The sequence below is a fragment of the Bacteroidales bacterium genome, assembly GCA_031275285.1.
GTDB lineage: Bacteria > Bacteroidota > Bacteroidia > Bacteroidales > UBA4181 > JAIRLS01.
The window spans coordinates 1-42763 of record JAISOY010000052.1 but is presented as its reverse complement, the minus strand read 5'-3'; the positions used below and the strand labels follow the sequence as shown (position 1 = coordinate 42763).

Here is a 42763-nt window from a genome sequence, read left to right as displayed (position 1 = left end):
TCGTGGCAGGAGTGGGTCATGGCCTTTTGTCATGGTATGGAAATGGGTTAATTAATATTTTATGGGGGAGATATCACATCTCCCACCATATTCTTAAAACTGTAAAAAATGAAAATATTTATTTATGCCCTGTTGATTATATCTATATTATCTGCATGCCAGTCCGGAACCGAGCAAAAAATAAAAAAAGATCCGGCTGTGGCCATACTTGTTAACTTGGATAATGAAAATGAAACATCTGTTTTTGATATTTTTTCCGATATCGATATAATTCCATTGGAAACTAATGAAAAATCCCTATTCAATTATCCTTTTGAAAAAATTGTTGAAGATGAAGGTGTGTATTATATCCTTGATACAAGGGAAAAAAAAGCTTTTATGTTTGATTCAATGGGCGTATTTATAAAAGTAATGGATAAAATTGGTCGTGGACCTGGTGAATATATAGATATGGAAGATTTCAATGTCAATCGGTATACTCAAAATGCAGAATTCATCTCTTCGGTTGGAGAAATTCTTATTTATGACCATATATTTGAGAAGTATGTGAAAAAATTGCGTGTGCCCAGAATTACTCGCCATATGATCAACCTCACCGAAGATATCGATGTACATTTCGAAGCTACTACTAAGAGGAACAAAATGTTTTTTTACTCCAGGAAGGAGAAAAAAATAATCAAAGAATGTTTTCCACGGCCCGACTTTGTTTATTATAAAACCATATTCAAACACACCAATTCTCCTTTTTACGTATGTAACGATACCGTGTGTTTTTATGACGGGGCCAATGGCGATATATACACTATCGATTCAGATAAATTAGAACTAAAACATCGGCACCAGTGGGATTTTGGAGAGTATAATTTTGATATCTCCCTCCTGCCTCCTGATGAGGATATGAAGTATTATATGGATTTCAGCAATTACGGGAACAATCAGTATGCCTTTACTTTCATATGTAATGTCGAGAACAATGATTACTTGATCACCCGTTTCTGGTTCCGGCAGCAGGCAAAAACCATTATATACCATAAAAAAAATAAAGATCATTTTCTGTTCCATACTTTTAAGGAAGGTTTTCAATGTATGCCTTTATTTATCAATGATAAGTATTTGTACTCAGCTGCTTCTCCGGATTTTTTATCTTTAGTGATCAATGAAAAAGTATTGGATGAAAAAAACAGGAAAATATTATCGAATATTAAAGAAAATGATAACTCTGTAATTATACGGTACAAATTCAAATAATGATGAACGACAAAATATATAGATTATATACACAATGAAAAAAGTTTTTTAAGTATCGGGGCAGTACTGTTTATTGCGCTGGCTGCCGTAAATGTAAACATCGCCGTAAAAGGAGAAAGCGTGGCTAAATTAAGCCTGAAGAACATTATTGCTCTGGAGGATGATGAACCTATTGACGGTGGTGAAATTCCAGAAGTTGAAATTGTATGTAATGCAAATGGGTCCGGTAGGTGCTGGGATGAAGAGCACGAATATTCTATTGGTATTTTTGGATTACCTATGTGTGAAACAATATGTACTGATTTTAATGGAAGAACAACAACAATTTGTGTTCCAGGAGTACCTTGTTAAATAAGAAGAGGATGTATCAAAAGTACTTTGAATGTTTATTTCTTCGGATACCTATCCGAAATCAAATTTGAATATCGGATTCTCCAGGAGATAAACTGACTTTTGACACACCCTCTTTTAATTCATTTTTAAATATGAAAAAATATTACATAATATTTAGTTTTCTTTTAATTCATCTTGCAGGATGTAACAATAAAAGAATTCTTGAATCTGATACATTAATCATTTCGGTCGATCCACAAAAGGATAAAGTAATATCAAATAAGGAATGGATATCACAAATTGAACTAATCCCATTAGAAACCAGTAAGAGCTCTTTACTAAATGGTTGCTCCAAAATGATGGTGTATCTTGATCGCTATTACATTTTTGATCAAAAACAAAAGGCTGTTTTTGTTTTTGACAGCAACGGGAAATTTCTTTATTCAACCCTTCCAATGTTAGGAAAAGGACCAAAAGAATATTCCAGTATGACAGACTTTGACATTAATAAATATTCAGGTAATTTAGAGTTTTTGGACCCTTTTTCAGCAAGTATAAACATTTATGATAAAGATGGAACATATGTGAAAAAAATCAGCCTTCCACGATCATTGCTACCTCTATCAAAATTCAAAAGATTATCTGATGAAATGTATTTATTTTACGCACGTAAACAAAAAAAGACCATACAATTATATTCTACTGACAAAAAAAAAGTAATCAAATCTTATGGTGCAATACCTCAGAAAACATACTACTTACCAATCACCAATCAATATCCTTTTTATGAACTTAATAATGAGTTACATTTTACCCATATATTCGCGAATAATGAGGTTTATAAGGTTGATACTGTTGGTTATACTAACATGTTTAAAGTTATGGAATACGATTTTGGAAAATATAACTTTACATTAGATAATTTACCTGATGAGCAAGATAAAGCATTTTATAACAGGTTTTTACTGGAAAATAGTTCGCGTTTTGTCTGGGTGTTTAATAAAAGCGAGAATGAATTTATACATATTGCATTTATTTATTTTCAAAACAAGCCTTTGGTATTAAGATACAACAAGCAAACAAAGCATCATGATTTAGTTAATCATAAATTTAAAGAAGGAAGTATTTTATTAGCTCCGTCATTTTTGGACAATGTATATATGTATTGTATAAGTGAACCTATCGATATTTTAAATTTGGTTGATAGTGATTTGTTAGATCTGAGATCAAAAAATATTTTATCCCAAATCAAAGAAGAAGATAATCCTGTAATTATTAAGTATAAACTCAAATATTAAGATGAACAAAAAAACTATTTATTCATTGTTACTTAGCATCACATTATGCTTTCTAATCCTACAATCAGTCATCATATATAGATTTTTGTCTACTAGAAAAAATATAACTGAAAAAGTAGAAACAGCAGATTTACAAAATGTTATTTTATATAATTCATTCTTATTCTCAATGGTAAATGATGGCAAAGATTTAAATAATCTGGAAGTTTATACAGATTCTAAAAATAAATTTTTTCTATTTGATAGTATTAGAACTTCAACATTGATGATCTGTATACCTCCATCTGAAGATATTTGTAGTTCTTGTATAGATTATGCGGTAAATTCCGTAAAAGATTTTTTTCCAGACTTTTCAAGTAATGGAAACATAATTATTTTTTCTCATACTATAGATTCTAGGATAAAAAATAGAATACATGAAAAAAAAATCTACAGGTGTTTTTCTGATGATTGTATATTGGGATTGACGAATAACATTGAAAATAAGCCTTTTTACATAATAACAGATACAGATAGAAAAGCCAACATGTTTTTCGTTCCTAATAGCCTTATGCCGGAATTAACCAGTAGATATCTGAAAATAGTTAGTGACAGGTATTTTAAGTAATACCAATAAATTAATGTCGCATTCGATGAGCGTAATCAATTCGACTAATGTAATTTAATGAAACAATAAATAGCACTAAGTGCTTAAATAACTCCGAAAAATAAATATTTTCAGGTATGATTTTAATCCGTCTCCAAAAGTTATTTCCCTTAATATTCGTCGTTTCACTTGGAATGGTGTTGTTTACGGTTGTTATTATCTGTCCTTCTTTATGGCGTGAAACCATTACCGGAAAATATTTCTGGCTGGCTGTTGTAATGGGGATCACAGTGGTTTCAGGAACCGTAACCTTTTTTTACACATTCCCGAAGCCGAAATTAAGGAATACGGATGTATGGGTATTCCTGTTTGTCATATATATAGTCCTGAACTTTTTACTGCTGAACGGCCGGCCCGTTATGCACTGGTGGCTTTTTTTGCTGATGATCCCTTTGTATGTAATGGTCCGTTTTGCTGCTGAAAATAAGATGATCAGGAGATACCTGCCGGATATGATCCTGCTGGCAGTATTGGTGGAAGCTGTGTGGGGACTATTGCAGTTATACGGCCTGTTGCCGGCGTATCACCATCTGTACAGCGTTACCGGCTCTTTGTTCAACCCGGGTCCTTACTCCGGATTTATAGCTGCCGGTGTACCGTTGGCTTTAGGTCATATATTGGACAAAAACCGCCGGAAATGGGAGCGTTGGCTGGGGGTAATGGTATTGGCAGGCGCCGCGCTGGTACTTCCCGCGGCAATGAGCCGTGCAGCCTGGATAGCCGCATTGGCAGGGTGTATGGCGGTAATATGGAAATATGCCCGGTATAGGTTCGGAAAATGGAGAGGACTATGGCAGCGAAAGAAAGTGCGCATCACTATTGTTGCGTGTTGTATACTTGTTGCCGGCCTGCTCTCCGGATTGTACCTGATGAAAAAGGATTCGGCCGACGGCCGCCGTTTAATATGGAGGGTCAGCGGAAGTATTATTCGGGAACATCCTGTATTCGGAGTGGGCTACGGACGTTTCCCTGCCGTATATGGGGATGCACAGGCCGGATATTTTCTGTCCGGGGAAAGAACAGAGGGAGAGGTCATGGTTGCGGACAATCCCGGATATGCTTTTAATGAATATGTCCAGACAGGAGTGGAACTGGGCCTTGCAGGCCTGATCCTGTTTGCCGGAATGGTGATCAGTTGTTTCCGTCCGGTTACGCAAAAAGGGAATGGATCCTGCGCATTGTTGGCATTTCTTGTCTTTGCGGCATTCTCTTATCCTTTCAGCGTACTTCCGTTGAGTATTTTATTTGTTTTTCTGCTGGCTATTCCGGCATCTTCTTCAAAAGAAATGCCGTTGACTATACCCCGATGGGGGCAGGTTGCCGGAATCATCGTTTGTCTGGGGATCACAGCCTATGCCTCTTTCCATGTATTGTCCCGGAAAAAGGCCTATGAAGAATGGTCTTCCTTACAATTGTATTACCATACCGGACAATACCATGATCTGGTTTACGATTACCGGGACCTGTATCCTTTACTTTCCCATCAGAAGCAGTTCCTGTTCGAATACGGCAGATGCCTTTCCGCAGCCGGCATGTACGAAGAGGGTAACCGGATGTTCGGACAATATCTGCATTATGGTAACGATCCTATGGTACACAATTGTATGGGTAATAATTACAAATCGATGAAAGAATTCGAAAAGGCAGAAGCAGCGTACCGGTATGCTTCGCAGCTTATCCCTAACCGCCATTATCCTGTTTTCCTCCTCATGAAACTGTATCATGAAACCGGGCAGGATGAAAAGGCGGCGGCTACAGCCGGATATTTGCTGGATAAACCGGTAAAGATACATACCAAAGCCATCGATGAGATGAAACAGGAAGCCCTGAAAATACTGGAAGACCATAATAACCGGATGATTCCATGAGAGTGAAGAACACCAAAAAGAACGTTTTGCGTACAGGCAGGTATCTGTTATACTTGCTGCTATGCATCTGTATTGTGATCTTTATCCGCCTTTTCCTGTGTAATTTTTACCGGATTCCTTCCGATTCAATGTCCCCCTCCCTGCTACCCGGCGATTTTATCCTGGTCAACAAATGGAGCTATGGGGCGCGGATTTTCACCGGACTTGACTTCGGCCGGTATGATCCGTCTATGATCCGTCTGCCCGGTACCGGAAATATCAAAAGGAATGATGTGGTAGTGTTCAATTTTCCTTACCGGAAAGGACGTGATACCATCCGGATGAACCTCGACCGCCTTTTTGTCAAACGTTGTATCGGCCTTCCGGGCGACAGCCTGTCCATACGGAACGGGTACTATCATATTTCCGGTTTATCCGCTCACACCGGATATTTGCCCGGACAGGAAGAATTATCCCTATACAGAGGTGGATTTGCTCCGGCTGTATACCGGACTTTCCCGAAGGACAGCTTATTGAACTGGAATATTCTGGACTTTGGTCCTCTGTATATACCCTGTGCAGGCGATATCCTGCAATTAACACCCATGAATTACCTGTTGTATAAAAAGCAGATCATGTATGAAACAGGGTCTTCCGTAACCATGATTGATTCTATGGTTTATGTGGATGATGTTCCTCTCCGCCACTATATTTTCATAAATAACTGGTATTTTATGGCCGGGGATTATGCGCTGAATTCGCAGGACTCAAGATACATCGGACTGATCCCTGAAAATTATATCATCGGTAAAGCATCTGTGGTACTTTCATCGAATGATCCGGGATCAGGAAAAAAACGCTGGAAAAGAATATTTAAACCAATAAAGTAAATTTTAACCGTCGTTTGTCCGCATTTATTTTTTCGAAATAAGGTTAAGTTATTGGTAATAAGTTGTATGTGTGATTTGTAGTGTCTGCTGTTTATGTTGGTTATTAGTCCGATCCCTGATATTTTTGTTTATTGAAAAATAAAAAAGAATGTCAAAAACTATGTTTTTAAATATAAAATATTACTTTTGGAAATCTATAATTTATCCTGTTTATGATGAAGAAATATACTTTACTGCTTTATATCTTTTTTGCTTTGGGATTTTTCTCCTGTGGAAATAAGAACAACACAAAGACATCAGAAAAAGCGGATGATCCCGTACAACAACGCATACAGGAATTACCTCAGGTTTCTGTCATTACAGCAGAGCGTGGCGTTTTCCTGCGTGAACTGCAAAGTAATGGTCGTTTGGCGGCATTGAATAAGGTAGATCTTCGTTTCCGTACATCTGAACTGATCAAATCCATATCGGTCAGTAATGGAGAACAAGTGGAAGCAGGACAGGAAATTGCCCGGATAGAAGATTTTAATCTGCGTAATAGGGTAATTACTTCCCGGGAAACAGTCAGAAGATCGGAGGTTACCCTTGAGGATCACTTGCTGCAGCAGGGTTATCGGTTAAAGGATACGGCATCTGTCCCTTCCAGTGTTATGGAATATGGGTATACACATTCACAGTTGTTATCCTCAAAAGTAGCACTGGCGGAAGCGGAATACGCTCTTGAACGTGCGGTACTCCGCAGTCCCATTGCCGGTGTAGTCACTAACCTTTCTGCCAGGGAACATAACCTGTCGTCTACTGATGTTTTCTGTACTATTGTTGGAGATAAACGGTTTGAAGTGGAGTTTCCCGTGCTGGAAAGCGAAATAGGATTGCTTTTATCTGCACATGAAGTACAGATCGAATTGCTGGCATATCCCGGAATGACGATAAAAGGACGATTAAACGGAATGAACCCCGTAGTAGACAAGAACGGAATGGTGCTGGCCAAAGCAATTGTAGATAACACCCAGGGTAAACTTTATGAGGGAATGAATGTACGGGTACTGGTGCAGCAGGCTATTCCGGATAAACTGGTAGTGCCGAAATCTGCCGTTGTATTGCGTTCCGACCGCCAGGTACTTTTTGTATATGCCCAAGGCCGTTCTCAATGGCGCTATGTGGAAACCGGACTGGAAAACAGCCGGGAATATACCATTGAAAAGGAGCTTGAACCGGGAGAGCAGGTCATCATTACAGGAAATTTCAACCTGGCACATGATGTGGAAGTTGAAATCATTGAAAATTAGAGTTACAGCCGGAAAAATAATACCTGAAAGGCTCATATTTTAATATCTCCGTAAATGGTAAAATTTCTTGTCGACCGTCCTATCGCCGTTTTAATGACTTTTATCGCCTTGCTGGTTCTTGGCTGGATCTCATATACTTTTCTTCCCGTATCTTTAATGCCTGATGTAGCTATACCAGAAATAACCGTGCATTATAGTTATCCGCATAGTTCGGCCCGGGAACTGGAAAATACCGTTACAGCCGGTTTACGCCGGCAACTGCTACAGGTTGGCCACTTGGACGATATCCGAAGTGAAACACGGGATGGGACAGGCGTATTACACCTTCGCTTCATGTATGGGATCGATACACACTATGCTTTTATCGAGGTGAACGAGAAAATTGATGCAGCCATGCACTCCCTGCCGCGTGATATGGACCGTCCGCGGGTATTGAAAGCAAGCGCTACCGATATTCCTGTATTTTACCTGAATGTTTCTTTAAGGCCTGATCTGGAAGATACACAAAAAGGTATCGTTCCTGGAAATGAGAGTGAATTTCTGGAACTCAGCACCTTTGTAACATCAGTTATTCGTCATCGCATAGAACAGATCCCGGAGGTAGCTATGGCCGATATGAGCGGAACAACTGAACCCCGCCTGATGATCGAGCCGGATCTGACAAAAATGCAAAGTCTGGGACTGACTACCAGCGATATAGAAAATGCTTTGAATAGCCAGAACATTACCGGTACCAGCCTTTGGGTGAGGGAAGGTCCTTTTCGTTATAATATACGGATGACGTCTGTATTACGTAATGCGGAAGATGTGGGTAATGTAACCATTCGTAGCGGAGACCGGATCATACCTTTGCGTGAAATTGCCCGGGTCCGGATGCAGGCGCAACCCAGACAGGGCATGTTTGTCAGTAACGGACAGCCCGCCATCGCCCTGGCTGTGATCAAGCAATCAGAAGCCCGTATGGCTGATATGACGGAAAAACTCAAATCGTTGATTGCCCATTTTGAAACCGATTATCCGCAACTCCAGTTTGAAATTGCACAGGACCAGACGGCATTGTTGGATTTTTCCATTGATAATCTACAACAGAACCTTACCTGGGGTATCCTCCTGGTATGTATTATATTGTTCTTGTTCCAGAGTGAGTGGCGTTCGCCATTGTTGGTATCTATCAGCATTCCTGTATCGGCAATATTATGCCTTATTTTTTTCTACCTGGCTGGAATGTCATTCAATATCATATCATTATCCGGGCTTATCATGGCAGTAGGGATGATGGTGGACAACTCCATCATAGTCACAGACAACATCGGGCAATATCGCTATCGTGGTTTACCTTTACGGGATGCTTGTGTACAGGGTGCTACAGAGGTAATCACTCCTTTAATTAGTTCTGCACTTACCACCGTTTGTGTTTTTGTACCGCTCATTTTTTTAAGCGGCATTGCCGGGGCTTTATTCTACGACCAGGCTATGGGAGTAGCTATTGGTTTGGGCACATCCCTCATTGTTTCTATTACTTTACTCCCTGTGTTATATGGTGTATTTTTCCGTAATCGACCCCGTTCGGGGCTTGACCGGAAAGAACCCATAACTGTTCGTGTTATGCACCGGTTTTATGAGTCGGGTATACGTCTTACATTTCGTAGGCCGGTGATTATCATTGCAATATCTGTTTTATTATGTGTGTCGGTTTATTTTGTGTTCAAAAGAATGGAAATAACCCGTCTGCCTGAGCTAACGCAAATAGATTGTATGATGTATATCGACTGGAATGAGCAGATACATCCGGATGAAAATAATTTAAGGATCGGACGCATCTTACAGTCTGTTAATACTAAAACAATTCAGGAAAACAGATTTATCGGTCAGCAGCAGTTCCTGATTAATCAGGGAACAGACATGGGATTTTCCGAAGCAGAGATATATCTGGCTTATGCTTCCGAAAACGAAATGTTGCAAGCCGGCAAAGAATTAAGTCAGTACATGACCCAACACTTTCCGCTGGCATCTTTCCGGATTTATCCTCCGAATACTTTATTTGACCGGATTTTTGAAAGTGGAAATGCGCCGCTTACGGCCGCTTTATCTCCACAACGGAAAAATATGAGTTTCACGCCTACGCAAATCAACCAACTGGTTACCGAAATTGATCATGAAATGGGTACTCCCCATGCCCATGCTATACCCTTCCGTGAACATCTGCAGGTAGAGATCGATTATGAACGTATGTTGTTATATCATGTCAATTACAACGTATTACTACAAGAACTAAAGACAGCCTGCCATGAGAATGATATAGGTCTTCTGAGGTCTTACCAGCAGTTTGTGCCTTTGGTTATCGGTGGAGAATCACAGATAGTAAGTGATATGATTGACAAACTGAAGGTAAGAAATAACAATGGAACCGATATCCCGGTACGTTCGTTGGTAAACCTCCGGCGTGAATATGACTTAAAAACCATTACAGCTAGTAAAGATGGTGAATATATACCTGTAAATTTCAATATCTCATCGAAGGAATCTCCGGAAGTAATTGCCACCGTACGACAGGTTATAGGTAAACATCCTGAAGCAGAAGTACGTTTTTTCGGATCTATTTTTGAGAACCAGCAAATGCTGAAAGAGCTAATGATGGTGTTGGCTGTTTCTATCTTAATGCTGTATTTCATTCTTGCAGCCCAGTTCGAATCACTCAAACAGCCGTTCATCCTGTTGCTGGAATTACCTATTGATATCGGAGCCGCATTGTTGTTGCTTTGGGCTACCGGACATACATTAAATCTGATGTCGGCCATCGGGATCATTGTCATGTGTGGTATCATTATCAACGATTCCATTTTAAAAATTGATACGATCAATCGGTTGCGGAGGGAAGGAATGAGTATTGATGAAGCCATCCATACAGCCGGAAAACGGAGGTTAAAAGCGATTGTATTGACCAGCCTTACTACTATATTAGCTGTGGTACCGTTGTTATTCAGCAAGGGGATGGGGGCGGAGCTTCAACAGCCTTTTGCATGGGCGTTGATCGGCGGAATGGGCGTAGGAACAGTCGTTAGCCTGTTCTTTATACCATTGATGTATCAATATATGAGTAAAGAGAAAAAGATAACCATTGATGAATCGTAATTACTGACCAGATAATGTATAAAAGGATAAACTGCCATATTCTGTTTTTTTTCTTCTTTTTTTTTCTGGTTTCCTGTGAGCCAAGTGATGATTGGAAACTGGTCTGGGAAGAAAACTTTGATAAGGAAGGTTTTATTGATGGGAAAATGTGGAGTAAAATTCCGAGAGGAAATCCGGATTGGCAGAATTATATGTCGGATTATGATTCATTGTATGATGTGGAAAATGGGAATCTGATTCTCAAAGGTATGGTTAATCCCGGGCTGTCGGATGATCATGCTCCTTATATTACCGGAGGTGTCTATACCAGAGGCAAAAAATCATTTTACCGGGGGAAGATAGAGATCCGCGCCAGATTAGAAAGCGCCAGGGGGGCATGGCCTGCTTTCTGGCTGCTCCCGTTTGATGAAGAAAACGGAAAGTGGCCATACGGCGGGGAGATAGACATTATGGAGCGTTTAAATGGAGATGCGATCGCTTACCAGACAGTACACTCACATTACACCCATCATTTAAAACAGAATTACCCTCCTAATGGAACCACAGCTCACATCGAAAAAGATGATTATAATATATATGCAGTAGAGTTGTATGCTGATAGTCTGGTTTTCAGGATCAATCAACAACACACAATGACTTATCCGCGTATAGAAACCGATAAAGAAGGACAGTTTCCTTTTGACAGGGCTTATTACCTGTTACTGGATATGCAACTGGGTGGTTCCTGGGTGGGAGAGGTAGATCCGGGTGATTTGCCTGTTTCCATGTATATTGATTGGGTACGTTTCTATGAAAAAAAATAAAAAACAGACCACCTGAACTTGAAAAGATCCTTTACCATATTATTGATCTGGGCTACACTGTCTATAGCGGGGCTGGCTTTTTTGCCGTTATTGCATGTGAAATGGCAGCCGTCCCAAACACTACCTTCCATCACTGTTTCTTATTCATGGTCGAATGTATCAGGACGTGTGATCGAACAGGAAGTTACTTCTGTACTGGAAGGTAGTTTGAACAGGATACGGGGTATCCGTAAAATATCATCTACATCACGTAATAATAGCGGATATATCTCTATTGAGTTTGATAAAACGGTAAATATGGATGAGGTACGGTTTGAAGCAGCCTCTATTATCCGCCAACTGTATCCGAAATTACCTGATGGGATCAGTTTCCCTTCTCTTTCATTGAACAGGCCCAATAACCAACAGGAAAGATCATTACTGGTTTATTCTTTGCAGGCTCCGGCCAATCCGGCAGGAATACAGGAATATGCCGAAGAAGTGATCAAACCTGCTTTGGGACAAATCGAGGGGATCAGCACTATTTCAGTATACGGCGCTTCTCCCTATGAATGGATGGTCGAGTATGACGCCGATCAACTGAAAGCTATCGGATTAACTCCAGCTTCATTGAATACAGCTATCAGAAGACACTACTCCGAACAACCACTGGGTATGGTTCAGGATATGGATACTAAGGGAAACAAAGCATGGGTGCAACTTACCGTTACGAATCTTAATGCCCATAAAGTCCGTCTTGAAGAAATTCCGCTTACCTCTGTTAACGAGCGGGTTATTTACCTCGGAGACATAGCCACAATAAAACATACAGAGAGAGAACCTACATCATATTTCCGGATGAATGGTTTAAATACCATTAATATTGTTATTTATGCATCACCTTTATCTAATCATATCGTTCTGGCAAATGAAGTAAATGCAAAAATTGCAGAATTGGAGAAAAAATTACCCGGAGGGTATGAGTTGCAAAAAAGGGATGATAGTACTGAATATATCAAGAAAGAGCTGGATAAAATATATATCCGTACTATTGCGACCATCTGTATTCTTTTGATTTTTATTCTTCTGGTGACAAGGAAAGTACGTTTTTTGCTAATTATACTAATCAGTATTATTGTCAATATATGTGTTGCCCTGGGGATGTATTACCTATTAAATATTGAAATACATCTTTATTCACTCGCAGGGATCACCATTTCGCTGGGATTGATCATTGACAATACCATTGTAATGGTGGAGCATATCCGCAGCAGGGGAAACCGTCGCGTATTCGTAGCTATATTAGCAGCCACGCTTACAACTGCTATTTCCTTGTCATCTGTTTTCTTTCTTGATGAACGCATCAAACTCAATTTATCTGATTTTGCTATTGTTGTCATTATTAACCTGATGGTTTCCCTGGCGGGAGCATGGTTTCTTACACCGGCACTTTATGTTCGATTGATAGGCCCTATATCGGGAAGCACGGAAAAGGTCAAGAAAATATCCATGAAGGGTATCAGGAGATTATCCGGATTATCACGTTTCTATACCCGTATGATATCCGGTATCCGTCGTCGTAGTTGGATTGCATGGGTAATTGTCATAATTGGATTCGGACTTCCTGTGTTTATGCTTCCTAATAAACTCGAGGGAGAAGGAAAATGGCCACAGATCTATAATAAAACACTGGGCAGTTCATGGTATGTTGAGAAGGCGAAACCTATCGTTGATAAATCCCTGGGAGGAGCTTTGAGGTTATTTGTCCAATTCGTGTTTGAAGGATCAAACTGGAGTTCCGAACGCCAACGAACTACTCTGAATGTTTATGCGACCATGCCTCCCGGATCCACTATCATGCAAATGAACCAGAACATTGAAAAAATGGAAAAATATTTATCCGGATACTCTGGGATAGATAAATTTCAAGCCAACATATATTCTCCCCAAAGAGCGAATGTCAGCATTACCTTCACCGAAGAACATGAATACAGCTATCTGCCTTTTCACCTGAAAAACGAACTGGTTTCCTGGGGCATTAATTCGGGCGCTGCAGATTGGACCGTTTATGGAGTAGGCGACTATTTTTCTAACCAGATACGGGAATCTACCGGACAACATCGGATACAGCTATATGGCTATAATTATGATGAATTATATATTTATGGCGAAAATATCGGAAAAGGCCTGATGGAAAATCCACGCATCAAGGAAGTAAACCTGATGAGCCGTTATTCGAATTATAAGAACCTGGACCGTGAATTTGTGCTGCGTCCGGATGTCGAACGTTTGTATATGAGCGGAATATCGCTTCCACAATATTTCAATATCGTTCAAATTGCTGCAGGGAACGAGCAGACCGCTACCAGTACAATAATTAACGACAGTTACCAGCAGATTAAAATCAGGTCAAAACAATTGCCACAAATAGACCAATGGCTCATGCACCACAGTCTGATGCAAAGTGGGGATAATTATTTTAAACTGTCTTCTGTGAGCGAAATGGTAAAAGAAGATGAACAGCAGGATATTTGTAAGGAAGACCAGCAATATACCCTGACAGTCAGTTATGATTATATCGGATCATCGAGGTTTGCCAGCAAACTACATGAACGGACAGTAAAAGAAGCCAATGAAATTTTACCTTTGGGGTATAAAGCCGAAGCAGTAGGAGGAAACTACTGGTGGAAGAAAGAAAAAAAACAATACTGGATCATTTTGTTGATCTTAATAGTCATGTATGTATTGTGTTCCATACTGTTTGAGTCCTTACGTCAACCATTGGCTGTAATTAGCCTGGTTCCCTTTGCTTTTATAGGCTTATTCCTTACGTTTTACCTGTTCGGGTTGAATTTTGATCAGGGTGGCTTTGCTGCTATGGTACTATTGTGTGGTCTCACCGTAAATGCAGCTATTTATATTATCAACGATTACAATAATCTACGAAGGCATTCTCCCTGTTCGCCAAGGCGCTTGTATTTACAGGCTCTACACGGTAAGATAACACCGGTATTATTGACTATCTTATCCACTATCCTTGGACTGATTCCATTTGTTATTGGCAAACCAAGGGAACCATTCTGGTTTGCACTGGCTGCAGGGACAATGGGTGGATTATTGTTTTCACTGGTAGGAATTTTAGTTTATCTCCCGTTGTTCTTTTTTAGAAAAAGAAAGAAGCAACCAATAAATAAAAATTCCTGTTCGTGATATTGAAAAATACCAATAAAATTATGTTCGTTTATGAATGTTTATTTTCATAAACGAACATAGTATTTTGTTTTTAGGTAAAAGAGTTAGAAGAGAAACCCTATCGATATACTCAATGAACGGTTTTTACCCTTGTCATCATTATCATCCGCTACTCCTTGCCGCATTTTGGTAAATCCAAGCTGGTAATTAGCGCTTAGCATGATATTCGAAAGGACAACTCCGGCTGTAAGATTTGCCCCCACATCAAATCTTTTCATGTGTGCATATTCTTCTACACGGTCAATGTCATCCTTATTATCCGAAAATTTGATGTCAAAATCTTTATTTACATCTATTCCCAAAATGGTTCCTTCGGTTTTCAATTTTCCGAAAAGGCCGAGTGCACCATAAGGGCCGACACCTGCGAATACTTTAAAATCATCACCAAACGGAATGTTTAGTAAAAGGTTAACATCCAGATTTAAATAAAATGGTTTCAACTTCATGGTACCGTCTCCGATTTCATATTTTGCGCCTTTCCCGGATAATAGCAATCCGGGTTGTAGCGAAATGATAGGAACACCTAACGGGACATCAGCTATCAACCCCACGTGGAAGGACGGAAGCATATTGCTTTTATCAATATTTCCATCTTTATCTTTACTGATATTGGAAAAGTTGACACCACCTTTTATCCCGATACGTGCACGGGCGTCATCTTGTGCAGCCGCGGTAAATGCAATTGTAATAAATGCTAAAAAAAATAACTTTTTCATGTGAATTTAGTTTAAGTGTTTGTGATAAAATGTTATTAAAATATGAACAAAAGTAATGGATTTTCTTTTTATAATGCACAATTTTTTATCATATATATAATTTTAGTCATTAATTTAACTTATGTGAATATTCGAATTGCCGGTGTTTTTCTACTTTACCGACATAAAAGAGTATGTTAATAATCGTGCTGTTAATAGTTCAAATTAAAAAGTTATTGTTTATAACGTCTTAATTCCTCTTCCAGGCTTTTGATTTTATCATATTGTAGTTTGATAATCCTTTCTTTGTCATTTAATAACTCATAAATTGCTTTTGATTCCAACATATTATTTCGTACATCGTTGGTCGGGTATGCCTGTTTTTCATCAAAAAAATCTTGAATGGGAATATTCAGGATCGCTGCAATTTTTCCCAGACTATCGGCTTTTATGTTATTGTTTTTAATACATCTGTGTAAATTTTGTTCGGACATGCCTATATTTTCAGCAATTCTTTTTAGAGGAATTCCTTTTTTCTCCGAAATTTTTTTGATAATAGATAGATCCATCATATATGAACATTATCAATGATAACCTGTGAATATTATTTTTCGTGCTTTATCAATAAGATATTGCTGTTATTTTTTTCTTTTGCTTGAAGCCAATTGCTTTTCCAACTTTTTGATCCGGTCGGTAAGTGCTTTAATGATCATATCTTTTTGCTCGCAATCAGTACATACGCCATATTTGGTTTTGGGTTCTTTGAGTTTTGAAGTATTTTCTTCTTTTAAGTCAACATTGTCAGACAAAAAAACAGTTATCGGAACCTCCAGGAATTCTGCGACTTTATTCAAGTGTTTTGATTTCATGCTGTTAATTCGAATGCACCTATGCAGATTCTGTTCAGTCATACCAATTTCCTGAGCGATCCGTTTAATGGTTTTATCCTTTTTTTTAGCAATTTCTCTTATCTCTTCTAGGTTCATATCTAGATATTTAAAATAAGCAAATGAAAATATTTATTCATTTTTTGATGAAAAATTTGTATTTTAATGAACTTTTATATTAATTTGTAATATTAAATATAATCATAAAATTCCATTATGAAAAATTAAAATTACGGACATGAGACTAAAACCTGAAATAATTTCGAAAATACGCAACAATAGTGACCTTAGAATTTGTTTGCGTGAAAAAATGAAATGCTCTGAAACGACTTTATATCTGAGGCTTAGGAGGAATGATTCAACATTGACGGAATATGGCATATTAAAATTTATAGCGTCAAAATTAAATGAAAGTAATATCGAAAATTTATTGGAGGATATTGAATAATACGTGATGATTTTAAGATGAATCATAGGAAAAGGAAGATTGCATCTGTCCTGAATGATGTAATTATATATGAATATATTTTTTCGTGTTTTAGAAGTATCAACATAGCAGACGAGTTATATTACTGTTAAAACCTTACCAAAATGGACTTAGTGGACAAACTGAATAAAATTGAAGAGCTATTGACGGAAATTAATGATATAAGTGCTGAAATAGAGAAGAACCCTTCACGTTACGAGGCTAGTCTGATAAAAATAAAGAATAAGGCATTAAAGGCTATACGCAAGAACAACAGGAAGTTCGGATTTCTTGTAATTGTTTTGGCGGAACGTAGGAAAATTTTGTTGTGACGGTTTTCTGAAATTCTTTTCACATTCTTCCTGTGTTCCCCTATTATAGGGGATCAGGGTAGTCCGTAAATCTCTGGTTGAACATATTCACAGTGAATTATGTAACAATAAATAAATCGGATGCAATGCGGTCTGCAATCATTTTTCCCTTAGTTGTAAGTGTGTAAGTGCTGTTTTCTTCCCTGATAAATTCGGTTTGAATATACTTGGCTGCCAGGCTGAGCAAGGAATTCAAAAAATCGTATCCAAAATTTTCCCGAACGTATTCCAGCCTGATTCCCCACCGGGTACGTAAAGCTGTCAATACATAGTCATTATATTTGTCGGCAGGAGACAGTATCTCCCGTTCATACCATACTTCTCCCTTCCCATCGAGTAGAAGATCGATATAGCGGGTATTGTTATTGATATTCCATTGACGTGATCTACCATCGTAAGAATGAGCCGAAGGACCAATGCCGATATAGGGTATTTGTCTCCAGTATGCGGTATTATGACGAGAATAGAACCCGGAACGGGCAAAATTGGAAATTTCATAGTGTTCATACCCTGCTTTTCCCAGCATATCCAGTAAAACTTCAAATTGAGCCACACTGTCATTTTCACTGATCCCGAATGATTCTCCTTTATCTTTTCGACGTCCGAATACCGTACGTGATTCTATCGTAAGATGATATGCTGAAAGATGAGGTACATCCAGTGCAATGGCACGGGTCAGGTTTTCTTTCCATTTTTCTGCATCCATGCCCGGCAAACCATAGATTAAATCGATATTGATGTTGTCGAAACCTATTTTTTGGGCCAGATTTACCGATTGAATAGCTTCATCTGCGTTATGTCTCCGGTTCATCCAACGCAGGTCATCATCAAAAAATGATTGTATACCAATGCTTAGCCTGTTGAACCCTAGTTGACTCAGCCCTTCCAGATAGGCAGGGGTCAGGTCGTCCGGATTGGTTTCAATAGTCACTTCCGCATCCGGAGATAAGGTGTAGTATTTCCGGAAAGCATCCAGTAACAGGGATAGGTCCTCCGGAGTAAGTACAGATGGTGTTCCACCGCCGAAATAGAGCGTATGGATCATGGTTTTACTATCTCTGTCATTGTGAAGCCGGAGATAATCCTTCCGGAGGAATATTTCTTCCTGCATGGCCTTCAACATGGCCTGTTTATCTTTCATGGCCACCCGGAAGTGGAAATCACAATAATAACAAACTTGCTTACAGTAAGGAATATGTATGTAGAAAGCGTTGTCCATCAGGCGTTCATTGTTGGCGGACAAAACCGGGATACTATTGGGTTCTCAAAGTTACCGCATTGCTGTGGGCATGCATCAATTCGGCCTTAGCCATTACTTCAATGGCTGGGCCAAGATGCCGGATGCCGTTTTGAGTGATTTCCTGGAAAGTGATTTTTTTTACAAAACTGTCCAGGTTTACTCCACTGTACATCTTAGCGTATCCGTTGGTGGGTAGTGTATGATTAGTACCCGAAGCATAATCCCCGGCACTTTCGGGGGTGTAATGCCCCAGGAATACAGAACCGGCATTGACGATCCGTTCGGACAAATCTTTATAATTGCTGGTTTCAATGATCAAATGCTCAGGTGCATACATATTGGTAAAGTCGATTACCTCATCTTCATCTTTCAATACAATGATACGACTGTTTTTTAATGCTTTCCCGGTAATTTCACTACGGGATAGTTCCGGAAGTTGTTTTTCTATCTCAGCCAACACCTCATTGGCCAGGGTTTCAACAGTAGTCACCAATATAGATTGGCTGTCCTTCCCATGTTCCGCCTGAGACAATAGGTCAGCAGCTACGAAATCCGGATTGGCAGAGCCGTCGGCGATTACTTCCACTTCGGAAGGGCCGGCCGGCATGTCGATCGATACATCGCGTAAGGAGACCAGCTGTTTTGCAGCTGTAACATACTGGTTACCGGGGCCGAATATTTTGTATACTTTAGAAACACTCTCCGTGCCGTAAGTCATGGCCGCTATCGCTTGTATCCCTCCTATTTTAAATACTTTATCGACACCAGCTTCTTTAGCGGAAAATAAAATAGCAGGATTTACTTTTCCGTCTTTTCCCGGAGGTGTACACAGGATGACCTCTTTGCAACCGGCAATACGTGCCGGAACAGCAAGCATCAATACTGTTGAAAATAAAGGAGCCGTACCTCCCGGTATATATAAGCCTACTTTTTCAATCCCTACGGATTTCTGCCAGCAGGTAACGCCGGGGGATGTTTCTATCTTTTGTTGTTTTAGCTGTTGTGACTGGTGGAATGTGGCAATATTTTTCCGTGCAGTCCGGATAGCAGCTTTTAAATCTTCCGGAATCAGCTGTTCTGCACGAGTCATCTCATCCGGAGAAACTTCCAGCTGGTGCAATTGTACCTGATCGAATTTTTCACCATACTTAAATACAGCACTATCTCCATTTTTCCGCACATCATCCATTACCTCTCTTACTGTTTCGAACAACGTCGAATAATCCAGTTCCGGACGGGTGATTATATTCTTCCAATCTTCCCTACGTGGAAACTTAACAACATCCATATCTGTCTTATTAATATTTCTGATAGACAAAGGTACAATTTTGTAAGCAAACCACAACACGGTAAAGCAGAACAAGCAACGCCAACAGGCTGTTTATCTTATGTCGGAGGTAAAACATAAGTCGGGAATTTCCTACTTTAGCGGAATAAGCGGAACATAGCTCCTGCAAAGAAGATATGATTGACCGATTCTACCTTAACTGCATTTTTTTCATAATTTCTTCCGGAAAAGATATAGGTAAATCGGATAACCGGCCATTTTTTTCTCCTTTCTTTTGAAGGAACGATGTCCACTGTTGTCATGGCCATGATCTTTCTATAACTACCCAACGAAGCCCATTTCAACGCTTCAAAAAATGAAGCGTCTTCTTCTGTCAGGCCGCCGGGCAAAGAAGAGGAATATCCGGAACTGGAAATCAATGATCCCAAAGGAACATCGATTTGTTGTGACAATTCCAATCCGGTATTTTTTATTTTGAACCGGTATTTACCGGCCAGACTCGGGCTAATCGATAAATTAAAAAAGTAAGCCACCGGATTATTGGTATTGTCTTCTTTCAGGTAAACATCCACCCCTGTGTCCACCGATCCGCCTAACAATAATCTGAGCGGTTTTCTTTTGTCTGTCAGATACCAATGCCAGGAATTTTGTCCCCGAAAAGTAAGTGAAGTAATGTATGCGTCCGTGGCTTTGTTATATAGGATTCCAATTTCGAATTGGGTATGGAACTGTGTTAAGGCATGTGTTCTTTCCCGGAACCTGTTGGTATGGACTCCTAAAGAAACTCCGGAATATACCAGTGGTGAAAGAAACGGATAATTCAGTCTTGGCAGGCCCACTCCGGCCGAACGTATTAACTGATGTGAATAATCAGATGAATCTGCCGGCTGCGCCAATAGACCATTGGTTGCCAACAAATAGAGGAGTATGATATATAGGCGTTTACCTACTAAGCAACAGGAATGCAATTCTGCAATTTTAAATTTCCGAATATAGTATTATTTTTACAACGATTTTAATTTTCAGGAATATCTTGGCTCTATAAATAATTGTTCGGATCCTATGTTCCTGGTTACAAAGACACTGAAATGTTATTTATCAAAAGGTCAAGTAAAATATGATACAAAGAATTCAAAGTATTTTTCTGTTTGCTTCATTATGTTTCCTGCTTCCCCTGTTTTTTGTGCCGGTTGTTACGCTATTGAGTACCAATGGTGATATTTTCGTATTTAATCTTACAGGATTTTATGAGACAGGAATTGACGGGACACAATATCTCAGCAGGCAAAATTCCCTTCTGGTCTTCGGGATACTTATCTGTGCCTTGAACCTGATTACAATTTTTATGTATAAACGACGGCTGCTGCAGATACGTTTATGCATATATAATATACTATTATTGATCGGGTTAATCGGCGTAGCAATATTTGTTTTGAGGGGAGTGCAACAAATCGGATCGTTTACCTACCATTTACCTGTTGTTTTCCCGGTTGTATCCATTATCTTACATTATCTTGCCTACCGAGGAATCAGGAAAGACGAACTCATGGTACAGGCATTAAGCCGCCTTAGGTAATCATTCGAAAAATCGATACACATGGGGGTTTTACTCAAAACAGTATTAATTATCCTGCTTATTTACTTCCTGATAAAGGCAGTAGCCCGTATGCTTTTTCCCTTTTTATTCAACGGATATATAAAGAAAAATACGCACCAGCGGATGCAACAGGAAGAGATGTCCCGCAATAAAGCTAAAAAAAAGGAAGGGGAGGTATCCATCAACTATAAGCCTAAGTCTGAAAAGAATTTTGGAAAAGACGAAGGAGATTATATTGACTTTGAAGAAATAAAATGAATTTACCAAAAATACTAATTCAAACCAAATGGATTTATTAAAAAAATGCTTGCCACATATTGTAGCGGTGGTAGTTTTCCTATTGGCTTCGTTGATTTATTTCAGTCCTGTTCTTGACGGAAAAAGGCTTTCCCAATATGACGCTAAGCAACATAAAGGAATATCAAAAGAAATTGAGGATTTCAGGCAGGAAACCGGTGAGGAGGCTCTATGGACCAATGCTGCCTTCGGTGGTATGCCGGCGTACCAGATATCTGTCAAGTACCCGAACAATCTGGCGAATTATCTTCTCAATATTTTGACTTTAAAACTTCCGTCTCCTGTTTCCGTACTTTTTATGGCATTTTTGGGCTTTTATATCATGCTATTGTGTTTCAAGGTAGACCCATGGTTAAGCATAGCGGGAGCATTCGCTTATGGTCTTTCTTCTTATTTCCTGATTATTATTGGTGCAGGGCATAACACCAAGATGTGGGCTTTGGCATTTATGCCTGTGATCATTGGAGGTATCTATCTGGGTTATTACCGGAAAAAGATATGGTTGGGTACTATCGTCGCTTGCCTGGGGCTTGCATTGCAGATACGTGTGAATCATTTTCAGATCACCTATTACACAGCCATCATCGTACTGATATTCCTGATTTTCGAATTGATACAGATTGTTAAAGAAAAACAATACAATGCTTTTATCAAAGCTTCTGCGGCCATGCTTCTGGCGTTGTCATTATCTATAGGAGTCAACATTACAAATATGCTGCTCACTATGGAATATACACCATACTCCACACGTGGACCATCCGAATTGACCGATGCCGAAGGCGACAAAACTTCCGGGCTGGATAAAAGTTATATCCTGAACAATTACAGTTATGGTATTGCCGAGACCATGAACCTTTTTATTCCCAATTTTGTGGGGGGGACATTTGGACCTGTAGGAGAGAATTCACCATTCTATAAAGCATTGATGGAGAATAATGTTCCTAAATCCCAGGCCAATCAGATATCCAAACAGGTGCCGCTATACTGGGGAGGACAGGATGGAGGTACCGCCGGGCCTGTGTATATTGGCGCTGTGATGGTATTCCTTTTTGTTCTCGGTTTATTTGTGGTAAAAGGACGGATCAAGTGGTGGCTGGTAACCGCAACTATCGTTTCCATTGTCTTGGCCTGGGGCAAACATTTCATGTTCGTATCCAATTTATTCATTGATTTCTTTCCTTTATATAATAAATTCAGGACCGTATCAATGATCCTTATTATTGCCGAACTGACCGTCCCGTTACTGGGAATACTTGCGTTAAAAGAAATATTCGGCAATCAATTATCTGTCGATCAAAAGAAAAATGCATTGAAAAAGAGCCTGTACATTACCGGTGGCGTTGCTTTATTTTTTGTCGTTTTTCCGGGATTATTATTCAGTTTTAATGCTTCGGGCGATGCTGGTTTGAAAGACATGGGATACCCGGACTGGTTAATTGCCGCCTTACCCGATACCCGTGAATATGTGTTGAGGATGGATTCACTCCGCAGCTTGTTTTTTGTACTTGCCTCGGCCGTAGTACTCTGGTTTACTTTGAACGGAAAGATCAAGACAAAAATAGCTTGTTTTCTTTTTGCTGCCCTGATTATTGCAGACCTATGGTCCGTTGATAAACGTTACCTGAACAATGACCGCTTTGTTGCGGCCAAAGACGTAGCGGTACCGGTGAAAGCATCTCCTGCCGATTTGTCTATCCTTCAGGATAAGAGCCTTGATTACAGGGTGCTGAATCTTACGGTAGATGTGTTCAGTGATGCTACCACCTCTTATTTCCATAAGTCAATAGGCGGATACCATGGTGCCAAGATGAAGCGCTATCAGGATTTGATAGAACATCAACTTAGTAGGGAGATCGGTTCTGTTGTCTCCGGATTCCGGTCAGTCGAAACCGAAAGTGATTTTGATGATGTGTTTGGAAAATGCCCATCCCTCAATATGCTGAATACTAAGTATATTATTTATCACCGCGAACAACCGGCATTAGTCAACCCCAAGGCAATGGGCAATGCATGGACTGTAAATAATATCAGGTGGGTAGAGAATGCCGATGAAGAGATCGCTGCATTATCCGGATTTGACCCATGGCAGGAAGCAATTATTGATAAGCGTTTTGAACATTCCTTCGAAAATACGGCAGCCATAGCTCCCGATACAACAGCGACGATTCAAATGACAGGTTATCAGCCGAATCATTTGATATATGAATACCAATCGCAATTACCCCAGCTGGCTGTTTTTTCTGAAATATATTACGGGAAAGGATGGAATGCATATATTGATGGGCAATTAACGCCCCATGTACGTGCTAATTATGTGTTACGTGCCATGAAGGTTCCGGAAGGAAACCACCGGATCGAATTTAAGTTTGAACCGGCAAGTTACGCGATCGGTGAAAAAATCGCTCTGGCAAGTTCTATTGCTATGGCTTTACTTATTTTAGGTAGTATTACCGGTTATTTTGTAAGAAAACGAAAAAATGATTAACTAAAAAGGAGATAAAAATCCATACCTATGGATTTTTATCTCCTTTTTTAAATTCCTACTCTTAGGAAGGTTTTAACGATCTACCCGCGCACCTCCACCTTTCACTAACTTTTCCACCTCTTCGAGCGTAGCCATCGAGGTATCGCCGGGAGTGGTCATAGCCAGGGCCCCGTGAGCGGCTCCATATTCCACTGCTTTCTGCGGATCATTATATGTGAGAAAACCATAAGCCAGACCCGATGCGAAGCTGTCGCCACCTCCCACGCGATCAAATATCTCAATATCTTCGCGATGAGTCGCTTCAAAGAAATTTCCTCCGGCCCAGCAAATAGCTCCCCATGAATTGATGGTGGCTGATTTAACCGTACGGAGTGTTGTGGCAATCACTTTGAAATTGGGATAAGCATTCACTGCAGTTTCAATCATTTTACGGTATCCGGAAATATTCAATTTTGTCAGTTTTTCATCGGTACCTTCGATTTCAAATCCAAGACAGGCAGTAAAATCTTCTTCATTACCGATCATCACATCCACATATTTTGCAATTTCCCTGTTTACTTCCTGCGCCTTTGCCTTTCCGCCGATAGATTTCCATAAAGACGGCCTATAGTTAAGATCGTATGAGACAATCGTGCCGTATTTCTTTGCCATTTTTGTCGCCTCAATCACCACATCAGGCGTTGTTTCGGAGAGTGCGGCAAAGATTCCCCCTGTATGAAACCAACGGACTCCACATTTTCCAAAAATGTAATCCCAGTCAATATCTCCCTTTTTTAATTGGGAAGCAGCCGTATTTCCTCTGTCAGAAACTCCTTTGGCACCACGGATGCCGAATCCGCGTTCTGTAAAATTAATGCCGTTTCGTACGGTACGACCAACTCCGTCATCCTGGACCCATTTGATGAAACGGGTATCTACACCCCCTTGCATGATGAAATCTTCTACCAGATGTCCGACTTCATTATCAGCAAAAGATGTTATAATAGCTGTATTCAGCCTGAAACATTTTTTTAGTCCGCGGGAAACATTATATTCGCCTCCGCCTTCCCATGCCTGGAACTGGCGGGCTGTACGTACACGACCGTCTCCCGGGTCAAGGCGTAACATTACTTCTCCCAGAGAGATGCAATCATACATACATTCCGATTGCGGTTTGATCTTTAAAATTCCATTCATATCTGATTGTTTCATGTATTTTTAATTTGAGTGTATATTCAGGACGCAAATGTAAACAATTATACAGACGAAAAAACAGAATTTACAGGATCGAATTGTAATACCTGAAGATATTCATCTTAAGTGAAAGATTCGAAAGAGATAAAAAAAACATTACAAATCTTCTACTTTAGTCTTTTTCATCCTGCTTTTCATCCACCAAATGAACATTGCCCCGGTTGCGATCGTACATACCGCTCCTACCGGATATCCGATGTTGGCTGATAGGCTGAATCCTTCAGGAGCCACAACTATATAGGTAGATATGACCATTGTCATGAATAAAGCCGGAAGCAACGTGATCCAGTAAAACTTGTTCTTTTGTGCCAGGTAAATAGTAATAGCCCAGAGGGTCGCAGCTGCAAGGGTCTGGTTCGACCAGGCGAAATAGCGCCAGATAACGTCGAAATTTACCTGTAAAAGAACCAATGCAACAACAAATAATGGAATAGCAATAATAATACGATTCCGGATCGATTTCTGACTGTAGCTGATGAAGTCGGAAACAATCAGGCGAGCGGATCGGAATGCCGTATCTCCTGAAGTGATAGGAGCAGCAATAACTCCGATAATGGCTAGTAGTCCGCCGAATTTACCCAGCCAGGAATGAGCTATCTGATCCACCACTACAGCAGCATTATTGTCGTTGGCCTGCAGGAACTCCTGTAATCCGCCTACGGAACCGAAAAAGCTCATAGCAGCCGCGGCCCATATCAGGGCAACGATTCCTTCTGCTACCATGGCGCCGTAAAAGACCTTTCTTCCTTGTCGCTCATTTTTCAGGCATCGTGCCATTAGCGGAGATTGGGTAGCATGGAAGCCGGAAATAGCTCCACATGCGATGGATATGAAAAGCATAGGAAATAACGGGTATTTATCCGGTTGAGGATGCATATTATGCAAATTGGATAGTGTGACTTCCGGTATCGGTGCGCCATTCCATATAAGGGCGCCTCCAATGCCCAAAGCCATGAATAACATGGCAAATCCGAATATGGGATAAATTTTTCCGATGATTTTGTCGATTGGTAAAAGAGTAGCCAGGATATAATAGATAAAAATGATCACACACCATACTGTGAAGCCCATATATTCCGGAGTCATATTAGCCAGCAACTGGGATGGACCGGCGACAAATACCGTTCCGACCAGTATCATTAAAAGGATGGTAAATATCCTCATAAATTGCTTGAATCCTGTCCCCATATATTTGCCAACCCATTCGGGAAGACTCATTCCCTGGTTGCGGATAGATAACATGCCTGAGAAATAGTCATGTACCGCACCACCAAAAATAGTTCCAAAAACAATCCACAGAAAAGCGGCCGGACCATATACCGCACCCATGATAGCACCAAAGATAGGTCCCAGGCCGGCAATGTTCAGGAACTGGATCAGGAAAATTTTCCCCCATCCCATGGGAACATAATCTACTCCATCCGTATGAGTATAGGCTGGTGTTTTCCGGTCGGGTTGTACCCCGAAAATACGTTCAATCAATTTGCCGTAAAAGAAATATCCGGCAACAAGTAAAATTACAGCTGTAATAAAAGTGATCATATTGTGATATTGATTTTAATTGACATCTTTTTTTGCAAAAGTAGTAAAATCACTTTTATATTCCTGAAAAAATCAGTATTAATGATCAGCCTGTTAATGTTGGATGGCAAAGGATATCTCTTGAAAAGTGTCACTTGACGAACGTTATTTTACATCAATGTAAAAATGATTTACCTTTGTACGTTTAACCGGCAGATGGTTTATCTGTTTTTTAATATTAAATATAAGTGAACGAAAGTATATTGTCCGCCCGCGGAATAGAAAAACAATATGGTAACACGAAAGTGCTTGACCATATCACCATTGATATTCCCCAGGGAAGCATTTATGGCTTGCTGGGGCCTAACGGTGCCGGAAAAACAACATTTATCCGCATCATTAATCAGATCACAGCTCCGGACAATGGTGAGCTATTGTTTATGGGGCGGAAATTACATCGTGATGATGTGGCCCGGATTGGGTATTTGCCGGAAGAAAGAGGGTTGTACCGGAAGATGAAAGTCGGGGAACAGGTGCTTTATCTGGCCCGCTTGAAAGGCTTAACCAAGGCAGAGGCTCATGAGAAGATCGATTATTGGTTTCAGAGGTTTGAAATACAAAGTTGGTGGAACCGGAAGATCGAAGAATTATCTAAAGGAATGCAGCAAAAGGTACAATTCATTACTACTATCTTACACGATCCTGTATTATTGATCCTGGATGAGCCGTTCAGTGGTTTCGATCCGATCAATGCAGACCTGTTGAAAAAAGAGATACTTCAACTTAAGGATAAAGGTACCACGATTGTTTTATCCACCCATAATATGGCATCTGTAGAAGAAATGTGTGATCATATATCATTGATCAATAAATCCAGATGTATCCTTCAGGGAAGTGTTTCCGAAATAAGGCAGGAGTATAAATCGGGAGAATACGAAATCGGTTTCGAAGGAGATGAAAAAGTACTGGAAAATGTATTGTTGTCAAATCGTTGTCAGATCATTGATCAGGAAATTAACCCATCCCATAAAAAAATGAAGATATACATTTCATCCGCTACGGGTAACGAATTGCTTTCAATGCTTATGCCTCATGTGAAAATAGTGTCATTCAACGAATTACTGCCAAGTATGAACGATATATTTATACGGAAGGTGAAAGAAAGTGCTATTTCGACCCCATGATTTTCCAAGATGATTTAAACATACAGATATGAGTAAAATATCCATTATCATACGCCGGGAATACCTGACCCGTGTCCGCAAAACAAGTTTTATTGTAATGACTTTACTGGGTCCGGTACTTTTTGCCGCCCTGATGCTGACCCCTATGTGGTTTGCTACCATGGAAGACGAAGATATCAAACAAATAGCGGTGATTGACAGTTCACAACTGTTCGTTCAAAAGATACCCGATACCGAAAAATACCAGTTCACATATGCTGCTGATGTAAAACTGGAAGATTTCAAAAAAAATCTTTCAAGAACGGAATTTTTTGGCATCCTGTACATTCCGTCTTATATCGCTTATACCCCTTCAGGTGTTGAATTCTTTTCATACAAACAACCCCCTTCCAGCCTTACCATGCATATCTCAAATGCGATAGAAAAAGAAATAGAGGTGGAAAAGCTGAAGGCACATCATATTGATAATCTGGAAAATATACTTAAATCCATCAAGACCCATATTAGTATCCGGACTTTTCGTTTATCTGAAGGAGGATCTGCTGAGAAAGAAAGTCATGGCGGTTTAAATATGGCTGTTGCATATATCGCCTCTTTTCTGATTTATTTGTTCGTATTTATGTTCGGAGCTCAGGTGATGCGTGGTGTGATTGAAGAAAAGACCAATCGTATCATTGAAGTGATCGTATCATCGGTAAAGCCGTTCCAGCTGATGATGGGTAAAGTTGTGGGAGTGGCTTTGGTCGGATTGACACAGTTTGTTGCATGGATCGTTTTTACCGGTATTCTGGTGGTCGTGGTACAAAGCATATTTATTTCCGATCTTACTAAAGAAGCATTACAACAAGCGGGAAACATGCAGATGGCAACCGGCCAGCTTCCGGCTGAACTTACCGAAAAGGCACAAGGGGTCATTTCTATGTTCCGGTCCATCAATTTTGGTGTGCTAATCGGTAGTTTCTTGTTTTTTTTCATGGGTGGATACCTGCTGTACGGCTCTCTCTTTGCAGCAATTGGTTCTTTAGTAGATACAGATGCTGATACACAGCAATTCATGTTGCCTGTCACTGTTCCATTGATCATTGCTCTTCTGGTCATGATCAATGCCATGAAAAATCCGGACGGTGCATTGGCCTTTTGGTTTTCCATTATTCCTTTTACATCTCCCATTGTGATGATGGCCCGTATACCTTTCGGAGTTCCATATGGGGAGCTGGCCTTGTCTATGGTATTACTTGTTATCACTTTCATTGGCGCCATATGGCTTTCAGCTAAGATTTACCGAACAGGGATACTGATATATGGAAAGAAATTAACCTACAGGGAATTGTGGAAATGGTTGACATATAAGAATTAATATGGATTTTGTTTTTTATGTTATATTTTTTGACCGGAATTTTTAAATATCATCTATTTTGTTTATCTTTGTATTTAGTATGTGGAATATCGATTTCCAATACTTTCGCTATGACTTTTAATTTATGTAGTTTAAACTAAAATTGATGTATTATGGTAAACAAAGTGATTTTATTAGGACGTGCCGGAAAGGACCCTGAAGTAAGACATATGGATAACAATTTAACCGTGGCTCGTTTCCCGTTGGCTACCAGTGAATTCTGGACAAAGGATGGGAATCGTTCGGAACATACCGAATGGCACAATATCGTTATGTGGCGGGGATTGGCTAAGGTTGCGGAAGATTATGTCCGTAAAGGAACGCTATTATATATAGAAGGAAGATTGCGTACCCGTGCCTGGGATGACAAGGACGGAAATAAGCGTTATACAACAGAAATATTGGCAGATGTTATGAATCTGGTCGGACCGAAACAGGATAGCCACTCAGGCGATTCTCCTGCTCAGGCTTCCGGGAATTATTCCGCGCCATCCGTTGAAACAACCAATCTGGATACGGCGCCGGATGATCTGCCATTTTAGTGTTCACTAATTAGTATATTCTTGGACCCTGACCCTTATTTATACATTATAGCAAGCCATGTCGGTGTTCTTTTTGCACCGGGCAATATCACAGGTATTATATGCTGTGTAGCTGTATTGCTATTCCTGTTATTTCTTTCAGGTTTGATAGCAAGTTACGAAGCGGCTTTTTTTGCTCTTTCGCAGGATGATATTAAAAAAGTGCAGGATGACAATAACCCTGAAAGTAGAAAAATACTCGAATGGTTGAATCAGCCTGAAAGGTTGCTGGCGACTATAATTGCCGCCAACTGTTTTATTAATATTGCATTCATCATACTTGCCATATTAACTTTTCAATCAGTGTCAGGGTCCGGGGAGGGATTATTTCTTCAAACCATACTTATCATTGTTGTATTGTTGCTTTTCGGGGAAATAATCCCTAAAGTTTTTGTAACGCAGAAAGCCCGGAACGTATCATACCGTATGGTGATCTCTTTGACTGTATTTGAAGTTGTTCTTTATCCGTTGGTCAGGCTGCTTTCTTCTTCCACCTTATTTATCAATAAAAGGTTACAAAAAAAACAAAGCATTTCCATTGATGAACTTTCTGATGTCCTGGAAAAATCATCGGATACTATTGTTGAGAATAAGGATATACTGAAAGGAATTGTTAAATTCGGAAATATTGATACACATACTATTATGACTTCACGTATTGATGTGGTATCAGTAGATATTGAAACAAAACTACCGGAGTTAATAGATGAAATCAACGAATGGGGATATTCACGTTTGCCGGTTTATGAAGATAATCCGGATAATATAAAAGGTATCTTGTATGTAAAAGATCTGTTGTCATGCCTTGATGAAGGAGAAAATTTCAAGTGGCAATCTTTGATCAGGGATGCTTATTTTGTTCCTGAGAACAAAAAAATTGATGATCTGCTAAAGGAATTTCAGGAGAAGAAAATACATGTAGCTGTGATCATTGACGAATACGGAGGTATGGCAGGTATTGTCACACTGGAAGATGTGTTGGAAGAGATCATGGGGGAGATTGCAGATGAATCGGATGATGATGAACCCGAACATGAGCAGATTGACGCTCGTACCTATCTGTTTGACGGAAAGGTGTTGCTGAACGATTTTTATCGTATCATGCATATTGAAGATACCATTTTCAATGATATCAGGGGAGAGGCAGATACTTTAGCCGGAATTATTCTTGAATTGAAAGGTGAAATACCTAAAAACGGGGATTGTGTGGATTACCAGCATCTTTCATTTTGTGTGGAAGAAATGGAAAATCGTCGTATCAAACGGATAAAAGTAATTGTGAATGAGCCTGAATGATCAACCAAGGATTAACACCTGTAAAATGAAATTTCACTTCGATAGGTTTTTGCTTTTTGCTTTTATAGGTATCATCGTTTTAGTGTGTATTTCATGCCAGAGAAACGAGGTGCCGAAACCGCATGCTTATTTCAGGATTGATTTTCCTGAAAAAAAATACCAGTTATATAACAGCATCTGTCCGTTTATTTTTGATTACCCGGTCTATGGGATAATCGGTTCCGATCGCTATCATCAAGATCAACCATGCTTATTTAATATTAATTTTCCTGAATATAAGGGAACGATTCATTTGACATATCACCCGGTGAACAGGAATATTGACATACTTTTGGATGATGACTGGAACTTTGTTTATAAAAAAATTGCTCTGAAGGCAGATGGCGTTGATCCGTATAATTATGTAGATTACGAAAATAAAGTATATGGTACGGTTTATGATATTAAAGGAAATGCAGGTTCCCCATTACAGTTTTTTGTCACGGACAGTGTTGATAATTTTCTGAGGGGATCATTATATTTCAATGTGAAGCCGAATTATGATTCTTTGATGCCGGTAATCAGTTTTTTCCGGGAAGATATTATTCATCTGATGGAAACAATACGGTGGAAAGAATGAAAAATAATAGTTTTGCCTGAGTTTTTCGTATATTGTTGACCATAAAAACAGAATATAGTGGGATTATTGATCAATATGGAAGTTGAAGAAGGGTGTCGTCTCGGATTGTGGGAGGTCAGCGAAGATTACGATACCTTGTTTAATTCCGTTTATTTAAACGAAGACGATATCCAACGGCTGAATGGATTTAAAAATTTAAGCCGTAAAGTAGAATCACTGAGTGTAAGGGCCCTGTTGCAGTTAATGACGAAACCGGATGCCCGTATCGTATATAACGACTCCCGCAAACCATATCTGGCCGATGATTCTTTTAATATAAGTATTTCACATTCATACTGTTATACTTCTATACTTTTAGGCAAGGATAAGACTGTAGGGATTGACCTTGAATACATGTCTCATAATATAGAAAGAGTAGCCCATAAGTTCATCAACGACCGTGAGGTAATTACCCTTGATCCGGAAAAACGTAAGGAGCATTTATATGTCCATTGGTGTGCTAAAGAAGCCCTTTACAAGATATGTGATAAAGAGGATATTAATTTTCAAAAAAACCTGACAATTAAGCCTTTCGATATAGCGAAGATGGGGGATATAGTTGGTGTTGTCCAAAATAATCTAAGAAATGAAGAATACCGGATGCATTATTTTTTGGAAAATAATTATGCGTTGGTTTTCTGTACCAAATAATTTTTCCGGTGATGCTTTATGATATTTTGTTATCAAACTTGAACCGTCGTAAACTAATTGCTTTGTTGATTGATCCGGATAAACATTCTATGGATTCACTCGCAAAAACAATTGATATTGCACATGATGCAGGAATTGCTTTCTTCCTGTTCGGGGGTAGTATTATTTCCAATCATTTGCCGGGAGCAATAGATACGATCAAGCAGCATACGGATAAACCGGTATTTCTTTTTCCCGGTAGTTTATTGCAACTTAGCTGCCAGGCCGATGGTATTTTCTTTCTTTCGCTGATTTCAGGCCGTAATCCTGAATTGTTGATCGGGAACCATGTGCAGGCAGCTCCTTTTCTGAAGAAAAGTAATTTGGAGATCATACCTGTGGGATATATATTGATGGGGGCAAGCGGACATACGTCAGTGGAATATATGAGCCAGACAATGCCTATCCCTTTTGGAAAGGCTGATATTGCTGTAGCTACGGCTATTGCAGGAGAAATGCTGGGACTGAAAGCCATTTACATGGAAGCAGGTAGTGGAGCGGAACAACACATTCCGGGATATGTGGTTGAGAATGTAAAGAATAATTTATCTGTACCGTTAATTCTGGGAGGAGGGATCCGTACTCCCCAACAAGTGGAATTTCTTTTTAATTCCGGAGCTGATGTGTTGGTTATCGGTTCTGCTGCGGAACAGGATCCACATATCCTGACGGAAATGGCAAAGAGCATCCGTTAATCTTCTTTTTTTAATTTTTTAACAACAGTTTACATATCTTACTATTGACTTTTCGTTAATTTCTGTTACATTTGTAGCTTGTCTATACAAGTGAGTCAATCAACAAACCAATTAAACTATTCAAATGAAATCTCATACTTTTATTGCTTTTGATCTTGGAGCTACCAGCGGAAGAAGTATTGCCGGTACATTGGCCGATGGAAAAATAACCATGGAGGAGATATCCCGTTTTGGTAACCAGATGATTGCGGTAGGTAGCCACCTTCACTGGAATCTTCTTGGTATTTATGAAACATTAAAGAACAGTTTGAAAACATGCGGCTTGAATGGAAAATATCATCCGGAATCTATTGGGATCGACACCTGGGGCGTTGATTTCGGTTTCCTGGCAGAAGACGGTTCATTGCTTGGCGAACCTTATGCCTACCGGGATCTGCATACAAACGGTATGATGGAAGAATATTTCAAGTTGGTGTCCCGGGAAAAAGTATATGAGTTGACAGGTATACAATTGATGCAGATCAATAGTTTGTTTCAGCTTTTCGCATTGAAGAAAAATCATTCGTCAATACTGGCGGCGGCGAAAGATTTATTGTTTTTGCCCGATTTGTTGAACTATTTGTTCACAGGGGTAAAAAAGGCGGAATTTACTATAGCATCAACATCACAAATGCTGAATCCCAAGACCATGAACTGGGCAAACGAGTTGTTCGATGCTTTCGGTGTATCTCTTTCCCTGATGCAGGATATCGTACTGCCGGGAACAATAGTCGGACCACTTACTGATGGAATAGCAAAGGAAACAGGATTGGGTAAAATACCGGTTATTGCAGTGGCTGCACATGATACTGCTTCGGCTATTGCAGCCGTACCTGCTGAAGGTGAGAATTGGGCGTACCTTAGTTCGGGAACCTGGTCACTAATGGGGATTGAAACCCGAAAAGCACTGATTGATGAGGAAACGGCCAAAATGAACTTCACCAATGAAGGTGGTGTTGAAGGAACCTTCCGTTTTCTGAAAAACATAACCGGGATGTGGTTATTGGAACAATGCCGTAAAGAATGGGCCTGTGAAAAGGATCATTCATACGGGGAATTAGTTGAAATGGCCAGGTCAGAAAAGGCATTCCAGACTTTTGTTGATCCTGATGCCCCGGATTTTATGAACCCGGAAAATATGGTGAGCGCTATAACTGGCTATTGTAAACGTACCGATCAGTTGGTGCCATCTTCGAAAGGACAGATAGTACGTTGCATTTTTGAAAGCCTTTCCATGAAATACCGTTATACGCTGGAACAACTCAAACGTGTTTCCCCGCACCCAATCGAAAAATTACACGTCATTGGCGGTGGTGCAAAAAATGCTTATCTGTGCCAGTTTACGGCAAATGCTATCGGAATGCCTGTGGTTGCAGGACCGGCCGAAGGTACAGCCATGGGGAACCTATTGGTACAGGCAATGGCATTAGGTCATCTGAAATCATTGGCAGATATTCGTCAGGTAGTACGTAATTCTGTGGAAACTGAAATTTTCCAACCGCGTGATACGGATGAATGGAGTAAAGCATATGAAAAATTTCTATTATTGCTTAAATAAATGTTTGTTTATACTGTAGAGTAGTGTTTTGTACGGGCAGGTAAAGTTTTTTATCCTGCTCGTATTGTTTAAATAAGTTGAGCAAAATGTTTAAATAATTTCGTATCTTTACATCGTTTCTTTTAGGAAAATATGATGAATTTCAGAAAGAATGGCTCTTGGTATGACGAGGAAATGCTTAACTCTGTCAACCGGTATGAGGATATGTTAGAAAACCATAAAAAGTATTTCTTTGATGTCCACGAGTTTGAGGATATTATTGATTACTATATGGATACGGATAATTTTAGTCAGGCTGCCCAGGCTGCTGATTATGCCATGCATTTATATCCTTCTTCTACTTCCATACAATTGCGCATTGCTGAGATATTGATCGATAATAGCCAGCCAGTCAAAGCATTATCCCTTTTAAATAAACTGGAACATCTGGAGTCCGGGGAATATGGAGTATATCTCCTGAAAGGAACAGCACTGAATATGCTGGGTAAACCAAGAGAAGCACAAAGGCAATTTGAGGTAGCTATATCGCTGGCTGACGAAAATAAGATAGAGGTTCTTTATAACATAGGTATTTCATTTGAACGGATCAATCAGCATAAAATTGCTTTGAAGTATTTTATGAAGGTGCACTCGATGGAGCCGGACAATTATTATGTGTTTTACGATCTGGCATATTGTTATGAACGGATTAACGAATTGGATAAAAGTATTTCCTATTATTTGATGTATCTGGACGAAGATCCGTTTTCAGAACATGTCTGGTATAATCTCGGGATTGTTTATAACAAAAAAGATGAGAATGAGAAAGCCCTGGATGCTTATGATTATGCCATCGTTATCAATGAAAATTATTCGTCGGCATATTTTAATAAGGCCAATACGCTTACCTTACTCGACCGGCATAGAGAGGCTATAAACGTATATAAGGATTTTTTACTGATGGAACCGGATAGTGCAGCAGCACATTGTTACATGGCTGAATCTTACGAACGTATCAGAAAAGAAGATCTGGCCATTATCCATTATGAGAAATCGTTGGCTCTGGATAATAAATTTGCTGATGCGTGGTTTGGTTTAGGAGTGATAAGGTCACAGGCTGGAAATTATCAGGAGGCCATTCATGATATTCAGAATGCAGTTGAGTTGGATGAGGATAACTCGGAATATCTTTTTGTCCAGGCATCTGTATATGCCAATATGAAGCAATATGAAAAGGCCATAAAGATATTTAAACGTTTGGCTACATTGATCTCAAATGATGAAATGATGTGGGATTCTTTTGCCCAGGTATATGCCAAACAAAAATCTTATACTGATGTACAGCAGATTATTACCCAGGCACTTCAGTTTAATCCGGATTCGGCGATGCTTCGATATCATTTGGCAGCTTATTACCTTCTGAATGATGATCGGTTGCAAGGGCTAACTATACTAAAGGAGACGTTGAACAAATATCCTGCTGAAGTCGGATTGTTTTTTGAATTATTCGATAAAGAAGTTAAAGATCCGGAGGTCATGGCTTTGGTAGATAGATTCCGCATCGGCAAAAAATAATTTCAATCAATCATGTTCGGTTTATTTAATCACTTTCCATATCTCCTCTTGCCGGGAAAATTGGAGTGATATTGTTGTATTTAACGGGGAGTAAATATATAATGTAATTAAATATTCAGATGGAAGAACAAAAAAGAAAAAACAGGGGTTATTTACTATTGTACGCAAAAGGACTGGCAATGGGAGCTGCGGATATCGTTCCGGGTGTTTCGGGAGGAACCATTGCATTTATTACCGGCGTGTATGAAGAACTGCTCCATTCTTTGAGATCATTTACTCCTCGGAATTTTAAGAAACTTTTTACAGAAGGGATCAAGTCATTCTGGAAAGCTATCAATGGTAATTTCCTGGTTGTATTGGTATTGGGTGTCGGTACAAGTTTGTTTACTTTAGCAAAAGCCGTGTTATACATGCTGAAGGAACACCCCGTTATTATCTGGTCATTCTTTTTCGGCCTGATCCTGATTTCTACCATATCCGTACTGAAAACCATCCGTAAGGCTAATATGCCTGTATTTATTGGTTTTGGTATCGGAGCTGTTCTGGCTTATCTCGTTACGGTATCATCAGTTGCACAGACACCTGATGGATTGTGGTTTATATTTATTTGTGGTGCGGTAGCCATTTGTGCGATGATACTACCCGGAATATCCGGTAGTTTTATCCTTCTCCTGATGGGTAAATATGAATATATTTTAAATGCTCTTACAGAATTGAAGATTGCTATACTGGCTGTCTTTGCAAGTGGTGCTATTATCGGATTGTTGTCATTTTCCCATTTTCTTTCATGGCTGCTGAAAAGATACCATGATGTAACAATTGCTCTGCTGGCTGGATTTATGTGTGGTTCGCTAAATAAAGTATGGCCATGGAAAGTACAGGTTGATAAAGCATCCGGACAAACATTCCCATGGGATATGGAAAAATTCAGTGATCATAGCCTGGATCTGGTCGAAAAAAATTTATTGCCGAATGCATTCACTTTACAGACAGGTGTTGATGCTCAACCTATTTGGGCTATTTTTATGGCTGTATTGGCCATTGCCATATATTGGGGAATTGAAGCTCTTGCCAAAAGAGTTAAGTCATAATTAATCAGGAAGTAATTGTCTGTTCAGGATATTTATCTGTATTGTTACGGATAAATGACAAGAAAATTCGTCTAAATACGAACTTTTATTCATTTACTTCAATGTGGTAATTCATTGTTGAAAAAATACTGAAATCAATTTTGTTAAAAAAAACTTTTGTTGAAATGGGTTCTTTTGTAGAAGAGACAAGGCTTATCCATAAATCGTAATTATTTTTTTTATTCTGTAAATGCAATTATGTGAAATATTTGTACAGTTTTTGTATTAATTTTAGATATTATATAATTCTGATAGAGGGGTCAAGATGTTCATAGGTAAAAAAATCAGATACACACCAATTAGGATCTGGCATGTTACATTGTGCTGTTTTTTCTTGTTGGTGAATCTTTATGGACAAAATCCCGTCGACGTATCCCGGTTAACCATAGAGCAATGCCTGAAGTTGGCTGAAGAGAAAAAACAGACAGGAGATATCAGGGAATCGACCAATTTCCTGAATATGGCAGCTGAAAAATATTGGGATGCCAAAGATTATGAGAATGCCGTAAAGTATTACAATCAGTCAATAGAGCTAAATAAGCTCATTTCCAATTATAATGGAATAGCCGGGATCAATAGTAACCTGGGATTGATTCATTTTGACATGGGGAAATATGAGGCATCTTATGAATATTTCAGAAAGACCTATCAGTACCGGAAAGAGCATAATGAAAAAGTACCCACTATTAGTGCATTGATCAATGCATCTGTAGTGCTGAATAAAATGGAACGTTACGATGAATCGGTCCAAGTCCTGGAAGAAGCAGCTACTATGTCGCGGGAAATCAATGATTATGCACAAATGCGTAGTTGCTATGGTATGTTGTCTGAAGCATATACCAAAGCAGGAAATACGGAAAAAGCCGCTGATTATTTCCAGCTTTACAAAACGGTCCATGATGCTCTTATAAAAGAGTCGGAAGATCGTTATTCCGAGGCAAATGTAAGGGCGCAACTGGCGGAAAAAGAAAAAGAACTGGCAGAGAAAGAAAAGGAATTGGCAGAACGGGAAAATCAATATATCAATTCAATACTCAGTGAGAAAGAAAAGGCACTTGAAGGGATGGATTCGACCAATAGGCAATTATTGGAAAGTAAAACGAATGCAGAATTGATCATCGAAAACCTCAAGGTAAAAGACGAAATATCCGACTTACAGAAAAATGAAATGAAGATCCAGTTGGAAAACGAACAGATAAAATCACAGTTACTGGTGGTGGTATTATGTGTGTCGCTTGTTATCGTTCTGGTGATCGGGTATTTTTTGTGGGAAAAGAAAAGGACCAACCGGAAGTTAGAGCAGAAAAATCTATTGATCAACCAGCAAAAGCATGAACTGGAGGCTGCCTTTGTCGAGATCAAAGAAAAAAACGAGGAATTACTCACTTATATTCAGGAATTAGCAGCTGTGAATGAACAACTCAATCGGACCCAGAAAGCACTGGACGATTATCAGGCCCAGTTGGAACAGCTGGTGATAGCAAGAACGACCAAATTGCGTCAGGCTCTTGAGAAAGCCCAGGAATCAGACCGTTTCAAAGCTGCTTTCTTTGCCAATATGTCTCATGAGATAAGGACCCCGCTGAGTGCTATACTCGGTCTCATTCAATTCATCGATGATCCGTTGATCGGTTTTGAGGAACGGAAAGAAATGTATGATATCATCAATTATAATGCAACACAATTGTTGAAGATGGTGGATGATATTGTTACCTTATCAAGGATAGACTCTGGGCTTATCACTATTCAGCCGAAGGAAACGGATATTGATTCCATGTTACAGGATATACAGGCAGAAACAGAAAAAATGATCATGTTTGCCAAGAAGAAAAATCTGGAAATCATAATAGAAAATCGGTTGCCGGATGACATGAAAAGCCTTTTCATCGATGGTAAGAGAATTTTTAGGGTATTGATGCTTCTTGTCGATAATTCGGTCAAGTATACTGACCGGGGATATGTCCAGGTCGGAATTGATGTGGATCAGGATGAGAGGAAATTGTCTTTCTGGGTAGAAGATACCGGAATCGGAATTGAACGGAATTATCTGGGACTTATCTTTAAACGTTTCTGGAAAAAAGGAGATTCATATACCCAGGAATACCGGGGGCTTGGAATAGGTTTAGCACTTTGTAAAGAACTGCTCGATCTGATGGGCGGGACTATTTTTGTCGAATCCACAATTGATAAGGGATCGACTTTCAGTTTTACAATCAATTATTAATTAAAAAGGTTCGTGAATGATCAATAAATATACTTTTATGGTAAGAAAAATAATGATGATCGGTGTTTTTTTAGGGTGGGTATCCGGTGTTTCGGCTCAGAAGCCTGAAGATCATCAGAAAACTACTTATACTGACAGTCTTGGCCGGTTTATCGTACAACTGGATCTGCCGTTGTATTTTTATGTGTCTACCAGTCCTGATGGAGATAAACAACGTTTGAACAGGAGTGATGATAAGGAAAATAAACCTGTATATCTGGATGGGCCGGGAAGACATCATATCCGCCATAACGACAATATTAATCATCGGGCAGAAGTTTTTGACATATATGCCGATGGACAAGCTCCTGTAACGTCCATATCATTAAAGGCTTTAAGCTTTGTGAAAGAGGGGGTTACTTATTTCGGAAAAGATTTGTCCGTCGATATGAAAGCAACGGATGACCTGGCCGGAGTAAAACAAACTTATTATTCTACTAAACAGGGAAACTTTTCCCCATATAAAACATTTGATATCAGTGTTCAGGAAGGATTTCATCAACTGCAATATTATTCCGTGGACTATGTCGGAAATGTTGAGGATGTGAAAACCAGGGAATTCTGTATCGATTTGTCGGCACCGGTTACTTACCACAATATAGTGGGTATAGCAGGAGGAAATGTAATTTCTACAAGCAGTAAATTATATTTGATATCGACAGACAGTTTGTCGGGCATTAATAAAATAGTTTATTGGTTTGATGATGAAAAAGAGAAGATATACAAGAGCGGATCTATGATTTCTTTTACCTATCTCTCTGATGGGGAACATACCTTGAATTATTATTCGGTTGATAATGTCCAGAATAAAGAAGAATTGAAAAGCTTTACATTTTTCTTTGATAAAACCGCTCCAATTATGTCGGCGGACGTATTAGGCGACAGGTTTATTGTCGGTGATAAGGTGTATTTTTCCGGTCGTACCAAATTGAAACTGACAGCTGTGGATAATAAGTCGGGAGTAAAAGAAATTATGTATTCTGTAGACGGGGGGGATTTTGTACCTTACGAAGATCCTTTCTATCTTCCTTCCCAGGCAGGTAAACACACCATAAGTTATTATGCTCTGGACGAAATGGGTAATTCCAGTAAGGATAATTATACCCATAATGTAGGAATTGTATATGTGGATCTTGTAGGGCCACAATTGTCCTATCAATTATCAGGTCCCAATTTCCGTAAAGGAGATGTACTTTTCCTGAGCCCTGAAAGTAAGATCGTCCTGAAGGCAGTTGATGCGGAGTCCGGTACACAATATATGAGTTATAGTATTGATGACCAGAAAGAAGAGGTGAGGTATACCGAGCCGTTTTCCGTAAAAGAATCGGGAACACATGTAGTGAAATATTTTGGTTATGACAATGTGAATAACCGGAATTCGGATCAATTGGAAATAACCGTTGATGGGGAAGGTCCTGAGATATTCCACACGTTCAGTATCCAACGTATAGATAAAGAAGGAGGAGTTTCATCCGATCCGGAATTTGTCGGGGAATATCCGTCATATATGATGCTGTATCTGGCAGCTACCGATTTGTTGACCGGTGGTGCTGATATATTTTATTCTATAAACGGACAACCCGAAGTTGCCTATGTTTCTCCTATCAAGAATTTTCAGAAGGGGCAATCTTATACAATCGTTATAACAGCGAAAGATAAACTGGGTAATATGTCGGAAAAAACCATAAAATTTAAAACAACTGATTATTAGATCATACAACATGGAAGGTTTCTTTTACGTGCCTGTAAAAGAAACTTTTCATGTCATATCTATATGTTAAATCTTCAAACGGTTTTTTCTTTTATTTTGGTGTAACTATTCTGGAGAAACAACGTATTCTATAAAGTAATTTTGTCTTTCAACAATGAACAATTGTGACTTTTTTTGTTAATTTGCATTATAAATTAAAATTATCCATTTTACGCTCATGCGAAATATTAAGATTCCATTATCCTTCCTAATCGTTGGGTTGTGTATTGTATTGTTTCATTCGTGCAATACATGCAGCAGGCAGCAGAAAAATGATGGTATTACCATTGACTTAGCTGATTTAGCAATCGATTCAACGTATGTGAATATGGCTAAAAAAGTGTTTTATGCATTACCTACGCCTATCGAGATGTCGGTATTGATCAAGAACTCAGGTATCCAGTATCAAGCATCATTGTTGAATAACCCTTCGAATGCTTCAAAGTATTTGACACACAGTCAGATGGCGGTAAATTTCGGTGCTTATATTACCGATTTGGTTTATGCCGGTCTTTTTGAACAAACACAAACCATGTTGCGATATAAAATAGCCATTCAGATGATGATCGATGGATTGGGAATGACTTCGGCCGTGGATCACGATTTATTGAAACAACTGGAGACCAATATCAATAATAAGGATGAAGTATTAAAAATATTATCTGAGACTTATGCTTCCTGTGCCGCTTATTTAAATGAAGAAGACCGCTATTTTTTAACAGTAGCTATTCTGGTGGGAGGATGGATCGAAGGAATGTATATTGCATCAAGTTTAACCAACGAAAACCTGCTCTCAATAGGAACAAGGGTGGAACAGTTGGTCATTGATCAGAAATTGACATTTGATATGATGTGGCAGGTGATGTCTGATTTGAAGGATATTCCGGAAATAGCAGCTTTAATGTCCGAAATGTCCGGACTGGCAAAAGCTTTTGACCGGATACAAATAGATCAGACCAATAATCAGGTATCATTTGATGAAACAGAACAGGCAACTGTGCTAAAATCAGTATCTCTTGGAAATGTAGATACAAGTGTATTTGTTGAGATTAAGAATGAGATACAAACAATACGACATAATTTTACAAAATAAGCGTTCTATGAAACGAAAAAATATATTGGCTTTTTCCATTTTGTTCCTGTCGGTAATATGCTTTTCTCCTGATATTGCG

Annotated in this window: 35 protein-coding genes; 27 read left to right on the top strand and 8 right to left on the bottom strand. The window is 39.4% G+C overall.

Annotation, left to right across the window (positions count from 1 at the left end):
- Positions 1-108: 108 nt before the first annotated feature.
- From LBQ60_04965 to LBQ60_04920, 10 genes are all read left to right on the top strand, one after another.
- Positions 109-1248, top strand: coding sequence for a 6-bladed beta-propeller (locus LBQ60_04965; GenBank protein ID MDR2037256.1), 1140 nt, complete (start codon positions 109-111; stop codon positions 1246-1248).
- Between the two features lie 120 nt (positions 1249-1368).
- Entirely contained in the window at positions 1369-1599 is a 231-nt protein-coding gene (locus LBQ60_04960; GenBank protein ID MDR2037255.1) for a hypothetical protein, read from the top strand.
- A 134-nt stretch (positions 1600-1733) separates the two neighbouring features.
- Entirely contained in the window at positions 1734-2879 is a 1146-nt protein-coding gene (locus tag LBQ60_04955) for a 6-bladed beta-propeller (GenBank protein ID MDR2037254.1), read from the top strand.
- Between the two features lie 85 nt (positions 2880-2964).
- Positions 2965-3486, top strand: coding sequence for a hypothetical protein (locus LBQ60_04950; GenBank protein ID MDR2037253.1), 522 nt, complete (start codon positions 2965-2967; stop codon positions 3484-3486).
- 116 nt (positions 3487-3602) lie between these two features.
- Positions 3603-5393, top strand: coding sequence for an O-antigen ligase family protein (locus LBQ60_04945; protein ID MDR2037252.1), 1791 nt, complete (start codon positions 3603-3605; stop codon positions 5391-5393).
- On the top strand, positions 5390-6262 hold the full coding sequence (lepB, locus tag LBQ60_04940) for a signal peptidase I (GenBank protein ID MDR2037251.1): 873 nt from the start codon (positions 5390-5392) through the stop codon (positions 6260-6262). The genes LBQ60_04945 and lepB overlap by 4 nt, the downstream gene beginning before the upstream one ends.
- 212 nt (positions 6263-6474) lie before the next feature.
- Positions 6475-7551, top strand: coding sequence for an efflux RND transporter periplasmic adaptor subunit (locus LBQ60_04935; GenBank protein MDR2037250.1), 1077 nt, complete (start codon positions 6475-6477; stop codon positions 7549-7551).
- A 54-nt stretch (positions 7552-7605) separates the two neighbouring features.
- Positions 7606-10683, top strand: a complete 3078-nt coding sequence (locus tag LBQ60_04930; protein ID MDR2037249.1) for an efflux RND transporter permease subunit — start codon at positions 7606-7608, stop codon at positions 10681-10683.
- A 14-nt stretch (positions 10684-10697) separates the two neighbouring features.
- Positions 10698-11486, top strand: a complete 789-nt coding sequence (locus LBQ60_04925; protein ID MDR2037248.1) for a glycoside hydrolase family 16 protein — start codon at positions 10698-10700, stop codon at positions 11484-11486.
- 18 nt (positions 11487-11504) lie between these two features.
- Complete coding sequence (locus LBQ60_04920) at positions 11505-14675, top strand: efflux RND transporter permease subunit (GenBank protein ID MDR2037247.1); 3171 nt, start codon at positions 11505-11507, stop codon at positions 14673-14675.
- An 86-nt stretch (positions 14676-14761) separates the two neighbouring features.
- On the opposite strand, the gene LBQ60_04915 is transcribed toward LBQ60_04920, so the two are convergent.
- From LBQ60_04915 to LBQ60_04905, 3 genes are all read right to left on the bottom strand, one after another.
- Positions 14762-15433, bottom strand: a complete 672-nt coding sequence (locus LBQ60_04915; protein MDR2037246.1) for a PorT family protein — start codon at positions 15431-15433, stop codon at positions 14762-14764.
- Between the two features lie 212 nt (positions 15434-15645).
- Positions 15646-15984: a helix-turn-helix domain-containing protein gene (locus tag LBQ60_04910; protein MDR2037245.1), complete on the bottom strand. Its 339-nt coding sequence runs from the start codon at positions 15982-15984 to the stop codon at positions 15646-15648.
- A gap of 66 nt (positions 15985-16050) precedes the next feature.
- Positions 16051-16398 (bottom strand): hypothetical protein, encoded by a 348-nt coding sequence (locus LBQ60_04905; protein MDR2037244.1) that lies wholly within the window; start codon positions 16396-16398, stop codon positions 16051-16053.
- 492 nt (positions 16399-16890) lie between these two features.
- On the opposite strand from LBQ60_04905, the gene LBQ60_04900 reads away from it, so the two are divergent.
- Positions 16891-17097 carry a hypothetical protein gene (locus LBQ60_04900; protein MDR2037243.1) on the top strand — a complete coding sequence of 69 codons (207 nt, stop codon included), beginning with the start codon at positions 16891-16893 and terminating at the stop codon, positions 17095-17097.
- A gap of 97 nt (positions 17098-17194) precedes the next feature.
- Here the strand turns inward: LBQ60_04900 and hemW are convergent, their stop codons facing one another.
- From hemW to LBQ60_04885, 3 genes are all read right to left on the bottom strand, one after another.
- Entirely contained in the window at positions 17195-18355 is a 1161-nt protein-coding gene (gene hemW, locus LBQ60_04895) for a radical SAM family heme chaperone HemW (GenBank protein ID MDR2037242.1), read from the bottom strand.
- 34 nt (positions 18356-18389) lie between these two features.
- Positions 18390-19664 carry a histidinol dehydrogenase gene (gene hisD / locus LBQ60_04890; GenBank protein ID MDR2037241.1) on the bottom strand — a complete coding sequence of 425 codons (1275 nt, stop codon included), beginning with the start codon at positions 19662-19664 and terminating at the stop codon, positions 18390-18392.
- Between the two features lie 137 nt (positions 19665-19801).
- A complete protein-coding gene (locus LBQ60_04885) occupies positions 19802-20581 on the bottom strand; it encodes a hypothetical protein (GenBank protein MDR2037240.1) in 780 nt (259 codons plus the stop codon).
- Positions 20582-20781: 200 nt separating this feature from the next.
- On the opposite strand from LBQ60_04885, the gene LBQ60_04880 reads away from it, so the two are divergent.
- From LBQ60_04880 to LBQ60_04870, 3 genes are read left to right on the top strand one after another with little or no spacing between them, the layout of a single operon-like run.
- Positions 20782-21240, top strand: coding sequence for a DUF4293 domain-containing protein (locus LBQ60_04880; GenBank protein MDR2037239.1), 459 nt, complete (start codon positions 20782-20784; stop codon positions 21238-21240).
- A gap of 21 nt (positions 21241-21261) precedes the next feature.
- Positions 21262-21519 (top strand): DUF4834 family protein, encoded by a 258-nt coding sequence (locus LBQ60_04875; GenBank protein MDR2037238.1) that lies wholly within the window; start codon positions 21262-21264, stop codon positions 21517-21519.
- Positions 21520-21547: 28 nt separating this feature from the next.
- On the top strand, positions 21548-24043 hold the full coding sequence (locus LBQ60_04870) for a YfhO family protein (protein MDR2037237.1): 2496 nt from the start codon (positions 21548-21550) through the stop codon (positions 24041-24043).
- Positions 24044-24115: 72 nt separating this feature from the next.
- On the opposite strand, the gene LBQ60_04865 is transcribed toward LBQ60_04870, so the two are convergent.
- The gene (locus tag LBQ60_04865) at positions 24116-25219 is read right to left on the bottom strand and encodes a sugar kinase (GenBank protein ID MDR2037236.1); all 1104 of its coding nucleotides are present in this window, start codon (positions 25217-25219) and stop codon (positions 24116-24118) included.
- 153 nt (positions 25220-25372) lie between these two features.
- Positions 25373-26818, bottom strand: coding sequence for a carbon starvation protein A (locus LBQ60_04860; GenBank protein ID MDR2037235.1), 1446 nt, complete (start codon positions 26816-26818; stop codon positions 25373-25375).
- A 227-nt stretch (positions 26819-27045) separates the two neighbouring features.
- On the opposite strand from LBQ60_04860, the gene LBQ60_04855 reads away from it, so the two are divergent.
- From LBQ60_04855 to LBQ60_04795, 13 genes are all read left to right on the top strand, one after another.
- On the top strand, positions 27046-27981 hold the full coding sequence (locus LBQ60_04855) for an ATP-binding cassette domain-containing protein (GenBank protein MDR2037234.1): 936 nt from the start codon (positions 27046-27048) through the stop codon (positions 27979-27981).
- 28 nt (positions 27982-28009) lie between these two features.
- Positions 28010-29338 (top strand): ABC transporter permease, encoded by a 1329-nt coding sequence (locus LBQ60_04850; protein MDR2037233.1) that lies wholly within the window; start codon positions 28010-28012, stop codon positions 29336-29338.
- A 152-nt stretch (positions 29339-29490) separates the two neighbouring features.
- Positions 29491-29919 carry a single-stranded DNA-binding protein gene (gene ssb, locus LBQ60_04845; GenBank protein MDR2037232.1) on the top strand — a complete coding sequence of 143 codons (429 nt, stop codon included), beginning with the start codon at positions 29491-29493 and terminating at the stop codon, positions 29917-29919.
- Between the two features lie 21 nt (positions 29920-29940).
- On the top strand, positions 29941-31254 hold the full coding sequence (gene gldE, locus LBQ60_04840; GenBank protein ID MDR2037231.1) for a gliding motility-associated protein GldE: 1314 nt from the start codon (positions 29941-29943) through the stop codon (positions 31252-31254).
- Between the two features lie 25 nt (positions 31255-31279).
- Positions 31280-31873 carry a gliding motility lipoprotein GldD gene (gene gldD / locus LBQ60_04835; protein ID MDR2037230.1) on the top strand — a complete coding sequence of 198 codons (594 nt, stop codon included), beginning with the start codon at positions 31280-31282 and terminating at the stop codon, positions 31871-31873.
- A gap of 57 nt (positions 31874-31930) precedes the next feature.
- Positions 31931-32563, top strand: a complete 633-nt coding sequence (locus tag LBQ60_04830) for a 4'-phosphopantetheinyl transferase superfamily protein (GenBank protein ID MDR2037229.1) — start codon at positions 31931-31933, stop codon at positions 32561-32563.
- Between the two features lie 11 nt (positions 32564-32574).
- Positions 32575-33297, top strand: a complete 723-nt coding sequence (locus LBQ60_04825; protein MDR2037228.1) for a geranylgeranylglyceryl/heptaprenylglyceryl phosphate synthase — start codon at positions 32575-32577, stop codon at positions 33295-33297.
- A 124-nt stretch (positions 33298-33421) separates the two neighbouring features.
- Complete coding sequence (locus tag LBQ60_04820; protein MDR2037227.1) at positions 33422-34894, top strand: rhamnulokinase; 1473 nt, start codon at positions 33422-33424, stop codon at positions 34892-34894.
- Between the two features lie 132 nt (positions 34895-35026).
- Positions 35027-36448 carry a tetratricopeptide repeat protein gene (locus LBQ60_04815; protein ID MDR2037226.1) on the top strand — a complete coding sequence of 474 codons (1422 nt, stop codon included), beginning with the start codon at positions 35027-35029 and terminating at the stop codon, positions 36446-36448.
- A gap of 119 nt (positions 36449-36567) precedes the next feature.
- On the top strand, positions 36568-37539 hold the full coding sequence (locus LBQ60_04810; protein ID MDR2037225.1) for a DUF368 domain-containing protein: 972 nt from the start codon (positions 36568-36570) through the stop codon (positions 37537-37539).
- Between the two features lie 379 nt (positions 37540-37918).
- A complete protein-coding gene (locus LBQ60_04805; GenBank protein MDR2037224.1) occupies positions 37919-39802 on the top strand; it encodes a tetratricopeptide repeat protein in 1884 nt (627 codons plus the stop codon).
- A 37-nt stretch (positions 39803-39839) separates the two neighbouring features.
- On the top strand, positions 39840-41552 hold the full coding sequence (locus tag LBQ60_04800; protein MDR2037223.1) for a hypothetical protein: 1713 nt from the start codon (positions 39840-39842) through the stop codon (positions 41550-41552).
- Positions 41553-41769: 217 nt separating this feature from the next.
- On the top strand, positions 41770-42684 hold the full coding sequence (locus LBQ60_04795) for a hypothetical protein (protein MDR2037222.1): 915 nt from the start codon (positions 41770-41772) through the stop codon (positions 42682-42684).
- Positions 42685-42763: the final 79 nt, after the last annotated feature.

Bases quoted from the DNA above. Each gene is read 5' to 3' on its own strand.
- LBQ60_04860 (MDR2037235.1), bottom strand. From the start codon at position 26,818: ATGATCACTTTTATTACAGCTGTAATTTTACTTGTTGCCGGATATTTC.
- LBQ60_04850 (MDR2037233.1), top strand. From the start codon at position 28,010: ATGAGTAAAATATCCATTATCATACGCCGGGAATACCTGACCCGTGTC.
- LBQ60_04965 (MDR2037256.1), top strand. From the start codon at position 109: ATGAAAATATTTATTTATGCCCTGTTGATTATATCTATATTATCTGCA.
- LBQ60_04875 (MDR2037238.1), top strand. From the start codon at position 21,262: ATGGGGGTTTTACTCAAAACAGTATTAATTATCCTGCTTATTTACTTC.
- LBQ60_04800 (MDR2037223.1), top strand. From the start codon at position 39,840: ATGGTAAGAAAAATAATGATGATCGGTGTTTTTTTAGGGTGGGTATCC.
- LBQ60_04915 (MDR2037246.1), bottom strand. From the start codon at position 15,433: ATGAAAAAGTTATTTTTTTTAGCATTTATTACAATTGCATTTACCGCG.
- LBQ60_04815 (MDR2037226.1), top strand. From the start codon at position 35,027: ATGATGAATTTCAGAAAGAATGGCTCTTGGTATGACGAGGAAATGCTT.
- ssb (MDR2037232.1), top strand. From the start codon at position 29,491: ATGGTAAACAAAGTGATTTTATTAGGACGTGCCGGAAAGGACCCTGAA.
- LBQ60_04825 (MDR2037228.1), top strand. From the start codon at position 32,575: ATGCTTTATGATATTTTGTTATCAAACTTGAACCGTCGTAAACTAATT.
- hemW (MDR2037242.1), bottom strand. From the start codon at position 18,355: ATGGACAACGCTTTCTACATACATATTCCTTACTGTAAGCAAGTTTGT.
- LBQ60_04880 (MDR2037239.1), top strand. From the start codon at position 20,782: ATGATACAAAGAATTCAAAGTATTTTTCTGTTTGCTTCATTATGTTTC.
- LBQ60_04925 (MDR2037248.1), top strand. From the start codon at position 10,698: ATGTATAAAAGGATAAACTGCCATATTCTGTTTTTTTTCTTCTTTTTT.
- LBQ60_04935 (MDR2037250.1), top strand. From the start codon at position 6,475: ATGATGAAGAAATATACTTTACTGCTTTATATCTTTTTTGCTTTGGGA.
- LBQ60_04955 (MDR2037254.1), top strand. From the start codon at position 1,734: ATGAAAAAATATTACATAATATTTAGTTTTCTTTTAATTCATCTTGCA.
- hisD (MDR2037241.1), bottom strand. From the start codon at position 19,664: ATGGATGTTGTTAAGTTTCCACGTAGGGAAGATTGGAAGAATATAATC.
- LBQ60_04810 (MDR2037225.1), top strand. From the start codon at position 36,568: ATGGAAGAACAAAAAAGAAAAAACAGGGGTTATTTACTATTGTACGCA.
- gldD (MDR2037230.1), top strand. From the start codon at position 31,280: ATGAAATTTCACTTCGATAGGTTTTTGCTTTTTGCTTTTATAGGTATC.
- lepB (MDR2037251.1), top strand. From the start codon at position 5,390: ATGAGAGTGAAGAACACCAAAAAGAACGTTTTGCGTACAGGCAGGTAT.
- LBQ60_04870 (MDR2037237.1), top strand. From the start codon at position 21,548: ATGGATTTATTAAAAAAATGCTTGCCACATATTGTAGCGGTGGTAGTT.
- LBQ60_04910 (MDR2037245.1), bottom strand. From the start codon at position 15,984: ATGATGGATCTATCTATTATCAAAAAAATTTCGGAGAAAAAAGGAATT.
- LBQ60_04945 (MDR2037252.1), top strand. From the start codon at position 3,603: ATGATTTTAATCCGTCTCCAAAAGTTATTTCCCTTAATATTCGTCGTT.
- LBQ60_04930 (MDR2037249.1), top strand. From the start codon at position 7,606: ATGGTAAAATTTCTTGTCGACCGTCCTATCGCCGTTTTAATGACTTTT.
- LBQ60_04795 (MDR2037222.1), top strand. From the start codon at position 41,770: ATGCGAAATATTAAGATTCCATTATCCTTCCTAATCGTTGGGTTGTGT.
- LBQ60_04905 (MDR2037244.1), bottom strand. From the start codon at position 16,398: ATGAACCTAGAAGAGATAAGAGAAATTGCTAAAAAAAAGGATAAAACC.
- LBQ60_04820 (MDR2037227.1), top strand. From the start codon at position 33,422: ATGAAATCTCATACTTTTATTGCTTTTGATCTTGGAGCTACCAGCGGA.
- LBQ60_04865 (MDR2037236.1), bottom strand. From the start codon at position 25,219: ATGAATGGAATTTTAAAGATCAAACCGCAATCGGAATGTATGTATGAT.
- LBQ60_04900 (MDR2037243.1), top strand. From the start codon at position 16,891: ATGGACTTAGTGGACAAACTGAATAAAATTGAAGAGCTATTGACGGAA.